Annotated in this window: 50 protein-coding genes (1 of these 50 only partly in view); 22 read left to right on the top strand and 28 right to left on the bottom strand. The window is 66.1% G+C overall.

The genetic code is table 11. The features are described from left to right. Positions 1-703, top strand: partial view of a TonB-dependent receptor gene (locus MTR65_RS10410; RefSeq protein WP_243799852.1) — the 3' end only. 1,631 nt of this gene lie to the left of the window's left edge; the window shows 703 of its 2,334 coding nt (coding positions 1,632-2,334); its start codon lies off the left edge, out of view; its stop codon occupies positions 701-703. A 115-nt stretch (positions 704-818) separates the two neighbouring features. Here the strand turns inward: MTR65_RS10410 and MTR65_RS20250 are convergent, their stop codons facing one another. After that, complete coding sequence (locus tag MTR65_RS20250; RefSeq protein WP_243799850.1) at positions 819-2,126, bottom strand: SDR family NAD(P)-dependent oxidoreductase; 1,308 nt, start codon at positions 2,124-2,126, stop codon at positions 819-821. Beyond that, positions 2,123-2,866 (bottom strand): cupin domain-containing protein, encoded by a 744-nt coding sequence (locus MTR65_RS10400; protein WP_243799847.1) that lies wholly within the window; start codon positions 2,864-2,866, stop codon positions 2,123-2,125. The genes MTR65_RS20250 and MTR65_RS10400 overlap by 4 nt, the downstream gene beginning before the upstream one ends. A gap of 176 nt (positions 2,867-3,042) precedes the next feature. On the opposite strand from MTR65_RS10400, the gene MTR65_RS10395 reads away from it, so the two are divergent. Then, positions 3,043-3,774, top strand: coding sequence for a cupin domain-containing protein (locus MTR65_RS10395; protein WP_243799845.1), 732 nt, complete (start codon positions 3,043-3,045; stop codon positions 3,772-3,774). Between the two features lie 96 nt (positions 3,775-3,870). Here MTR65_RS10395 and MTR65_RS10390 read toward each other — a convergent pair whose 3' ends face one another. After that, positions 3,871-4,731 (bottom strand): isocitrate lyase/PEP mutase family protein, encoded by an 861-nt coding sequence (locus MTR65_RS10390; protein WP_039391032.1) that lies wholly within the window; start codon positions 4,729-4,731, stop codon positions 3,871-3,873. Positions 4,732-4,930: 199 nt separating this feature from the next. On the opposite strand from MTR65_RS10390, the gene MTR65_RS10385 reads away from it, so the two are divergent. Continuing rightward, positions 4,931-6,247, top strand: a complete 1,317-nt coding sequence (locus MTR65_RS10385) for an MFS transporter (RefSeq protein ID WP_243799843.1) — start codon at positions 4,931-4,933, stop codon at positions 6,245-6,247. Here the strand turns inward: MTR65_RS10385 and MTR65_RS10380 are convergent. Further along, entirely contained in the window at positions 6,176-7,051 is an 876-nt protein-coding gene (locus tag MTR65_RS10380) for a helix-turn-helix domain-containing protein (RefSeq protein WP_243799841.1), read from the bottom strand. The genes MTR65_RS10385 and MTR65_RS10380 overlap by 72 nt on opposite strands. A 259-nt stretch (positions 7,052-7,310) precedes the next feature. Between MTR65_RS10380 and MTR65_RS10375 the strand changes: the two genes are divergently transcribed. From MTR65_RS10375 to MTR65_RS10350, 6 genes are all read left to right on the top strand, one after another. Next, entirely contained in the window at positions 7,311-8,504 is a 1,194-nt protein-coding gene (locus tag MTR65_RS10375; RefSeq protein WP_268739367.1) for an FAD-dependent oxidoreductase, read from the top strand. Further along, positions 8,501-9,268: a cupin domain-containing protein gene (locus MTR65_RS10370; RefSeq protein ID WP_243799837.1), complete on the top strand. Its 768-nt coding sequence runs from the start codon at positions 8,501-8,503 to the stop codon at positions 9,266-9,268. The genes MTR65_RS10375 and MTR65_RS10370 overlap by 4 nt, the downstream gene beginning before the upstream one ends. Further along, a complete protein-coding gene (locus MTR65_RS10365) occupies positions 9,265-10,293 on the top strand; it encodes a zinc-dependent alcohol dehydrogenase (RefSeq protein WP_243799835.1) in 1,029 nt (342 codons plus the stop codon). Before MTR65_RS10370 ends, MTR65_RS10365 begins: the two co-directional genes overlap by 4 nt. Then, positions 10,290-11,741, top strand: coding sequence for a 3-isopropylmalate dehydratase large subunit (gene leuC, locus MTR65_RS10360; protein ID WP_243799833.1), 1,452 nt, complete (start codon positions 10,290-10,292; stop codon positions 11,739-11,741). Before MTR65_RS10365 ends, leuC begins: the two co-directional genes overlap by 4 nt. Further along, positions 11,738-12,349, top strand: a complete 612-nt coding sequence (gene leuD / locus MTR65_RS10355) for a 3-isopropylmalate dehydratase small subunit (RefSeq protein WP_243799830.1) — start codon at positions 11,738-11,740, stop codon at positions 12,347-12,349. Before leuC ends, leuD begins: the two co-directional genes overlap by 4 nt. A gap of 381 nt (positions 12,350-12,730) precedes the next feature. After that, complete coding sequence (locus MTR65_RS10350; protein WP_243799863.1) at positions 12,731-17,491, top strand: NAD-glutamate dehydrogenase; 4,761 nt, start codon at positions 12,731-12,733, stop codon at positions 17,489-17,491. A 21-nt stretch (positions 17,492-17,512) separates the two neighbouring features. On the opposite strand, the gene MTR65_RS10345 is transcribed toward MTR65_RS10350, so the two are convergent. Together MTR65_RS10345 and MTR65_RS10340 are read right to left on the bottom strand one after the other, a co-directional pair. Beyond that, positions 17,513-18,604: an AbrB family transcriptional regulator gene (locus tag MTR65_RS10345; RefSeq protein ID WP_243799828.1), complete on the bottom strand. Its 1,092-nt coding sequence runs from the start codon at positions 18,602-18,604 to the stop codon at positions 17,513-17,515. 119 nt (positions 18,605-18,723) lie between these two features. Next, positions 18,724-19,185 carry an Lrp/AsnC family transcriptional regulator gene (locus MTR65_RS10340; protein ID WP_243799826.1) on the bottom strand — a complete coding sequence of 154 codons (462 nt, stop codon included), beginning with the start codon at positions 19,183-19,185 and terminating at the stop codon, positions 18,724-18,726. Positions 19,186-19,292: 107 nt separating this feature from the next. Here MTR65_RS10340 and phhA point away from each other — a divergent pair, with 107 nt between their 5' ends. The 3 genes from phhA to MTR65_RS10325 all read left to right on the top strand — a co-directional run bounded on the left by phhA (position 19,293) and on the right by MTR65_RS10325 (position 21,934). After that, positions 19,293-20,156, top strand: coding sequence for a phenylalanine 4-monooxygenase (gene phhA / locus MTR65_RS10335; RefSeq protein ID WP_243799824.1), 864 nt, complete (start codon positions 19,293-19,295; stop codon positions 20,154-20,156). Beyond that, a complete protein-coding gene (gene hppD, locus MTR65_RS10330) occupies positions 20,153-21,262 on the top strand; it encodes a 4-hydroxyphenylpyruvate dioxygenase (RefSeq protein WP_243799821.1) in 1,110 nt (369 codons plus the stop codon). The genes phhA and hppD overlap by 4 nt, the downstream gene beginning before the upstream one ends. A 117-nt stretch (positions 21,263-21,379) precedes the next feature. Further along, on the top strand, positions 21,380-21,934 hold the full coding sequence (locus tag MTR65_RS10325) for a VOC family protein (RefSeq protein ID WP_243799819.1): 555 nt from the start codon (positions 21,380-21,382) through the stop codon (positions 21,932-21,934). 262 nt (positions 21,935-22,196) lie between these two features. Here the strand turns inward: MTR65_RS10325 and MTR65_RS10320 are convergent, their stop codons facing one another. The 3 genes from MTR65_RS10320 to hflK form a co-directional block, all read right to left on the bottom strand. Further along, positions 22,197-23,726, bottom strand: a complete 1,530-nt coding sequence (locus MTR65_RS10320) for a Do family serine endopeptidase (RefSeq protein WP_243799861.1) — start codon at positions 23,724-23,726, stop codon at positions 22,197-22,199. A 145-nt stretch (positions 23,727-23,871) separates the two neighbouring features. Further along, entirely contained in the window at positions 23,872-24,717 is an 846-nt protein-coding gene (gene hflC, locus MTR65_RS10315) for a protease modulator HflC (RefSeq protein WP_243799817.1), read from the bottom strand. Continuing rightward, positions 24,717-25,892, bottom strand: a complete 1,176-nt coding sequence (hflK, locus tag MTR65_RS10310) for a protease modulator HflK (protein ID WP_243799815.1) — start codon at positions 25,890-25,892, stop codon at positions 24,717-24,719. The genes hflC and hflK overlap by 1 nt, the downstream gene beginning before the upstream one ends. A 177-nt stretch (positions 25,893-26,069) precedes the next feature. Here hflK and MTR65_RS10305 point away from each other — a divergent pair, with 177 nt between their 5' ends. The 4 genes from MTR65_RS10305 to MTR65_RS10290 all read left to right on the top strand — a co-directional run bounded on the left by MTR65_RS10305 (position 26,070) and on the right by MTR65_RS10290 (position 31,424). Beyond that, positions 26,070-27,086, top strand: a complete 1,017-nt coding sequence (locus MTR65_RS10305; RefSeq protein WP_243799813.1) for an Mrp/NBP35 family ATP-binding protein — start codon at positions 26,070-26,072, stop codon at positions 27,084-27,086. After that, a complete protein-coding gene (locus tag MTR65_RS10300; RefSeq protein WP_243799859.1) occupies positions 27,086-29,356 on the top strand; it encodes a molybdopterin cofactor-binding domain-containing protein in 2,271 nt (756 codons plus the stop codon). The genes MTR65_RS10305 and MTR65_RS10300 overlap by 1 nt, the downstream gene beginning before the upstream one ends. Then, on the top strand, positions 29,356-30,366 hold the full coding sequence (hemH, locus tag MTR65_RS10295) for a ferrochelatase (RefSeq protein WP_243799811.1): 1,011 nt from the start codon (positions 29,356-29,358) through the stop codon (positions 30,364-30,366). The genes MTR65_RS10300 and hemH overlap by 1 nt, the downstream gene beginning before the upstream one ends. A gap of 83 nt (positions 30,367-30,449) precedes the next feature. Continuing rightward, complete coding sequence (locus MTR65_RS10290) at positions 30,450-31,424, top strand: helix-turn-helix domain-containing protein (RefSeq protein WP_243799808.1); 975 nt, start codon at positions 30,450-30,452, stop codon at positions 31,422-31,424. A 193-nt stretch (positions 31,425-31,617) separates the two neighbouring features. Here the strand turns inward: MTR65_RS10290 and MTR65_RS10285 are convergent, their stop codons facing one another. The 8 genes from MTR65_RS10285 to cyoA form a co-directional block, all read right to left on the bottom strand. Next, on the bottom strand, positions 31,618-32,055 hold the full coding sequence (locus MTR65_RS10285; RefSeq protein WP_243799805.1) for a PilZ domain-containing protein: 438 nt from the start codon (positions 32,053-32,055) through the stop codon (positions 31,618-31,620). 428 nt (positions 32,056-32,483) lie between these two features. Further along, positions 32,484-33,050, bottom strand: coding sequence for a response regulator transcription factor (locus MTR65_RS10280; RefSeq protein WP_052322235.1), 567 nt, complete (start codon positions 33,048-33,050; stop codon positions 32,484-32,486). Beyond that, a complete protein-coding gene (locus MTR65_RS10275) occupies positions 33,047-34,372 on the bottom strand; it encodes an ATP-binding protein (RefSeq protein WP_419145042.1) in 1,326 nt (441 codons plus the stop codon). The genes MTR65_RS10280 and MTR65_RS10275 overlap by 4 nt, the downstream gene beginning before the upstream one ends. Continuing rightward, positions 34,342-35,079, bottom strand: a complete 738-nt coding sequence (locus tag MTR65_RS10270) for an SURF1 family protein (RefSeq protein ID WP_243799803.1) — start codon at positions 35,077-35,079, stop codon at positions 34,342-34,344. The genes MTR65_RS10275 and MTR65_RS10270 overlap by 31 nt, the downstream gene beginning before the upstream one ends. A 17-nt stretch (positions 35,080-35,096) precedes the next feature. After that, positions 35,097-35,477 carry a cytochrome o ubiquinol oxidase subunit IV gene (gene cyoD, locus MTR65_RS10265; protein WP_039391053.1) on the bottom strand — a complete coding sequence of 127 codons (381 nt, stop codon included), beginning with the start codon at positions 35,475-35,477 and terminating at the stop codon, positions 35,097-35,099. Then, a complete protein-coding gene (gene cyoC, locus MTR65_RS10260) occupies positions 35,477-36,112 on the bottom strand; it encodes a cytochrome o ubiquinol oxidase subunit III (protein ID WP_148628997.1) in 636 nt (211 codons plus the stop codon). The genes cyoD and cyoC overlap by 1 nt, the downstream gene beginning before the upstream one ends. A 27-nt stretch (positions 36,113-36,139) precedes the next feature. After that, complete coding sequence (gene cyoB / locus MTR65_RS10255) at positions 36,140-38,149, bottom strand: cytochrome o ubiquinol oxidase subunit I (RefSeq protein WP_243799801.1); 2,010 nt, start codon at positions 38,147-38,149, stop codon at positions 36,140-36,142. Between the two features lie 4 nt (positions 38,150-38,153). Next, a complete protein-coding gene (gene cyoA, locus MTR65_RS10250; RefSeq protein WP_243799799.1) occupies positions 38,154-39,419 on the bottom strand; it encodes a ubiquinol oxidase subunit II in 1,266 nt (421 codons plus the stop codon). A gap of 192 nt (positions 39,420-39,611) precedes the next feature. Here cyoA and MTR65_RS10245 point away from each other — a divergent pair, with 192 nt between their 5' ends. Further along, positions 39,612-40,925: an MFS transporter gene (locus tag MTR65_RS10245; protein ID WP_243799797.1), complete on the top strand. Its 1,314-nt coding sequence runs from the start codon at positions 39,612-39,614 to the stop codon at positions 40,923-40,925. A gap of 110 nt (positions 40,926-41,035) precedes the next feature. Here the strand turns inward: MTR65_RS10245 and MTR65_RS10240 are convergent, their stop codons facing one another. From MTR65_RS10240 to MTR65_RS10215, 6 genes are all read right to left on the bottom strand, one after another. After that, the gene (locus MTR65_RS10240) at positions 41,036-41,881 is read right to left on the bottom strand and encodes a class III extradiol dioxygenase subunit beta (RefSeq protein ID WP_243799795.1); all 846 of its coding nucleotides are present in this window, start codon (positions 41,879-41,881) and stop codon (positions 41,036-41,038) included. A 20-nt stretch (positions 41,882-41,901) separates the two neighbouring features. Further along, positions 41,902-42,312 (bottom strand): protocatechuate 4,5-dioxygenase subunit alpha, encoded by a 411-nt coding sequence (gene ligA, locus MTR65_RS10235; RefSeq protein WP_148628824.1) that lies wholly within the window; start codon positions 42,310-42,312, stop codon positions 41,902-41,904. After that, positions 42,309-42,734: a dihydroneopterin aldolase gene (locus MTR65_RS10230; protein ID WP_226634328.1), complete on the bottom strand. Its 426-nt coding sequence runs from the start codon at positions 42,732-42,734 to the stop codon at positions 42,309-42,311. Before MTR65_RS10230 ends, ligA begins: the two co-directional genes overlap by 4 nt. After that, complete coding sequence (locus tag MTR65_RS10225) at positions 42,731-43,600, bottom strand: bifunctional 5,10-methylenetetrahydrofolate dehydrogenase/5,10-methenyltetrahydrofolate cyclohydrolase (RefSeq protein WP_243799793.1); 870 nt, start codon at positions 43,598-43,600, stop codon at positions 42,731-42,733. The genes MTR65_RS10230 and MTR65_RS10225 overlap by 4 nt, the downstream gene beginning before the upstream one ends. Positions 43,601-43,605: 5 nt before the next feature. Then, positions 43,606-44,463: a formyltetrahydrofolate deformylase gene (gene purU / locus MTR65_RS10220; protein WP_243799791.1), complete on the bottom strand. Its 858-nt coding sequence runs from the start codon at positions 44,461-44,463 to the stop codon at positions 43,606-43,608. A 108-nt stretch (positions 44,464-44,571) separates the two neighbouring features. After that, positions 44,572-45,441, bottom strand: coding sequence for a methylenetetrahydrofolate reductase (locus tag MTR65_RS10215; protein ID WP_226634321.1), 870 nt, complete (start codon positions 45,439-45,441; stop codon positions 44,572-44,574). Between the two features lie 75 nt (positions 45,442-45,516). Between MTR65_RS10215 and MTR65_RS10210 the strand changes: the two genes are divergently transcribed. Then, positions 45,517-46,275, top strand: coding sequence for an alpha/beta fold hydrolase (locus MTR65_RS10210; RefSeq protein ID WP_243799789.1), 759 nt, complete (start codon positions 45,517-45,519; stop codon positions 46,273-46,275). 53 nt (positions 46,276-46,328) lie between these two features. After that, positions 46,329-47,738: a syringate O-demethylase gene (gene desA, locus MTR65_RS10205; protein WP_243799787.1), complete on the top strand. Its 1,410-nt coding sequence runs from the start codon at positions 46,329-46,331 to the stop codon at positions 47,736-47,738. A gap of 164 nt (positions 47,739-47,902) precedes the next feature. Here the strand turns inward: desA and MTR65_RS10200 are convergent, their stop codons facing one another. The 4 genes from MTR65_RS10200 to MTR65_RS10185 all read right to left on the bottom strand — a co-directional run bounded on the left by MTR65_RS10200 (position 47,903) and on the right by MTR65_RS10185 (position 51,301). Next, positions 47,903-48,628 carry an FRG domain-containing protein gene (locus tag MTR65_RS10200; RefSeq protein ID WP_243799785.1) on the bottom strand — a complete coding sequence of 242 codons (726 nt, stop codon included), beginning with the start codon at positions 48,626-48,628 and terminating at the stop codon, positions 47,903-47,905. A gap of 348 nt (positions 48,629-48,976) precedes the next feature. Beyond that, complete coding sequence (locus MTR65_RS10195) at positions 48,977-49,732, bottom strand: IclR family transcriptional regulator (protein WP_243799783.1); 756 nt, start codon at positions 49,730-49,732, stop codon at positions 48,977-48,979. A 28-nt stretch (positions 49,733-49,760) separates the two neighbouring features. Next, a complete protein-coding gene (locus tag MTR65_RS10190) occupies positions 49,761-50,162 on the bottom strand; it encodes a nuclear transport factor 2 family protein (protein ID WP_243799781.1) in 402 nt (133 codons plus the stop codon). Further along, complete coding sequence (locus tag MTR65_RS10185) at positions 50,159-51,301, bottom strand: cobalamin-independent methionine synthase II family protein (protein WP_243799778.1); 1,143 nt, start codon at positions 51,299-51,301, stop codon at positions 50,159-50,161. The genes MTR65_RS10190 and MTR65_RS10185 overlap by 4 nt, the downstream gene beginning before the upstream one ends. Positions 51,302-51,438: 137 nt before the next feature. Between MTR65_RS10185 and MTR65_RS10180 the strand changes: the two genes are divergently transcribed. Further along, a complete protein-coding gene (locus MTR65_RS10180) occupies positions 51,439-52,560 on the top strand; it encodes an NAD(P)-dependent alcohol dehydrogenase (RefSeq protein ID WP_243799775.1) in 1,122 nt (373 codons plus the stop codon). Positions 52,561-52,769: 209 nt separating this feature from the next. On the opposite strand, the gene MTR65_RS10175 is transcribed toward MTR65_RS10180, so the two are convergent. After that, a complete protein-coding gene (locus MTR65_RS10175; RefSeq protein ID WP_243799773.1) occupies positions 52,770-54,194 on the bottom strand; it encodes an aldehyde dehydrogenase family protein in 1,425 nt (474 codons plus the stop codon). A 140-nt stretch (positions 54,195-54,334) separates the two neighbouring features. Here MTR65_RS10175 and MTR65_RS10170 point away from each other — a divergent pair, with 140 nt between their 5' ends. Together MTR65_RS10170 and MTR65_RS10165 are read left to right on the top strand one after the other, a co-directional pair. Then, positions 54,335-54,763, top strand: coding sequence for a MarR family winged helix-turn-helix transcriptional regulator (locus MTR65_RS10170; protein WP_243799770.1), 429 nt, complete (start codon positions 54,335-54,337; stop codon positions 54,761-54,763). A 149-nt stretch (positions 54,764-54,912) separates the two neighbouring features. After that, positions 54,913-57,042, top strand: coding sequence for an acetate--CoA ligase family protein (locus tag MTR65_RS10165; RefSeq protein ID WP_243799768.1), 2,130 nt, complete (start codon positions 54,913-54,915; stop codon positions 57,040-57,042). Positions 57,043-57,063 lie beyond the last annotated feature (21 nt).

Below are 57,063 nucleotides of genomic sequence, written 5' to 3'. Positions count from 1 at the left end.
CTGGACGTACGAGCTGGGCGTGAAGGGAAGCCTTCTCAATGGCGACCTCAACTTCGAGGCCGACGTCTACTATTCCGACTGGTCTGACCTGCAGGTGACGACGGTGTGCTATGGCTCGCTCAGCGCACAGGGGCCCGAGCCGGAATGCCCCAATTCCTCGGCGGTGACGCTCAACTACATCATCAATGCCGAGAAGGCCGAGGTTAAGGGCGCCGAACTGGGCGTGAACGCGACCCCGTTCCACTGGCTGAGGCTGAGCGGCAGCTACGCCTACACCGATTCCAAGTTCAAGGATTTCGCCGCGCGCGACGTTTTCCCCTCTCCCGCCGGGGTGGATCGCCAGTTCGGGGGCAACCGCGTCCCCCTCGTGCCGCGCCATTCGGCAACGGGCATGGTCCACATCGAGGCGCCGCTTTCGGGCGAACTCGACGGCTTCATCGAGGGCACGGGCAACTACCGCAGTTCGCGTTTCGCGCGCTTCGACAACCGCGTGAAGCTGGACCAGAAGTTCACCGCCGACGCGCAGATCGGCCTCAAGGGCGGCAGCTGGACCGCGCTTGTCTACGTGAACAACATCTTCAACGATCTGACGCCCGACTTCAGCCGCTTCTGGGGTTCGTTCAACCCCTCGACCTCGAACGGTGAATACATCACCGCGCCCGCGCGCCGCACCGGGGGCATCCGCTTCATCAAGAATTTCTGAGTTTCTCTTTCCGGCCCGGGACCATGTCCCTCCCCGGGCCGGATCGGGAAATGCGAAGGGGCGCAGCGTTCGATGACGCTGCGCCCCTCTTTTCGTGTGGGCCGTGTGGGCTCGCTCAGGGGTGGACGAGTTCGAGCCCGCCCGAGACCGGGAGCGCCTGGCCGTGGATCCCGGCGGCGGCATCGGAGACGAGGAAGGCGACGAAGCGCCCGACCTCGTCGGGTGTGCCCACGCGCCCGATGGGGGTCTTGCCCTCGATCATCGTACGGAACTGGCGCGCGCCGTCCTCGCCCAGGGAATCGGTCACGCCCTCGCTCCAGATCAGACCCGGCTGGATGGCGTTGACGCGGACCTTGCGGGGGCCTGCGATGGCCTTGCCGTAGCTTTGGCTAAGGCCGATCATCGCGGCCTTCGAGGCGCCATAGGCCGATCCCCCGAAGCCGGCGCGCATCCCTGCAACACTTGCCACGTTGACGACCGAACCATGTCCTGCCTCGAGAAGTGGGAGCAGGGCATCCATGCCCCTGCGGCACCCGCCGTAGTTGAGATGGACAAGGAAGCGCAGCACGTCCTCGTCCAGGTCCTCGATGGGCAGGTTTTTGGCCTCGCCTGCATTGTTGACGAGGCCGTGGAGCGCACCTTGCGTCTCGCGAATGGTCGCGGCGGCGGCCTCCCAGGCGCTTGCGTCGGTCACGTCGAGGCGGATGAAGGCCCCGTCCCCCCCGGCTTCGCGCACGAGGGCCAGTGTCTCGTCGGCAAGGTCGGGCTTGCGCCCGCCCACGAAGACGAAACCGCCCTGACGGCCGATCTCGATGGCGCTCGCCCGCCCGATGCCCGAGGTCGCCCCGGTGACCAGAACGGCCTTTCCGGCGAGCGAGGTCGTGGCCTGCACATCGGGTGCGGGTTCCAGCGCGATGTCGGCGCCGGCAACGAAGCTGGCGCGCGCATCGGCCAGCATCTTGAGGGCTGCGACGACCTGCGCAGGCGCCGTCTCCGGCGAAACGGTCAGCCGGTTCGAGCGCAGATGGACACCGCGTCTGGAGGCATCGAGCATGGCTGACCAGGTGGCGTAGCGGATGCCGTTCGCGGCGGCATCGGTATCGATGGCGGCGGGGCCGTCTGCACGACGAAGGAGGGTGATGAGCGCAGGTTCGCCGGACGCGCAGATCCGGTTGGCAAACTTCGCGGTCAGCCAGGCCGAGAGGATTTCCTCCTCGACACCGTCCGGGCCTGTCCCGCCGCGCGGGCAATGAACGATGGTGTCGAAGCGCAGACCTTGCGTCTCGGCCGTGGTTGCAAAGTCCTCCCAGGCTGCCTGGTCGGGCAGGCCCTTGTCGAGGATGGTGAGGGCATGGTCGGCGAGCGCCGAGGCCGCGTGTGCACCTTCCGGGCTCGCCGCGTTGAGAATGAGAGCCCTCTTCACAGGCCCACCGGTCCGCCGAAATTGACGTAGGCCAGCGTCGGTTCGGCGGCCTCCAGCGTGTTGATGCGATCTTCGGCCGGGTAGAAGAAATAGCTGCGGCCGGGCGCGGCCGCTGCGTCGTCAACGCCGATGCCCCCCAAAGTCGTGAAGATCTCCAGGTAGTGGGGCAGGGCAGTGGTTGTCGATTGCCAGCCTGCCGGAAGGCGCACGAAGGCGCTGCCTTCGCCGGTTTCGGGATCGACGCTGAGAACGCGCGCTTCCACGTCCGCGCCAAGGAACCGGCTGGGCGCAAACCCGTCCAGCGCGGCGTCCTTCTCCAGGGCGACGGGCGCACGTGGGGGCAAGGCGCCTTCGGCAAGGTAGAGGTCGTCCTGCTCAGGCTCGGGCACGAAGTTGAAGTCGAGCTGGCGCCCCACGCGCGAGAGGAAGGTCGATTCCTCGGGCACGGTACTGGCAAAGCCATGGACGGTGCGCGGCGGGTGGAACAGGTAGGCGCCTGCCTCGACCCAGTTGCGCCCATCGAAGCTGAAGCGCCCCGAGACGCCCAGCAGTTCCTCGTAGGTGTGGTGGTAGTGGGCGGTATCGGGCGCGGTGTAACCATCGGCCGGAACCATGCGCTGGAGAGCCGTGCGCGCGCCGCTCTCCGGATCGCGACTGAGCAGGCGGGAATAGAGCCCGGGCGGGCCGAGCGGCTCCCAGTCGAGTTCGTCCACCCTCAGATCGACTACGCGTGGCCTCATGACGGTCCCTTCTTGAAAAGCGTGTTCAGAGTGGGAGGGTTCCAGATCGTCGGTGCGCCCTCCAGCAAGGGCCGGGCGAGCCTCCGCATGGCGGATGACCGCGGGGCAGGGGTTTGGTCCTGCGCTATGCCGCGCGCAGTCTCGCGTGTCCCATCCGGTTGTGCAAGGATCGAGCTGTGAGCGCTGAAGACATCCCCGAACTCGCCTACGATATCTCGCAGTGCGTCCACCGCGCGGACCTCGTGCCCGAGGCCCTGGCGCCCTGGGATGGGACCGGGCTGCCGGGCCTTGTCCTGCGACGCCTCACCGACGGCTCCTTGCGCAGCGCGCTGGCTACCCCGGCGAAGGGCTGGCAGGCGACAAGCGCGCGGGCCGATGGGGCCCTGACCCAGCTCTTCGTGCTCGAGGGGCAGGTGCGGATCGGTGAAACGGTGCTCGGCCCCCGCGGCTTCGCGGTGCTTCCCGGCGACCGGCCACTGGACGTCGAGGTGCTGGCCGACAGCGAATGGATCGTCATCGTCGATGCGCCCGTGGAAGGCACCTCGCCCGAGCCGGTGGTGCACGCCGATTGCCGCGCGATCGATCCGTTCGTGCCCGTGATCGAGGGGCGCCGGCTCGACGGGTTCGAGCGCCGCGTCCTCTGGCTCGATCCGCGCAGCGGGGCGGATACGCGCCTGCTGAAGGTACCGCCGCGTTTTGGCGGCGTGGGCGGGGGCAACTGGCACCCGGTGGAGGAGGAAATCTTCTGCATCGAGGGCGATATCCAGCCCGACGACACCCGGCCGATGAAGGCGGGCTCGTTCCTGTGGAACCCGGCCCGCTCGATCCACGGCTTCAATGAGCGGACCGAGGGCGGCTGCATGCTCCTGGAATGGCACGACGGCCCCTGGGACCTGCATCTGGCTTAAGCCGCGCGGGGACGGAGAGTACCCAAACGAAAACGCCCCGGCGTGAAGGCCGGGGCGTTTCGTGTTCGGACATCGTCCGCAACGATGGGCTAAGGCTCAGTCCTTCGCCCACTTGCGTTCGAATTCCCAGACCTTGTCGAAGCCGATCAGCTCGCAGAATTCCTTGAAGTCGAAGAGTTCAGGGCCTTCGAGGCTGGTGCCGGTCTCCTTGAGACGCTGCAGCGAGACCTCGACCGCGCGCGCGGCGACCAGCGAAGTCATGGCCGGGAAGATCGCCATCTTGAAGCCGAGTTCCTCCAGCTCGCTGACCGGACGGATCGGGGTGAGGCCGCCATCGGCCATGTTGGCAAGCATCGGCGTGTCGATAGTCTGGCAGATGCGGCGCATGTCGTCGGTGTTGGTCAGCGCCTCGGGGAAGAGGATGTCCGCGCCCGCTTCGGCGAAGGCGCCCATGCGGTCTTCCACGGCGTTGTAGCCACCGCTCTGCATCACGTCGGTGCGCGCGATGATGAGGAACTTTTCATCCTTGCGCGCGTCGCAGGCGACCTTGATCTTCTCGACCATGTCCTCGACCGGGATCACGCGCTTGAAGGGCGTGTGGCCGCACTTCTTGGGGAATTCCTGGTCCTCGATCTGCATCGCGGCAACGCCCGCCTTCTCATAGGCAAGGACGGTGTGGTGCACGTTGAGCAGGCCACCAAAGCCGGTGTCAGCGTCGGCAATGACCGGGGTCTTGGCGCTCTCGACCAGCTTTTCCATGCGGTCGACCATCTGCGTGACCGAGGCAATGCCCGCATCGGGCAGGCCCAGACCGCTGGCGGTCAGCCAGTAGCCACTGCCGTAGACGGCATCGAAGCCGACCTTGCGTGCGATGACCGCGGTGATCATGTCCTGAATGCCGGGGGCCGTGACGAACTGGCCGGACTTGACCATGTCGTAGAGGCGGGTGTCCTGCATCGTGTCTTCCTTTATCTTCGCTCTGCCCGGACACGACGCAAGGGCACGGCGCGAGGGCAGGAAACAGGGGCGTGGCTTTGCACTTCGGCTGCGGTTTCGCAGGATGCGCCACAACCGGGATAGGGCAGTCTATCCGTATTGCGGATGAGACGGGACGCGCGCGATGGTCAAGGGCGGACGTGCGCGGCACGCTCCGGACATGACCCAGAAGCCCGTCCCTGTTTCGCGTGTTGCCCCCAATGGCGGCATGCACGCGCCCCAAGCGCAGCCTGACGCCATGCCCGATGCCGGGGCCTGGGCCCTCATTGCCGGGCTGCTCATGGTGATGACCGTGTGCCATGGCATCATCACGTCGGGCCTGCCCGCGCTCGACAGCGCGATCCTGGCGGACCTTGGGATCAGCCGCGGCGCGCTCAAGCTGCGCGAGACGATCTTCCTGCTTTCGGCCGGGGGCTCGGGGCTGGCCATCGGCTTTCTGACATCGCGCGTGCGGCCCGCGCGGATCGTGCTGGCGGGGCTCGTCCTTCTGGCGATCACGCTGACCGCTTATGGCCATGCGCGCAGTATCGGGCAGATCTATGCGCTCTATGGGCTGCTGGGGCTGTCCTTTGCCTCCTCGCACGTGGTGATCGTGGTGCTGATGGTGCGCGCGCGGTTTTCGGGTCTGCGCACACTGGCGACCTCGATTGCGCTTTCGGGCACAAGCATCGGCGCGGCGATCTTCCCCTCGCTCGCGGTCTTCGCGCTGGAGCAGGCGGACTGGCGCAGCGTCCTGCGCGCGGCGGCCATCATTCCGCTCGCGCTGTTGCCCGTGGCCGCTGTGCTGGTGCGTTCTCCAAGGCCGAACAGGCGTCAGGTGGTACCGGATCAAACGGAGCCGTCGGGGCCGCTGCTTGGCGCGTTCGCGCAGGTCCCGCACCATAGGCTGGCGCTGGCGCTGCTGTTGGCGGCGACGTTCGGGACGTTCTTCGCCTCGACCGCGTTCCTGCTCAACCTCTTCCTCTACCTTCAGGATATTGGTCTTGGCGCGCGCATGGCGGCGCTCGGCATGACGCTGGTGTTCCTGACTGGCCTGTTCGGCAAGGTGCTGGTGGGCGCGGCGGCCGAGCGTTGGGGAACCAACCGGGTGTGGAACTCGCAGCAGATGCTGCTGCTTGCAGGCGCCCTGCTGCTCAGCCTTGGCGGGCCCATGATCGCGTTTGCGGGGCTGGTCCTGCTCGGTGCAGGGTGGGCCGGGTGTTACGTCCTCACTCAGGTGGTCATCGCCAATTCGTTTGCCGGACCGCGGCTGGGCCAGATGACGGGCGCCTTCATCGTCTTTGAATCGATCGCCTCGGGCTCTGGCGTGTTCGTGGCGGGGCGGCTGTTCGATCTGTTCGGCAGCTACCGTCCCGGCTTCCTGATCTGCGCCGCGCTCATTGCCGGCGCGGCGCTGGCGGCCTTTCTATTCCGCCGCCTCGTCGAAGGCGGGCATGCCGTTGCCCATCGCGAAGAGCCCGTCGGCGATCCTGGCTGAGACTCCCAGCATGGGATCCAGATAACGCTCGATGGCCTGGCTGAGCGGCATCGAATTGGCAAAGTAGACAAAGGCCAGAGCGCCCAGCAGATCGCCGTGACCATCGAAGATCGGCACCGCGATCGAGGAGGTCTTGCCCGGTGTCGCCGAATAGGGCGTGCGCGCGACCGCTGCGTAGCCGCATTCGCGGATGCGGACCTGCGCCTTGCCGCTCTGGAAGTCGCGCAGGATCACGGTGTCGAGCGGCTCGTGGATGCGCTGTGACTGGGAGAGCAGCTCGGCCTGTTCGGCCTCGTCCGAGAACGAGAAGAAGACCTGCCCCGAGGCCGAGGCCAGCAGCGGCACCTGCCAGCCGGGATAGTAGTTGTTGAAGGTGAGCGTGGTCTGCGTGCTCGTCGAATCGCGCACCACCATCTTGCCTCCCACCCGGGTCACCACGCTCAGCGGCCAATGGTGATCGCGCGTGAAACCCTGGATCAAGGGCCGGGCCACGTTCACCAGGCGATCATGGTTCTGGAAACCGCACGAGAGCGTCTGGATGAGGGCGGTCGGGCGGTAGCGCTTGCGCGTGGGTTCACGCTCGATCAGGCCTTCCTCGATCAAGGTGTTCACGATGCGATAGGCGGTCGGATAGGGAATGCCCGCCGCGCTCGAGATTTCGGTGAGGCCCAGCGAACCGTAGCGGTTGATCGCCTGGATCACGTTGATCGAGCGCGAGAGCGACTGGATCACGTCCTTGCCCCGGAAGGGCTCGGTTCCGACGGGGGACGCGGCGGGCGAAGCGACGAATTCAGGCACGGGCATCTCGCGGTTGCTGCATTGATCTGGATCAAAAAAGTTTGCCGAAAGCGACTTTGAGTCAAGCTGATCCACCGCCTGGCGAAAGAGAATGTCCATGGCGTGAACATTGGCGCGCGCTGCCAACCGACGGCTCGGCAGGTCATGCCGCGATACGGATGGTACGCTGGCCTGTCGTTTTACGCCTCTGCCCCGGGTGCAAGACCTTGGTTCCCGGCACCAATGCGGAAAGCCGGGAGAACGCACAACGGAGTACGTGGCAATCATGAATAGATGCGAAGTCCTGGTCGTGGGCGCGGGCCCTGTCGGCGCGACCTGCGCAGCGCGCCTTGCGGCAATGGGCATCTCGGTGACGCTGATCGAACAGGAGCCGGACTGCGCCCATGATCTGCGGGCTTCGACGATCCACGCCTCGACGCTCGAAATGCTCGACGAGATCGACGCGGCCGAGCCCCTCATCGGAATGGGCCTGAAGGCGCCGATCTACCAGATGCGCGACCGCCGCAGCGGCGAGGCCCTGCGCTTCGATCTGACCGAACTGTCCGACCTCACCCGCTTCCCCTTCCGCCTTCAGTGCGAGCAGCACTACCTGGCCAAGCATCTTGCCACCAAGGTGCAGGAAGCGGACGGCATGGATGTCCACTTCGGCTGCCGCCTGATCGATGCCCGCCAGAACGGCGAGGGCATCGTCGCGACCGTCGAACAGGACGGCGTCCAGCGCGAGATCGCAGCGAAGTTCCTCGTCGGCGCGGACGGTTCGCGTTCGGTCGTGCGCAAGGTCATCGGGGCGGAATTCGACGGCTTTACCTACGAGGAGAAGTTCGTGTCGATGTCAACCCGGCTCGAGATCGAGAAGGCGATCCCCGACCTCGACTACGTGAACTACATCAGCGATCCCGACGAGTGGCTGGTCCTGCTCAAGGTTCCGGGCATCTGGCGTGTGCTCGTGCCCGGCGATGGCGATGTCAGCGACGATGACCTCATCAGCGACGCCAACGCCGACCAGATCTTCAACCGGATCGTCGGACACGGCAATGTCGAGACCACGCACCGCACGATCTACCGCGTGCACCAGCGTGTCGCCAAGAAGTTCGTCGAAGGGCGCATGGCGATCATCGGTGATGCCGCGCACCTCAACAATCCGCTAGGCGGCTTTGGCATGAACAGCGGCATCCACGATGGCTGGAACCTCGCCGAAAAGCTCTGGATGATCCTGCGCAAGGACGCGGATTTCGAAGCTCTTGCCAAGTTCGAGCGCCAGCGCCAGGCTGTCACGCGCTCGTTCATCCAGGCCCAGACCATCGAGAACATGGAGAACATGGGCGAAACCGACCAGACCGCGCTTGCCGCCAAGCGCGAGAAGATGCGCCGGGTCCAGGCCGATCCGGAAGCGCGCCGGGCCTACCTGCTGCGCCAGGCCATGTTCTCCAGCCTTGCACAGGAAAGGGAAATTGCATGACAGGTCCGATCACCGAGCCGGCGCTGCGCAAGGCGGCCGGCCCACTCGACCACGTGCGCGGCAACGCGCTCGACTGGGAGATGCTGGGCACCCACGGCCTCAAGCGGCGCAAGCTGGGTGAGGACCCGCAGACGGGGCATGTCACCAACCTTGTCTACATCCCCGAAGGCTGGCGTGGCGGGGGCGTTGCGCACTTCCACGACGCCTTCGAGGAAGTCTACATGCTCGAAGGTTCGGTGACGCTCGATGGCAACCACTACTTCCGCAAGGGCGTCTACTTCTATCGCCCTGGGCACATCGTTCACGGCCACGATGAACGCTCCGAGGAAGGCGCGCTGGCTCTTGTACGCAGCGACGGACTGCTCTCGCTCCAGCTGATTCACGAGCCCGAGCAGCCGATCGAGTATCCGCTGCCTGCGGCCGATGATGCGCGTGGTCACATCTTCGAACTGGCCATTGCCGATGTCGCGCCCCGGCCCGATCCCGCGCTGCCCGAGGGCTGGACGATCAAGACCTTCAGCACCGATCCGCGCAACGGCGCGCGCACGTTCGAGGCGCTCGTTCCGGCCGGTTGGCGGGGCGAGGCCGCGGCTTTGGGCTGCAGTTGGGAAGCCTATGTCCTGGACGGCGCGCTGGAAGGCGCGGGCGAGACCTGGGCTATGGGCGACTATACCGTCGGCGCGTCCGACACCCCTTTGCTGGGCGCCACTGCCAGCCGCGCGGGCGCGCGTATCCTCGTCTGGACCTTCGGAGCCGCTTCGTGAAGGCAGCCCGGCTCCACGCCCCGGGGAACATCCGCATCGAGGACGTCGCCCGGCCGGAGCCGGGCCCCGGGCAGGTCCTCGTCAAGGTCATGGCCTATTCGCCTTATGGCACGGACGTGGGGACCTACCTCAACCGGGGTGGGCGCTACGTGAAAAGCTACCCGGTCGGGATCGGCGCGGACTTTTCCGGCATCGTCGCGCAGCTTGGCGCGGGCGTGGAGGGGCTGGCCCCTGGCGACAGGGTCAGCGCGCTCGCGCTTGACCACTGCGGGGCTTGCGCCAACTGCACCAAGGGCCGCCATAACCTGTGCCTTGATCCGGCGTTCCGAACCCCGGCGCGGCAGACCTGCTGCGAGGAATACACGCTCGTGTCCGCGCGCAAGCTCGCGGTGCTGCCCGATGCGGTCGGTTTCGAGGATGCCGCGATGCTGGCCGGGCCCGTCGATGCGCTCAACGCCTTTCGCCGCATGGGGCTGGAGGCGGGCCAGCGCGTCGGCATCGTGGGCGTGGGCGCCATGGGGCTGGGCGCGATCGCCATGGCGCGCGCGCTGGGCCTTGAGGTCGTTGCCATCGGGGGGAGCGGGCGACGCTCCGATCTCGCCGGGGACCTCGGCGCGGCCCACCTATTCCCGATTGCCGCCCATGGCGAACGCGTGGCCGAGCGTGTGCTTGGCGCGTTCCCGGAAGGGCTGGACGCGGTGATGGAGACCACCGCATCGGCCTGGGGCATGGACGAAGCTTTCGCCGTCGCCGCGCCGGGCGCCCGTGTTGCCCTCACAGGCGGCGGAGACCTTCCCGTCAGCAACTGGCAGATCGTCGAGCGCGAACTTGAGATCCTGGGCGTGCGGGCGGGCGCGGGACAGGCCGAGGTCCTGGAATTCATCGCCCGTGGGGAGCTCTCCCTCCGCCCTACGATCACTCGGCGCTTCGCGCTGGATGACGTGGCCGAGGCCTTTACCCTGCTGGCCGGACCCCAAGCCCGCGATGTCGGGCGTGTCATAATCGAGATCGGAGAGACCGCGTGACAACCGCAAGTGCCCCGCGCACCTTGTATCGCAAGCTCTGGGACAGCCACGTCATCGAAGTCGTGCCCGGAGCGCAAGGAGAGGGTGAGGAAAGCCGCGCCGCTCTCATCCACGTCGACCGCCACCTGCTGCACGAATGCAGCACGCACCAGTCCTTCGAGGCGCTGCGCAGCAACGGACGCTCGGTCCACCGCCGGGAAACGCACCTGGCCGTGCCCGACCACGCCGTCTCGACCGCGCTTGATCGCCTCAGCATCGCGCAGGATGATGGCGCGGCAGGCGCGCAGGTCGCGCGTCTCGCCTCCAACGTCGCCGAGTTCGACATCCCTTACGTGCCGCTCGACGACGCGCGCCAGGGCATCGTCCACGTCATGGGCCCGGAGCTGGGCTTCACGCTGCCCGGCATCACGCTCGCCTGCGGTGACAGCCACACCTCGACCCACGGTGCCTTCGGCGCGCTGGCCTTCGGCATCGGTGCGAGCGACTGCGAGACCGTGCTCGCCACCAACGCCATTGTGCAGAGCCGCGCGAAGACCGTGAAGGTCGAACTCTCCGGCACGCTGGGCGCCCACGTCACGTCCAAGGACGTCGCACTGGCGCTGATCGGGCGCTACGGGGCAGGCTTTGCCACCGGCTGCGCGGTCGAGTTCACCGGCGAGGCGGTGCGCGCCATGTCGATGGCCGCGCGCATGACCTTGTGCAACATGGCGATCGAGGCGGGCGCGCGCATCGGCCTCGTCGCCCCGGACGAGACGACCATCGACTACCTGCGCGGCCGTCCCCTCGCGCCGCAGGGCGAGATGTTCGAGCAGGCCGCCGCCTACTGGCGCACTCTCGCCAGCGACCCGGGCGCGGAATATGACCGCACCGTCGCGCTCGATCTCGACGCGCTCGCCCCGCAGATCACCTGGGGTACCAATCCGCAGGACGCTGCGCCTGTCGATGGCACGGTTCCAGCCGCACCCGAGGACGCCGAAGCTGCACGCCAGCACGCCAAGGCGCTCGCCTACATGGGAATCGAAGCGGGCATGCCCGTCACCGACATCGCAGTCGACGTGGTCTTCATCGGCAGCTGCACCAATGGCCGCATCGAGGACCTTCGCGCCGCCGCCGCTGTCGCCCGAGGCCGCAAGGTGGCCGACGGCGTGCGCGCGCTTGTCGTGCCGGGCTCGATGGCCGTGCGCGCACAGGCCGAAGCGGAAGGGCTCGACACGATCTTCACCGAGGCCGGGTTCGACTGGCGCATGGCGGGCTGCTCGATGTGCGTGGCGATGAATGAGGACCGCCTCGCCGAAGGCGAGCGCAGCGCGTCGACCTCCAACCGCAATTTCGAGGGCCGCCAGGGCCGCGGCGGACGCACCCATCTGATGAGCCCCGCGATGGCTGCGGCTGCGGCCGTGACGGGCCACATCGCCGATGTCCGCACGCTTGAGGAGATCCCGGCATGAAGCCCTTTGAAAGCCTGACCAGCCCGGTTCTGCTCCTGCGCGAGAACCGCATCGACACCGACATCATCTACCCTGCGCGCTTCCTGCTCATCATGCAGCGCGAGGGGCTGGGGCAGTACTTCTGCGCCGACCGCCGCGTCGATCCCGAAGGCAACGCGATTGCCAATCCGATCGACGAGGCCAAGGAACGCGGTGCGGGCATCCTCATCGCGGGCCGTGAATTTGGCTGCGGGTCGAGCCGCGAACAGGCGGTCTGGACGATCAAGGACTTCGGCATCACCTGCGTGATTGCGGAAAGCTTTGGCGAGATCTTCCAGGCCAACTGCTTGCGCAACGGCGTCCTGCCCATCGTCTTCGATCCCGCGACGGTCGAGGAACTGGCCGCCTTCGGCCAGGACGGCGAACTGAGCGTCGACCTCGTCGCGCGCACGATCACGGCGGGCGAGAAGGTCATCGATTTCGAGATCTCCGACAACGCGCGTGAACGCCTGCTCAAGGGCTGGGATGAAACCGGCATGATCCAGAGCCGCTGGGGCGATGCGATCTCGACGTTCGAGGACGGCCAGCGCGCCGCGCAGCCCTGGCTTTACGAGCCGCTCGCCATCTAAGGCGAAGGCCTGCACAGACAGTATCGGGAAGGGCGGCGAGACACGGATTTCGCCGCCCTTTCTGCTGCGCGCGAAAAATGCAACTCAAGTCCGTTGCGTGTATCCGAACGAAAATTATAACAACGTCTACGTAAATTTCGCGTCATGCGCTAATTTGCGTGCGGAGTCGGGCGTGGTGAAGCTCTTGGTTCGGCACCGAACCGGCGTTACCACGTGGCACCGGACGGCCTTGCGCCGGGTATCTCGGACAAGTGCCGGGGCCCGTGCAAGTCGAACGGAAACAAACCCTTTGCAAGAAGGGAACCCGAAGCGCGCGCAGGCCTTGTTCCCCGGACAGGGGCAAGAGCCGAAGCAAGACGCGGCAATTGGGCGGAGACGATGATGAGTGAAGGCAAGACCACCTCGAAGGCCAAGGCAGCCAAGGCGACCAGTTCGTCGCGCGGCAGCGAAGACCTGGCGCAGATTCTGGCCGATCAGATCCGTGCCGGGCTCCTGCCCGGTGACGGCGCGGACGACGAGCCCTGGATCGAGGACGCCGCGGGCTTCCTGCTGGACGCGGCCAGGACGCGCGAGGATGGCGAGAGCGTGGTTGAAGTGGCCTCGGCGGGCGAGGAACGCCCCGTTCTGCGCGTGGCGCTCATCAACGAGGACATGCCCTTTCTGGTCGATTCGACCGCGGCCGCGCTTGCTGCGCTGGGGATCGTGATCGATCGGCTGGTCCACCCCATTGTCAACGTCGCGCGCGAGGCGGACGGGGCGCTCTCGCGCTTTGGCCCCGATGGCCATGACGAGGCCTTCACCCGCGAATCGATGATCTACATCGAGATGGCGCGCGTCGATGCCCGCCAGCGCGGCGAACTCAAGCGTACTCTGGAAGCGATGCTGGCCGACGTGCGCAGTGCGGTCGCGGACTGGCCGCGCATGGTCGATGCCCTCCACGAAGACGCCTCGACCATCGAGGACCGCGAGGGCGCCGCCCTGCTGGAGTGGTTCGCTTCGGGCATGCTCACGATACTGGGGCACGTCACGCGCGGGCGCGATGAAAGCCACTCCAGACGCCTCGGCATCTGCCGCCGCGGGGTGAAGACGCTTCTCTCCGATGCCAGCTACGAGCGCGCGTTCGCCACGTTCGATGCCCAGCTCGCCGAGGGCAAGCTGAGCGTGCCTATGGTCATCAAGGCCAACCGCGTGTCGAGCGTGCACCGCCGTGTCCCGCTCGACCTGTTCCTCGTGCCCGTCATCGAGGAGGGCAAGGTCACTGCGCTTTCGGTCCATGCGGGCACCTGGACCAGTGAGGCGCTGGCCTCACCGCCCGACCGCGTGCCGCGCCTGCGCGGTGTGCTCGCGCGCATTGCCGCTAACATGAACTGCGATCCGCGCAGCCATACCGGCAAGGCGCTGGCCCACGCGCTGACCAGCCTGCCGCACGATCTGGTGCTCGGCCTCGAAGATGCCGACGTCGAGCGGCTGGCGGGCACGATGACCGGCCTTGTCGACCGGCCCCGTCCCCGGCTGCTGCTGGCGACCGCGCCGCTCATGCGCCACCTCTTCGCCTTCATCTGGCTGCCGCGCGACCTGGTCTCGACCAAGATGCGCCACCGTATCCAGGCGCTGGTCGAGGAAGCGGCCAACGCGCCCGCGCTCGATTGGACTCTGGTGGTGGAATCGGGAAGCCTGGCCATGCTGCGCTACACCTTCGACATTCGCGAAGGCGCGCAGGAGCCTGACGAGGCCCAGCTTGATCACCGCCTCCAGGTGCTGCTGCGCGGGTGGACCGAGGCGGTTGCCGCCGTCCTTGCCCAGCAGCTTGAGCCCGCCCGCGCCAACGCCATCGCGGGCCGCTATGCGGAAAGTTTCCCGCTCGGCTACCGCAGCGAATATGGCCCGGCCGAAGCCGCCATCGACATCGCCCACATGCGCAAGATCGTGGTCGGTGAGGCGGGCGAGGCCGCGCGCGCTACGGGCCAGCGCGACGCGCGCCTCTACGCCCACGAACAGGACGAAGAGGGCAATCTGCGCCTGAAGATCTACCAGGCCGCAGGCCAGCTGCCGCTCTCCGATGCGGTCCCGGCGCTTGAGAACTTCGGCTTCCGGGTCTTGGCCGAAGTGCCGACCGTGCTCGATCAGGGGCGCATCGGCACGATCCACGACTTCACGCTCGAGCTTCCCGCAGGCACCGAGCCCAATGCGGTTCTGGGCCTGGCGCCCATGATCGAGGATACCTTGTGCGCGGTCCTCAATGGCGAGGGCGAGAACGACGCGTTCAACCGCCTGGTGCCGGGACTTGGCCTCTCCAAGCGTGAGGCCAACTGGCTGCGCGCCTTCTACCGCTACCTGCGCCAGGGCGGCATGCACTTTGGCATTGCGACCGTGGTCGAGGCGCTGCTTGGCGCGCCCAAGGTGACGCTTGGCATTGTCGACCTCTTCCGCGCGCTTCACCAGCCCGACTTCAAGGGCGACCGCAAGGCCGCGCAGGACAGCGCCGAAGACGCCATCCGCGAGGGTCTGGCCGGGGTTGGCGCCATCAATGATGACCGTCTGCTGCGCGCCTACCGCGACCTTGTGCTGGCCATGCTGCGCACCAATGCCTTTGCCCCGCACGCGCAGGTAGCCCTGGCCTTCAAGTTCGATTCCGCAGGCGTGCCCGGGCTCCCCAAGCCGCTGCCCTGGCGCGAGATCTTCGTCTATTCGCGCCGGGTTGAGGGCATCCACTTGCGGGCCGGGCCGATTGCACGCGGGGGCCTGCGCTGGTCCGACCGGCGCGACGACTTCCGCACCGAGATTCTGGGCCTGATGAAGGCGCAGCGCGTCAAGAACGCGGTAATCGTGCCGACGGGTGCCAAGGGTGGCTTCTACCCCAAGCAGCTGCCCGATCCCACGCGCGACCGTGCGGGCTGGGCAGCCGAAGGTCAGGCAAGCTACGAGATATTCATCGCAACGCTGCTCTCGGTCACTGACAACATTGTCGAAGGCAAGGTCGTCCACCCGGAATGCGTCGAGATCCGCGACGGCGAGGACCCCTACTTCGTGGTCGCGGCGGACAAGGGCACGGCCAAGTTCTCCGACGTGGCCAATGGTATCGCGGAATCGAAGGACTTCTGGCTCGACGACGCCTTCGCCAGCGGCGGCTCGAACGGCTATGACCACAAGGCCATGGGCATTACCGCACGCGGCGCCTGGGTCTCGGTGCAGCGCCACTTCCTCGAAATGGGGATCGACGTGCAGACCGACCCGGTCCGTGTCGTGGGCTGCGGGGACATGTCGGGCGACGTGTTCGGCAACGGCATGCTGCTCTCCAAGGCGATCAAGCTGGTGGCGGCCTTTGACCACCGCCATATCTTCATTGACCCCGATCCTGACCCGAAGACCGGCTGGGACGAGCGCAGGCGCCTGTTCGAGCTCACCCATTCGAGCTGGGACGATTACGACAAGTCGCTCATCTCCAAGGGCGGCGGGGTCTTTCCGCGCTCGATGAAGTCGATCCCGCTCAGCCCGGAAATCCGCAAGGCGCTGGGCGTCGAGGTCGAGGCGCTCGACCCGGATTCGCTGATTTCCGCGATCCTGTGGGCCAAGGCCGACCTGCTCTGGTTCGGCGGCATCGGGACGTACGTGAAGGCTTCGAGCGAAAACAACGCGACCGTGGGCGACCCCGCCAACGACGCGCTGCGCGTCAGCGCCAATGAGGTCGGGGCGCGGGTCATCGGCGAGGGCGCGAACTTGGGCGTTACGCAGGCCGGGCGCATCGAGTTCGCGCTCAAGGGCGATGAGGGGCGCGGTGGGCGCATCAACACCGACTTCATCGACAATTCGGCGGGCGTCGACTGCTCGGACAACGAGGTCAACATCAAGATCGCGCTCGCCGCGGCACGCCGGGCGGGCAAGCTCACCGAGAAAAAGCGCGTGGCGCTGCTGCGCGACATGACCGAGGAGGTCGCCGAGATCGTGCTGGAGGACAACCGCCTCCAGGCCCTTGCCCTGTCCATCGCCGGGCGCGGCGGGGCGGACACGGTCCACTCGCACATCCGCCTCATCGAAATGCTGGAAGAAGGCGGCAACCTCGACCGCGTGACCGAAGGACTGGCCGAGAACGAGACGCTGGTGCGGCGCGGGCAGGACGGGCGCGGACTGGTCCGCCCCGAGCTTGCCGTTCTTCTCTCCAGCAGCAAGCTGGTCCTGCAGGACGCCATCGAGAACAGCTCGCTGCCCGATGGCGAGACCCTGGCCCCGATGCTGGTCGAGGCTTTCCCCGAGCCGATGCAGGCGAAGTACAAGCCCTTCATCCGCGAACACCGCCTCGCGCGTGAGATCATCGCGACCAAGCTTGCCAACCGCATCGTCAACCGCCTGGGTCTCGTCCATCCCTTCGAGGTGGCCGAGGAAGAGGGGGCGACGCTGGGGCAGATGGCCGCGGCCTTCGTTCTGGCCGAGGACATGTTCGATCTTGGCGACTTGTGGAGCCAGCTCGAGACTGCCGAGATGCCCGAGGAGGCGCGTCTTGCGCTCTTTGACCGGACGGCGGACGCGATGCGCTCGCACATGGCCGACCTCCTGCGGGCCGGGGCGGGCCGCGTGGCGCCGGGCGAGCTCAAGGACCGCCTCAAGGGCGGCATGAAGGTGCTCAAGGCCGACGTCTACGACCTTCTGGGGGAACACGCGCAGGGGCAGTCGAAGCGCATCTTCGAGAGCCTGCGCGAGCTTGGTGCGCCTGAAGAGCAGGCCCGCGCGGTGACGCGCCTGTTCGATCTCGATGGCGCGGTCGGCATCTCCGATCTTGCCGCCGAGACGAAGATCGCGGCGCGCGAACTGGTGGAGGCTTTCACCTCGCTCGGCGCCGGGCTGGGGCTCGACTGGGCGCAGGCAAGCGCCGCCCTGATGACGCCGACCGATCCCTGGGAGCGCCTGCTCGTGGCGGGCCTTGCCCGCGATTTCCAGCAGATGCGGCTCGACTTCCTGAAGGCGCTGGTGCGCACCAAGGCGGGCAAGAACGACCTGGATGGTGCGACCGCGCAATGGACGCGCGAGAATTCGGCGGCGATCTCGGCTTTCCGCACGGTCGTGCGCCGGGCCGAGGAAGCAGGCACCCATACACCCGCGATGCTCGCACAGATCGCGGTGCAGGCGCGCAATCTGCTCAAGCGCTGAACGTCCCTTGCGCGGGGCGGATCAGTCTGCGGACTGGTCTGCCCCGCGCGGGTGGACGAAGCGCTTGGCTATGGTGCGGGCCAGCCAGGGGCCCAGCAGCAGGATCGCGGCCATGCGCGCTGTCTGGAGCGTCATCACAAAGCCTACGTCGACAGGCGAGGACGCCGCGACGATGGCGATCGAATCCATGCCGCCCGGGCTCGTTGCAAGGTAGGCGGTGGCGATGCTGACGTTCGCGATATGCGAAAGGCCAAGACCCAGCAGGAAGCAGGTGCCCATCATCGCGGCAATCGCCACAAGGACGGCGGGAAAGACCGTGCGGGCGCGCTGGATCGTCTCGATCGTGAAGCGCGAGCCGATGCCCCAGCCCACCACCATGTAGGCGACGGCGAGGAGCGCGCGCGGGACCGCGAAGCTTTCGACGAGGCCGCTGGCGTGGAGAATGGTGCCCAGCACAAGTGGCCCCAGGATGTTGGGGGCGGGCAGGCGCACGAGACGCCCAAGGCACAGGCCCGCAGCTGCCGTAGCGAGCGTCGCCAGCATGGGGATCGGCGCGACCGGCCAGAACCAGGGCTGCGAGGCGGTGGTGACCGCGTGGGCGGAGCTTTCCTCACCCAGCGTCATCGCCAGCGCCGAGGCGCCCAGCGTGACCATGACCACGCGCACGTAGGTCATGAAGGCGACCATGCGGAAGTCCTCCCCGCTGTCGCGCGCCATCAGCACCATGGCGGTCGCAAGGCCCGGCGCCGAGCCCCAGATCGCGACGGCGCCCGGCAGAATGCGAAAGGCGGCGAGCAGGATGCCCGTGCCGAAAGCGACGAAGAGCGTGGCAAGCGCGCCGCCGATGAAGATCGGCCAGTCGGCGGCAAAGCGTGCGACGACCTCAGGGCCCATCGAGGAGGCGATGAGACAGCCGACGATGGACTGCGCCGCTGCGAAGAGGCCCGGGTTCGCCTTCATCTCGTAGTCGCGCAAGGCGAACGCGATGGCCGCGAACATGGGGCCGAGCATCAGGCTGGCCGGAATGTGAAGCAGATTTCCGCCCGCGCCCAGCACCACCGAAAGGGCGATGAGAGCAAGCCAGCGCTGCGGGTGCGAAGGAAGAAGGGTCACGCGGGTTCCGGCGCTGTTGTGCGGGAGAGGGCTGATGTCACAGCTCTGCGCGCAGGTGCGGGTAAATGCAATCCTTCGCACTTGCAGCAATCCGGCTGGCGGATGAAGTGGGCTTGTCCTCAGCCGAGCGGCAGCTTGAGTGGCGGCTTGATCGTCTCGAGCACGATGATCGATTTCACGTCGCGCACGCCGGGGATGCGCAGCAGCGATTTGAGCGTGATCTGCGAGAGATGCTCGACATCGCGCGCGATGACGTGGACGAGGTAGTCCATGTCGCCGGTCACCGCATGGCAGGCGATGACATAGGCGTTGTCCTGGATCGCGCTTTCGAAGCGCTGGATGTTGACGTCCGAATGGGCATCGAGGTTGATGAGCACGTAGGCGTTGAGCTCAAGGCCCAGCTTGCGTGGATCGAGCACGGGCTGGTAGCCCCGGATCACGCCGTCCTCTTCCAGCTTGCGGATACGGCGGCTGACCGGCGTTGCCGACAGCGCGGCGTGTTCGGCCACTTGCGCGACGGGCATGCGCGCATCTTCCTGAAGCGCGGCGAGGATCTTCCGGTCGAATTCGTCCAGCGGCATGAATCATCCAATCCCAGGTTGTTTCTTGGTGGAATACACCATGAAGACCCGTCTGGGGAGCGCAGTGCGCACGAAACCGGCGCGGTCCCTATGGTACTATACGTTCCATGAAGACACCGCAGACGACAACAAGCAAAAGTGGTCTTCGTGGAGAGTATGGCAAGGTGGGCGCGGACTACACCGCGGCGCAGGAGTGGGATGCCTATACGCCCGCGATGCACGACAGGTGGCGCCGCCTTTACCACGCGCAGGCCGAACTGACGCGCCGGCATGGCTGCCGCGCGTTCGGGGAGGGGCTGGCGCGGCTTGATTGCGCGCAGGCCATTCCGCGCTTTTCGGACGCAAATCGCGTGCTGGAACCGGCCACTGGCTGGCGGCTCGTCGCCGTGCCCGGGTTCATTCCGGACGCTGTCTTCTTCGAGCACCTGGCGCACCGCCGCTTCCCGGTCACCCGCTGGCTGCGCGAGGAGCACGAGCTCGACTACCTCGTCGAACCCGACGTGTTTCACGATTTCTTCGGCCACGTGCCGATGCTGCTCGACCCGGCCATTGCCGATTTCCTGCAGGCCTATGGCACGGCGGGCGCGCGGGCAATGGAACTGGGCGCGCTCGACATGCTGGCCCGGCTCTACTGGTACACCATCGAGTTCGGTCTCGTGCGCGAGGACGGCGAACTCAAGGTGTTTGGCGCAGGGATCCTCTCCTCGGCGGGCGAGACGCGCTTCTCGGTGACGGCCCCGGACGTGCTGCGCCTGCCCTTCGATCCCTTGCGGATCATGCGCACGGGCTACCGCATCGACGCTTTCCAGGAGACGTACTTCGTCCTCGAAAGCCTGCCCGAGCTCGTCGAGCGGCTCGTCGCGCTCGACCTTACGCCTTTCTATGCGCGCTGGCGCCACACGCCGCCGATTGCCCCGGGCGCGTGCCTGCCGGGCGAAACGACATTCACTAATCTGGGAGAGACTGCATGACCGACCTTTTCGAGAACCCGATTGGCCTTGATGGCTTCGAGTTCGTCGAGTTTTCCGCGCCCGAGAAGGGCGTGCTCGAACCCGTGTTCACCGCGATGGGCTTTACCCGCGTGGCGCGCCACCGCTCCAAGGACGTCGAGCTGTGGCGCCAGGGCGGGATCAACTTCATCACGAACTATGAACCGCACAGTCCGGCCTGGTTCTTCGCGCGCGAGCATGGCCCTTCGGCCTGCGGCATGGGCTTTCGGGTCAAGGACGCACGCGCGGCCTACGAGGAATTGCTGCGCCGCTCGGCCGAGCCGGTCCATGTCGAGACCGGTCCGATGGAACTGCGCCTGCCCGGGATCCGGGGCATCGGCAACTCGATCATCTATCTCGTCGATCGCTACGAAAGTGCGTCCGATCCAGCAGCTCTGTCGATCTACGACATCGACTTTGCCTACCTGCCCGGTGTCGAGCGTCATCCGGCGGGCGTGGGTTTCAACACGATCGATCACCTCACCCACAATGTCTATGGCGGGCGTATGGCGTACTGGGCGGACTACTATGAGAAGCTCTTCAACTTCCGCGAGATCCGCTACTTTGACATCAAGGGCGAGTACACCGGCCTCACCTCCAAGGCGCTGACGGCCCCGGACGGGCGCATCCGTATCCCGCTCAACGAAGAGGGAGAAGGCGGGAAGGGCCAGATCGAGGAATTCCTGCGCGCCTTCAACGGTGAGGGGATCCAGCACATCGCGCTCATTACCGATGATCTTGTCGCGGCTTGGAACCGTCTCAAGGACCTGGGCGTCCCCTTCATGAGCGCGCCGCCTGCAACCTACTACGAGATGCTGGCCGAGCGCCTGCCCGGCCATGGCCAGGACGTGGGCGAACTGCAGGCCCGGGGTATTCTCCTCGACGGGACGACCGAGGGGGGACGTCCGCGTCTCCTGCTCCAGATCTTCGCCGAGGCGCAGGTGGGCCCCGTCTTCTTCGAATTCATCGAGCGTCAGGGCGACGACGGCTTTGGCGAAGGCAACTTCAAGGCGCTGTTCGAATCGATGGAGCGCGATCAGGTCCGTCGCGGTGTCCTCCACGTTGAGGAAAACGGCGCGAAGGACTGAGAAAGACGGGGGACGGTGGACCGTTCAGGGAGCCACCGCCTCCGCCGCGTGCCGGACCTCCCTTCCTCCGGGTCGAGGTCCGGCACGCCCCCACACGAGACATCGGGAGAGAATGCCATGACCCAACCTCATGCTCCATCGCTTGGCGGCATCCACCACGTCGCCTACCGCTGCCGGGACGCGAAGGAGACCGTGGACTTCTATCGGGACGTGCTGGGCATGGATTTCCAGCTCGCCATCGCGGAGGACAAGGTGCCCTCCACCGGCGCGCCCGATCCCTACATGCACGTCTTCCTCGATTGTGGGGGCGGCAACGTGCTGGCCTTCTTCGAGCTGCCCAATTCGCCTGCAATGGATCGCGACCGTGCGACACCCGAATGGGTCCAGCACATCGCCTTCAAGGTCGACAGCGAGGACGATCTGCTTGCGGCCAAGGCGCGCCTCGAGGCGCGCGGGCTGGACGTGGTGGGACCGGTTCACCACGGGGTGTTCAAGTCGATCTACTTCTTCGACCCCAACGGCCACCGGCTGGAACTGGCCTGGCAGTTTGGCACGCCCGACCAGATGGGGCGCCTCAAGGCCGTGGCCGACGACATGCTGGAGGAATGGAGCCGCACCCGCCGCGCGCCGCGCCATGCGGCCTGGCTGCACGAGGAAGCGGCGCAGGGTTGAGGCTATCGGGACGATGCCATCATCCATCAAAGAAGGAACGTAAAAGGAAGAAGCCATTTCAAGGGGCCATCGCCCCTTGACCCCAGAACGGGCAACCTCACCTTTTTCAGCCAGCACGGCGTGTGAGGCGCGGGGCAGACAGTTCGGGGAGCCCGAGGGCGATGGCCCTCGGAATTATCCTTCTTCCTACTGCACCCTTCTCCCAACCAAAAAGCCCGCCGGGGTGACCGACGGGCTTTTCGTGTCATCGGGAGCGATGCGCTTAGCGCAGGCGCACCGGGATGAAGATCGGCGGGTTGCCGCGCGGCTGGACGCGCAGCAGCATCGCCGAGCGCTTCTCCGACTTGGCGGCTTCGACGGCCTTGGCGAATTCGGCCTTCGAGTTCACTTCCTTGCCATCGGCCAGCAGCACGATCATGCCGCGGCGAAGGCCCTTCTGGGCTGCGTCCGAGGCGGCATCGACGCCGGCGATGACCACACCCTTGGAAGGGTCGCTGACACCCAGTTGGCGCGCGATCTGCGGGCTCATGTCGATCACCGAGACGCCGAGGGTTTCCTCGATCACGCCCTGGGTGTCTTCCTGGCCGCGGTTGTCGAAGGGATTGGAGTCCGATTCGTCGTCCGGGTTGAACGCCTGGCTCAGTTCGCTTTCGCTCGGGCGCTTGGCGACCGTGGCGTTGAGCGTGACCTTGCGGCCATCGCGCAGGACCACCAGCGGAATGCGGCTGCCCGGCTCGGTGTTGGCCACGAGGAAGGAGAGCGACTGCTCGCGGTTCACTTCCTTGCCGTCAACCGAGATCACGACGTCGCCCGCCTTCATCCCGGCCTTGGCCGCGGCGCCTTCGGGCTCGACCGCCTGGATGAATTCGCCCTTGTTCTTCTCCACGCCCAGCGCTTCGGCGAGATCGTCGTTGAGCGGCTGGATGCGCACGCCCAGATACCCGCGCTCGATCGCCTCGCCCTTGATGAGCTTGTCGACGATGGGCGCGGCGATCTCGGCGGGAATGGCAAAGCCGATGCCCACGCTGCCGCCGGTCGGCGAGAAGATCGCGTTGTTGATGCCGATGACGTTGCCGTTCATGTCGAACATCGGGCCGCCCGAGTTGCCCCGGTTGATTGCCGCGTCGGTCTGCAGGTAGCGGTCATAGGCGCCGCCGCCGCCGGTGTTGCGGTAGACCGCCGAGATGATGCCCGAGGTGACCGTGCCACCGAGGCCAAACGGGTTGCCGATAGCGATGATCCATTCGCCCACGCGCGACTTCGAGCTGTCGCCGAACTTCACGAAGGGGAAGGGCTTGTCACGGCTGATCTTGAGCACGGCAAGGTCCGAGGCGGCGTCCTTGCCGACGAGCTTGGCCGGGTACTCGGTGCCGTCGGGCATGGTGACGGTGATCGATTCGACCTCGCCCTTGCCGTCCGCGGTGATCACGTGGTTGTTGGTGACGACATAGCCGTCCGCCGAGATCACGAAGCCCGAGCCCAGCGACTGCGCTTCGCGCGTCTGGGGCGAGCCGCCGCGGTTGCCGAACAGGCCCTCGAAGGGGGTGCCGGCAAAGGGGTTGGCCTGCTGCTGGACCTGGATGCGCTGACGCGTCGAGATGTTGACGACGGCAGGGGCCAGCTGTTCGGTGAGATCGGCGAAGCTGGCCGGCGCGCCGGAGCGCGGAACGACATGCGTCATCTGGCTGGCTTCGTTCTGGGCGACTTGCGCCCCGGCGGGATATCCGGTCGCCAGCGAGAGGGTGGCGCCTCCCAGAAGGAGGGCGGTGGTCAATCCATAAGCGTATCGCACGGGCTTCACGTCCTTTGATTCCTCCGTTGCAACGGTGTCACGGCACCGTTTGTTCCGACCCCGCACCCCGGATGAAGCGGCGCAACTTAACCGGGTTTGAATGGTGCGGGGCTCGGGCTGGTATCTGTCCAAAAATCCGGGCCGTTCAGGGCTGGCGGAAGTGCTTGAGGTAGGCATTGTCCGGCGAAAGCAACAGGGTCTTCGATCCGGTTTCACCATCCTTGGCAAAGGACACGTCGTAGCTCTGCATGGCGCGGTAGAAGTCGTAGAAGGCCGGGTCCTTGCCGAAGCTCTCGGCATAGATCCCCGCCGCTTCGGCTTCGGCCTCGGCGCGGATGATGCGGGCATCGCGCTGGCCGCGCGCGGTGATCGTCTTGGCCTCTTCCTGGCGCGAGGCGACCATGCGGTTGAAGGCGCTTTCCTGGGCGCCGTCGGGAAGATCAGCGCGTTTGATGCGCACGTCGACCACGCGCGCGCCGTACTGCCGGGCCTCGCTGTCGAGCAGGTCGCGGATGTTCGCCATCGCCTGGCCGCGCTCGGCGGTCAGCAGCGAGGTGAAGGTCCGCTTGCCCAGTTCCTGGCGCACGTTCGAGGACAGGATCGGGATCAGCTGCTGCGTCACGTTCTCGGTGGTGCGCGCAGTCTCGATCATCTTGACAGGGTCAGTGATACGGTAGCGGGCATAAGCATCGACGTTGACGCGCTGCTGGTCGGTCGAGAGCACCTGTTCCTGGCTCATGTCGACGGACAGCAGGCGCTTGTCGATGCGCTGGACGCGCTCGTAGCCGGGAATGTGGAAGTGGATGCCCGCATCGGTCGCGCCATAAGGCGCGCCCGCGACATAGGCGTTGTAGACGCGGTTGGGCTTACCGCCGCGCACGATCACCACTTGCTGGTCCTCGGGCACGATGATGACGCTCATCCACAGGCCGACGAGGACGATGGCCGCGGCGACCAGGACGCCGGTGTACTTCTGCATCGAGGCGCTCATTACTGGCCTCCCTTCGCGTTGGCATTCCCGTCCGCGCTGGCGGCCGGCGCGGCCCTGCGGGTCACTTCGGGCAGCGGGATGTAGGGGGTCACGCCGTCGGCCTCGGCCACGACCGTGTCGTTGTTGCGCAGGACACGCTCCATCGTCTCGTAGTACATGCGCCGCTTGGTCACTTCGGGGGCCTGGCGGTATTCCTCGTAGACCTTGTCGAACTGCGAGGCGTTACCTTCGGCCTCGGCCAGCTTCTGCTGGGCCCAGGCGCGCGCTTCGGAACGGTCGCGCTCGGCGTCCTGCTGGGCCACCGTCACCTGCTCGAAGGCCGAGCGGGTCTTGGACGGGGGATCGGACTTCTTGATTTCCACGCCCTGGATGGCGATGCCCGACTTGTAGTAGTCGAGCAGGGTCTGCATGCGTTCGCGCACGTCCTGTTCGACGCGGGCGCGCCCATCACCCGAGATGGCATCGTTGAGCGAGATCTGCGCGATCGAGGCGCGCATCGCGGTCTCGGCGACTTCGCGCACGGTTTCCTGCGGATCGGCGAGGCGGAAGGTGTAGTTCTTCAGGTCCTTGATGTTCCAGCGCACGAGATAGGTCAGGTCGACCAGGTTCTTGTCGCTGGTGAGCATCAGCTTCTCGCCGCTGCCTTCCGGGATGGTGTCGACGTTGAACGAACGCACGTCCTCCACCTTCACGCTTTCGATCGGCCAGGGGGCGGTCAGGCTGATGCCCGAATCGATGACGCCCGAATAGCGCCCAAAGCGGGTGACGACGCCCTGTTCGCCCGGATCGAGCTGGTGAAAGCTCGACAGGAAGAGAAACAGCACCACCACGCCGCCGATGAGGAAGGGCATCCACGAGGAGCCATCGGGACGGCGCGGCATCTGCGGGAAGCCGCCGCCGGGGCCGCGCGGGCCACCGCCCCCGCCACCCTTGCGCGGGTCGCGCGAGCGGAAGATGTCCTCGATGCTGGCCGAGCGGCGCGGCGGGGGATTGCCGCTGGGAAGCCAGGGATTGCGCGGGCCCGCGCTGTCGCCCGAGCCACCCTTGTCGCCATCCCCGTCACCGGAACCGCCGCCCGAACCATCGTCCGCGCCGCTGCCATCCTGGCCCGATCCGGTGCCATCCTCGCCCGATGAGCCCCCGCCCGAGCCCCAGGGGCTGTTGCGTCCGGCCATCTTCAGGCCTGCTCGCGTAATTGCATCGCCAATCGCTTTCATGGCGTTATCTATAGGAAGGCTTGTGCCAAAAAACACCCTTGCACCGAAAAACAGGGCCACTCTTGCCCTTTTTCCTTCGCTGGGCCACCTGAGCGCCATGAACCGCTCACAATTCCGCAAAGCGACGTCCCTGTCATGAGCACCCCCGACAGCACTCCCGATACCGAGGCGCTGCGCGCGCTTCTTCCCGCCCAGGCGCGCGAGCGCCTGCAATCGCTGCGCTGCGCCGATGGCACGGCAACGCTGATCCTGGAGGCCTCCGGGCTCTCCGCAAGGGATCTCGCCGCGCTCGAGATCGCCTCGCGCAAGGCCTTGCTGCGCGAAGAGGACATCGCCGAGGTGCGCATCGCCTTCATGGCCGACAAGGACGCAGGGCCCGCCAAGGCGGCCCCGCGCATCCTTGCGGTCGGCTCGGGCAAAGGCGGGGTCGGCAAGTCGACACTCTCGACCAACCTTGCCGTGGCCCTGGCGCGCCAGGGGCTCAAGGTCGGCCTCGTCGATGCTGATATCTATGGCCCCTCGCAGGCGCGTCTGCTGGGCACCGAGGGCACCAAGCCCGTCGCCCACGACAAGCGGCTGGTCCCGGTGGCGAGCCCCTGGGGCGTGCCGGTGCTTTCGATGGCGCACCTCTCCGAGCCCGGGCAGGCGATCGCCTGGCGCGGGCCGATGGCGGCAGGTGCGCTGACCCAGCTGCTGGAGGCCCACTGGGAGGACGCGGACGTGCTCGTGGTTGATCTGCCGCCGGGCACGGGCGACGTGCAGCTGACCATGCTCCAGAAATTCAAGCCGGCAGGGGCGGTCATCGTCTCGACCCCGCAGGACCTCGCGCTGATCGACGCGACCCGCGCCATCGAGCTTTTCACCAAGGGCGGCGTGCCCATCGTCGGCCTGGTCGAGAACATGGCGGGCTACATCTGCCCCCATTGCGGTGAGGAAAGCGATCCCTTCGGGTGCGGCGGGGCGCAGGCTTCGGCGGAAGAAGTGGGCGTGCCTTTCCTGGGGCGCATCCCGCTCGATATCGCGATCCGCACGCAGAGCGATGCCGGAACGCCGCCTGCGGCCGGTGAGGGCAAGCAGGCCGAGGCCTTCGCTGCGCTGGGTCAGCAGGTCGCCGCGTGGCTGGACAGCACGGCGGGCGCGGAGAGCAACTGATGCGCGTCACGCGGCGGGGCATTCTGGTGGGCGGACTTGTCGGCGGCGGCCTTGCCGTCGGCTGGCTGCTACGCCCGCGCAGCTTTCCGCTGCCGCTCCAGCCTGGCCCCGACGAGCAGGCCTTCGACGCCTGGATCAAGATCTCGCGCCAGGGCGTCGTCACCGTCGCCGTCCCGCAGGTGGAGATGGGGCAGGGGATTACCACGCTCCTGCCGCAGATCGTCGCGATGGAACTGGGCGCGGACTGGCGCCAGGTCGCGGTCGAGCCCGCGCCGGTCAGCGCGCACTATGCCAACACCGTCCTCGCCGCGCGCTGGGGCGAGATGTGGCTGCCCGCCGCCCCGCGCCTCGTCGAGCAGCCCGAGGACCTCGTCACCCGCCGCTGGGCTGAGGACAACCGCTTCAACGTCACTGCTGACGGCACCGCGCTCGCCGCCTACGAAGCGCCCGCGCGCGCCGCGGCGGCATCCACCCGCGCGCTCCTGATGCAGGCCGCCGCCCAGCGCTGGGACGTGGCGTGGGAGGAATGCACCGTCGCCGATGGTCTCGTCCGCCACGGGGAGCAGACCTTGCCCTTCGGCGCGCTCGTAGAGGCGGCGAGCCGTCTGGACCCGCCCGACGTGCCCCCGCTCCAGCCCGTGGCGCCTGCCGAGGACCCGAGCGATTTTCCGCCGGGCGCCGAGCTTGCCTTCCCGCGTTTGGATCTCCCCTCCAAGATCGATGGCTCGTGGACCTTTGCAGGCGATGTGCGCCTGCCCGGCATGCTCCACGCCGCGATCCGGCACGGCCCCATTGCGAGCTCAAGCCGCCTCGAAACGATCGACGAAGCCAGGGGCAAGGACGTGCGCGGGTTCGAGCGGATCGTGAAGGGCGAAACGCAAGGTGTTGCCTGGGTGGCCGCGCTCGCCAGCAATGGCTGGGCGGCCGAGACTGCGCTGGAACGCATGCAGCCGCTGTTCCGCTTTGCCGGCGGCGTCGACAGCGCGGAGGTCGAGACCGCGCTCGACACGGCCCTTCGCGATGGCCATGCCCGCCGTGTCTTCGGACAGGGGGAGATGGATCTCACTGGCGGCGCACTGCCGCTCCAGCTGCGCTACGAGGTCGCGCCCGCGCTGCACGCCGGGATCGAGACGGCGGCGGCCACCGCGCGGCTTGAAGATGGCCTCCTTGAACTGTGGATCGGGACGCAGGCGCCCGAAGCGGCGCGGCGCATGGCGGCCGAGGCTGCCGGGCTCTCGCCTTCGCAGGTCGTGCTCTATCCCATGGCGCTGGGCGGCAGTTTCGACCGGCGCCTGGAAGTCGCTCTTGCAGGCCAGGTGGCGCGCCTTGCGCGCGAGGCGGGACGGCCCGTCCAGCTCGTCTGGTCGCGCGCCGAGGAGCATCGCGCCGGTTTTCCGCGCACGCCCGCCGTCGCGGTCATGGCCGGGCGCCCGGACACCAACGGCGGCATTGGCGCCTGGCGGGCGCGCATCGCGGTTCCGGCCAGCGCGCGCGAATTCGGCCGCCGGCTGATCGACGGCGATACATCGGCAGAGGCCATTGCGGCGGTCGACGGCGAAGAAGATGCCCTGGTCCTCGAGGGCGCGGTGCCGGTCTACGCCATCCCGCACGTGGAGATCGATCATGTGCCCGCGCGCATTGCGCTGCCCACCGGGCGTCTTCGCGGCAACGCCCATGGCTACACCGCCTTCTTTACCGAGTGTTTCTTCGACGAGATGGCGCACCGCCACCAGCGCGAGCCCCTGGCGCTACGCATGGCATTGCTCGGCCAGACACCGCGCCTTGCCGAATGCCTGCAGCGTGTTGCCTCTCTGGCGCAGTGGGACGGAGGCGCGGACCAGAGCGGGCAGGGACTCGCCTGCCATGCGCTGGGCGGAGGCTACATTGCGGCCATCGCGAGTGTCCGGCGCGAAGAGGGCGGGGTGAAGGTCGAACGGCTGAGCGCGGTGGCCGACATCGGGCGGATCGTGAACACCGACATCGCGCGCCAGCAGATCGAAGGTGGGCTCCTGTTCGGGCTCGGCCTCGCGCTGGGCTGCAGCACACGCTACGTGAAGGGGCGCCCGCAGACGGAAACGCTGGGCGAACTGGGCCTGCCGACCTTGCGCGACACCCCCGAGATCGAGGTCGCCTTCGTCACCAGCGATGCCGAACCGGTCGATCCGGGCGAACTGGGCGTGGCTGTCGCGGCGCCCGCACTCGCCAATGCACTTTTCTCTGCAACCGGACTTCGTTTCCGGCGTTTGCCGCTTTTTTCCGAGGAACTGTGATGCTGCGTCCCGACACTCATCCGGCAGCCCCTGTGGGGCGTATCGGCGTCTTGCTGGTCAATCTGGGCACGCCCGAGGCACCCACCGCGCCGGCCGTACGCCGCTATCTTGCCGAGTTCCTGTCCGATCCGCGCGTGATCGAGATACCGCCGCTCGCCTGGAAGCCGATCCTGCACGGCATCATCCTGCGCACACGCCCGGCCAAGTCCGCACATGCCTATAGCCAGGTCTGGACCGAGAAGGGCTCGCCCTTGGCCGCCATCACCAGCGACCAGGCCGAGGCGCTGCAGGAGCGCCTGGGCGAGGATGTCCGGGTCGACTGGGCCATGCGCTACGGCAATCCCTCGATCCCCGACCGGCTCCAGGCCCTGAAGGACGAGGGTTGTGACCGCATCCTGATCGCGCCGCTCTACCCGCAGTATTCGGGCGCAACGACGGCCTCGGTGATGGACAAGCTGGGCGAGGCGCTGAAGGGTATGCGTTGGCAACCGGCGATCCGCACGCTGCCCCCCTACTACGACCATTCTGCCCATATCGCGGCGCTGGAAGAGGACCTGGCCGTGCAGATTGAGGCGCTGGCGTTCGTGCCCGAGGTGCTGCTGCTTTCCTTCCACGGGATGCCCGAACGCACGCTGCATCTGGGCGATCCCTACCACTGCCAATGCCGCAAGACCGCGCGGCTTCTCTCCGAACGCCTCGCCCGGCGGCTGCCCGATCTGCGGGTCGAAACCAGCTTCCAGTCGCGCTTCGGGCGCGCCAAGTGGCTGGAGCCGGCGACCGACGTGGTCCTGGCGCAGGAAGCCTCTGCGGGCACGAAGCGGATCGCGGTGGCGGCTCCGGGCTTTTCGGCCGATTGCGTGGAGACACTCGAAGAACTGGCCCTGCGCGGACGCGAACAGTTCGAGGAGGCAGGCGGCCAGGACTTTGCAACACTGACCTGTCTCAACGCCAAGCCCATCGGCATCGAGATGTTGGAAGTTATTGTCCGTCAGGAACTTGGAGGCTGGTGACAGGAATTTAACCGCGCCGTTCGATTGACGTGGCTCTTCTTTGTTCTACTCCTGTTCCATCGGAACTTTACGGAGTCGGGCAGATGCGAGGGACGGACGTTTCGTACGGGGATTTCGCCTACGGGGAGGCAGGCCAGGCGCGTACCCGGCTCTCGATCTACGCGGACAGGCCCAATCTGCGCGCGGGCGTTCGCGAAGACGCGGTCGCCGCCGGGCTGGAGGTCACCGCGACGGGCAGCCTGGAGGACCTCGCGTTCGAGGATGTCCGCCCGCTGGGGGACATCGTTCTTGTCGATTGCCCGCAGGTGGATGCGCGCGGCACCGCCGTGCTGGCGCGCCTCGATCAGACGGCTCGGCGCTCGGGCACCCGGCTCATCGTATCGACATCGGTGGAGGCGCTCGACTGCGTCTTTTCGTGCATGGACCAGTCCGATCCGATCCTGCTGGTCGATCCGGACCGGGCGGAACGCGTGCTTGCGCTGGGCCGGGTCATGGCAACCTTCGGCCAGACGCGCCTGCGCGAACTGTCCGAGGATGACCGCCTGATGCTGCTGCGGCTGACCGAACAGGTCGGCCAGATCGCCGGGCAGATCCAGCGGCTGGGCCCCGGGTCGGGGGCAGGGGCAGCTGGCAGTGGTCCTGTTTTCGACTTCGGCCAACGGGTCGAGACGAAGCCTGGAACGACTGCCAAGGCGGATACGCCGCCCGAAATGCCCCCGCCCGCGCTCGTGCGGCGAATCCTGCGCCAGCGCCAGCAGCGCGGGCGCTTCTTCGAAGGCGATCTCTTTGCCGATCCGGCCTGGGACATGCTGCTCGATCTCACCGCCTCGCAAGGAGAAGGGAAGCGTGTTTCGGTGACGTCGCTGTGCATCGCCTCGGGCGTGCCCCCGACAACGGCGCTGCGCTGGATCGGCCAGATGGTGGAGGCCGGGCTGTTCGTGCGCGTGTGCGATGACAGCGACCGACGACGGGCCTTCATCGCGCTGTCCCAATCCACGCAGGACGCCATGGCACGCTATTTCGCGCAGCTCGAACCGTCTGGGGCGATGCCGCTTTGAGCGTGGGGGAAAACACTCTCAAAGGTCAAAAAGTTCGAAGCTGAAGAAGACAGAAGTATTCTTTCAGGGGGCCATCGCCCCTTGACCCCGGAACTGGCGACCTCAGCGGTCTCGACCAAGGTGGTGGGCGGGAGGCGAGGGAGCCAATTCAGGCTGCCGTTCAGAGCCATGGCGCTCCGGTGAGAAATCCGAACTAGAGGCGCCGTACACCGCGCACCCATTGGGAGGCGATCTGCTTGAGCATGGCCCGATCGTCGGGCAGCTGGGCTGCATCGTTGAGGGCGCGGGTGTCGAGAAGGACGCGCCGATCAAGCGGTTCGACAAAGGCAAGGCCGCACTGGTTGTGGGCGCACCAGACGACCTCGCCGAAGGCTTCGTGGCGGCCCCAGGCCAGTACGACCTCGCTGCCCCGGGTGAGCCGGGCGTCGGTCAGGAAGCGCGCGCCGTTGCCGGAAAGATCGGCCAGAATGACCTGAAAATCCTCGGCCAGGGTCTCGATCCGTGCCGGTAGCCGCACGCGCAGGCGGCTCTGGCTGCGCCGTCCGGAGGGGACTACGGGACGGTTCTCGAGCGCGGCCCGGCTGATGGTCCGGCGGCGTACGTGGCAATCGGAAGGATCGGTTTCGCGCATGGACCTCGTCTTGTCATGAAACGGGCTGCTGCGGCGTTAGGGCGGGGCTCGCGAGATACCCTATCCGCAATTGTGCGGAAGGGAGCGGCCGAAGGTGGTGCAGTCGGGATGCGTCAAGGCATGTAGCCTGACGGCTTCATATGTGCTGGTGCATCACACGCTGGATTGCAGACGCACCGATCCTTGCAGGCGCCTATCGCCCTCTGGCTCCCCACATGGGCGTCCCCGCCGTTCTCGGGCAAGGTGGCGTGCGAAAGGTGAGCTGGACAGTTCGGGGAGCCCAAGGGCGATGGCCCTCGGCCCCATTTTTCTACCTTGGTCTGTATTCGGAACGGTATGTGCCAGGTGGCCGTAAGGCAGGGGTTTTCTATTGCGTGGAAATCCGCGCAGCAGGACCTGGCGGCTCCCTCTCCTGCCTGATGCCTGCGCTACAGCCGGCGCTTTTCAAGCTTGCGGGCGAGCGTGCGGCGGTGGAGGCCAAGGCGGCGGGCGGCTTCGGAGATGTTGAAATCACATTCCACCAGAGTCTGGTGGATATACTCCCATTCCAGCGTCTTGATCGAGGTCTTGCGGCCCTCGACCGGGATACTGGCGTCGCCCTGCTTGCTCGCGAAGGCGGCCTCGATGTCGTCGGAATTGCTGGGCTTGGCGAGGTAGTGCGAGGCGCCAAGCTTGATCGCCTCGACCGCGGTGGCGATGCTGGCAAAGCCGGTGAGGACGACGATGTGCGTGTCGGGATCGTGCTCGTGCAGGTCCTGCACCACGGTGAGGCCGGAATCGGTGCCCAGCTTCAGGTCGACGACCGCGTAGGCGAAGTGGTCCGCGCGGGCGAGCTCGGCGGCTTCCTGCGCGCTGGCGGCGCAGGCCACGCGGTAGCCGCGCCGTTCGAACGAGCGGGCTAGCGTGCGCGAGAAGGCGGGATCGTCCTCGACGATGAGCAGGCTGGGGGCGGGGGGCTCGGTGGGGGCTGGCCCGTCTTCGGGCAAGGTGGTCATGGCGTGTCGTCCTTGGTGTAGGCAAGCGCGGCGAGGGGCAGGATGAGGCGTACACGAGCGCCGCCCGCGTCCAGGTTCGCGACCTGAACCTGTCCGCCAAGCTTGCGCACCACGTTTACGACAAGGAACAGCCCAAGGCCACCGCCCGGACGCCCCTTGGTCGAGGAATAGGGCTGGCCGACCCGCGCCAGCATTTCCGGCGTGAAGCCGGGGCCGCGGTCGGTCACGGTGACGATGATGTCCTCGCCGCGGCGTTCGAGCGCCAGCACGACGAGCTGGGGCGAGACTTCCTGGGCGTTGTCGATGACATTGCCGATGACCTGGCGAAGCCCCGGGTCGGCAACGATCACGATGTCCTCGCCGATCTCGTCGAGGAAGCGCAGTTCGCCCTCGCTGCGGGCATCCCATTCGGCAAGGAGGTCCTCGAAGAAGGCCCGTACAGTGGTGACGGCCGGGTTCACCCCGCGCATCTCGCCCGCCGACATGAGGATCCCGCCGACGATGGTCTTGCAGCGCTCGAGCTCGGTGCGCATGGCGGCGAGGTCCTCGCTCAGCTCGGGATCGTCGGCGATGCGGGGCAGGCGCGCCCAGTCCCCGAGCACGACCGAGAGCAGCGACAGGGGGGTACCCAGTTCGTGCGCGGCGCCCGAGGCGAGCAGGCCCATGCGGATGATGTGGTCTTCCTCGGCCGCTTGCTGCTGGAGCTCGGCGAGCGCGCCCGCGCTATCGCGGCGGTTGCGGTCGAGCCGGATCACGAAGACGACGAGCAGCACGGCAGTCAGGATGAAGCAGAACAGGCTGCCCAGGAGGTAGAGGCCGAAGGGGTTGTCGAGATGCTCGGCGGGCAGTTCGAGCGGGATGTAGACGAAGGTGAGCGCAAAGACGGCGAGGCTGGCGATGGCCGCGATGGCCCAGCTCCACTGCTTCTCCAGGATCACCGCGCCGATCACGATCTGCAGCAGGAACAGGAAGGTGAAGGGGTTGGTCGCGCCGCCCGAATGGTAGAGCTGCCAGGTAAGAACGCCCACATCGATGAGGAGTGCGGAAAACAGCTCGGGCTGGGGGAAACTGGTGCGCCGCGCAAGGACGCCTGCGATCGTGAAGTTGAGGACGATCAGGAACAGCGGCGCCAGCAGGAGGGGGCCGAGCGGCAGGCGCACCGCGAATAGCTGGGCCACCCCCACGATCGTCACGAGCTGGCCGATCACTGCGATCCAGCGCAGCTGCATCAGCAGGTAGACGTTGCGCCAGCTTTCCGAGCGGGTCGCGGGGGGCGGGGCCATGAGGTGCATCAGGCCAATGAGCGGCCTGTGCGCCTCCATGCAAGGAAAATTCCGAAAAGCGAGAGTGCGCAAAGCGCAAACCAGGTCAGCGCGTAGCCGAGATGGTTGTCCGGAAAGTGGATGACGGTGAGCCCGGGAACGGGGGGCTCGCCGGCGGCCGGTCGCTCAGCCTTTTCTTCCTGGACGTCGATGAAGACCGGTTCGCTGCGGCCTGCCCCGCGGGCTTTCGAAAGCGCTGCGAGGTCGCGCGAGTACCAGCGCTCATCAGCCGGGCGGTTCGATTGCAGGAGGCTGCCTTCGGGTTCGGAGAGGCGTACGAGGCCGATCACGCGGACGGGGCCTTCGGGCGCGCTGGCACGGGCGGTGGCAAGATCGGTGCCCGAGGGCAGATAGCCCCGGTTGACCCAGACCTTGCGCCCCTCCCCGGTCTCGAGGAGGGTCATCGTCCAGTAACCGGTGCCAAGGGCCGTGGCCGCGCGCACGAGGGCGGTGGCGGCGGGGCGGTACTGCCCGGCGATCTCGACGCGCAGGTATTCGTAGGAATCCTTGTGCATCTTGGCGAGCGCATCGGGCGTGGGGAGTGTGACGGGCGCGGCGGTGACACGTGCGTTCACGCGGGCGATCAGGTCATGCTTCCAGTGCATGCGCTGGACCTGCCAGATGCCCAGCGCAAGGAAGAGGACAGCGGCCAGAAGGAGAAACGCGGCGAGCCCCCAGGGCCGCCGCGCTTCTTTCTGCGTGTCCATGTCGGCCACAGGCCGGGTCAGGGCAGCTGTCCCATGTCGTGGGGCATCGGCATCATGTTGGTGTTCAGGTGATGCATGACCCACAGCGAGCCGGAGAGGGCAATGACCACGATGATGATCGTGAAGATCAGGGCCATGACCGTCCAGCCGTTGTTGGACTTGGTGTTCATGTGCAGGAAGTAGATCATGTGAACGACGATCTGCACGATCGCGAAGGCCATGATGACGATGGCGGTGGTCGCCTTGTCGGCAATCGCGTCGGTCATCACCAGCCAGAAGGGAATGGCGGTGAGGATGACCGAGAGCAGGAAGCCGATCACGTAGTCGCGCATGGTGCCGTGGCCGGCGCCGTGGTCGTCGTGGTGATCTTCCGCGTGGGGGTTGGAGTGGTCGCTCATCACAGCATTCCCATCAGGTAGACGAAGGTGAAGACGCCGATCCAGATGACGTCGAGGAAGTGCCAGAACAGCGAGAGGCACTGCAGACGGCGCTGGTTGGCCGGGGTCAGACCCTTCTTCGAAAGCTGCACGACGAGGGTGAACAGCCAGATCAGGCCGAAGGTGACGTGCAGGCCGTGGGTGCCCACCAGCGAGAAGAACGCGGTGAGGAAGCCCGAACGCCAGGGGCCGGCGCCCTCATGGATCAGGTGCGAGAACTCGTAGAGCTCGATGGCGAGGAACGAGGCGCCGAAGACGGCGGTGACCAGCAGCCACCCCTGCGTCGCGCGGACCTTGCCCTTTTCCATCACCAGCATCGCAAAGCCATAGGTGATCGAGGAGAACAGCAGCATTGCGGTGTTCACCGCGATGAGCGGCAGCTCGAACAGGTCCTTGGGGCCGGGCCCGGCGGCAAAGTTGCCGCCGAGAACGCCGTAGGCCGCGAAGAGCATCGCGAAGATGAGGCAGTCGCTCATCAGGTAGATCCAGAAGCCCAGCATGGTGCTGGCGCCTTCGGGATGGTGGTGCGGCTCCAGCTCGTAGAAGGCGGCGGTGCGCGCTTCGGGGCTGGCCGCGGTCGCGGTCGAGTTGGTCATGGTGTCCCGTGTCGTGGCGGTCATGGTTCAGGCTCCTGCGGGCAGGGGCTGGCCATGGGCCGCCGCTTCGGTTTCCGCGACTTCATCGGCAGGGATGTAATAGTCGCGGTTGTAGTTGAAGGTATGGGCGATCGAGTAGCCGACCATGCCCACGAAGGTGATCGCGGCGAGCCACCAGATCTGCCAGATCATGGCAAAACCGAAGACCGTGGCGATCCCGCCCAGGATGATGCCGGTGCCGGTGTTCTTGGGCATGTGGATGTCCAGGAAGCCCGACTTGGGCGCGGCCACATCGCAGCGCTTCATGTCTTCCCAGGCGTCGATGTCGTGGACGACCGGGGTGAACGCGAAGTTGTAGTGCGGCGGGGGCGAGGTGGTCGACCATTCCAGCGTACGGCCGCCCCAGGGGTCGCCGTCGCAGGCCAGTTCCTTGCGCTTCCAGATCGAGAAGGCGACCTGGAGGACGAAGGCGCCGATGCCCGCTGCGATCACCGCGGCGCCAATGGCGGCAACGATGAACCAGATGTGCAGGCTCGGATCGTCGAAGACGCGCATGCGGCGGGTAACGCCCATGAGGCCCAGCACGTAGAGCGGCATGAAGGCAAGGTAGAAGCCCACCACCCAGCACCAGAACGAGATCTTGCCGAGACCGTCATGGAGCTTGAAGCCGAAGGCCTTGGGCCACCAGAAGTTGATGCCGGCAAAGACACCGAAGACGACGCCGCCGATGATCACGTTGTGGAAGTGGGCGATCAGGAACAGCGAGTTGTGGAGGACGAAGTCCGCCGGGGGAACGGCGAGCAGCACGCCGGTCATGCCGCCGATGGTGAAGGTGACCATGAAGGCAACCGTCCACATCATGGGCAGTTCGAAGCGGATGCGGCCGCGGTACATGGTGAAGAGCCAGTTGAACAGCTTTGCACCGGTCGGGATCGAGATCACCATGGTGGTGATGCCGAAGAACGAGTTGACGCTCGCGCCCGAACCCATCGTGAAGAAGTGGTGCAGCCACACGATATACGACAGGATGGTGATGACCATCGTGGCGTAGACCATCGAGGTGTAGCCGAAGAGGCGCTTGCCGCAGAAGGTGGCGGTGATTTCCGAGAACACGCCGAAGATCGGCAGGATCAGGATGTAGACCTCGGGGTGACCCCAGATCCAGATCAGGTTCACGTACATCATGGCGCTGCCGCCAAGATCGTTGGTGAAGAAGTTGAAGCCCAGGTAACGGTCCATCGACAGCATGGTCAGAACCGCGGTCAGGACCGGGAAGGCGGCCACGATCAGGATGTTGGTGCAAAGGGCGGTCCAGGTGAAGATCGGCATCTTCATCATGTTCATGCCCGGTGCGCGCATCTTGACGATGGTGCAGATCAGGTTGACGCCCGAAAGCAGCGTACCGACACCTGCGATCTGGAGCGACCAGATCCAGTAGTCGACACCCACGTAGGGGCTATAGGCGATGCCCGAGAGCGGGGGATAGGCCAGCCAGCCGGTCTGCCCGAACTCACCGATGAACAGCGAGGCCATGATCAGCACCGCGCCCGAAGTCGTCATCCAGAAGCTGAAGTTGTTCAGGAACGGGAAGCTGACGTCGCGGGCGCCGATCTGAAGCGGAACCACGTAGTTCATGAAACCGGTCACGAACGGCATGGCCGCAAAGAAGATCATGATCACGCCGTGGGCGGTGAAGACCTGGTCGAAGTGGTGGGCGTTGAGGTAGCCCTCGCTGCCCCCGAAGGCGAGCGCCTGCTGGAGGCGCATCATGATCGCGTCGGCAAAGCCGCGGATGAACATGACAAGGCCCAGCACCATGTACATGATGCCGATCTTCTTGTGGTCCACGCTGGTGAACCACTCCTTCCAGAGATAGCCCCAGACCTTGAAGTAGGTGAGGGCGGCGACGAGGGCGATACCGCCCAGCATCACGCCCGCGAAGGTGGCCCACACGATCGGGTCGGGTGGGATCGCGTCCCACCACAGGCGGCCCAATAGCGGGCTCCAGTGCGAATGATCTACGGCTTCGATTGCCATGGTCTTAGTTCCGGGAAGTCTTGGAGGGGCGAGCCAGCGTGCTCTGGGGGTCGTTCTGGCCAGCCAGCGAGAGCGACTGCGGCGCCGAGAGGCCGAACCCGGTCAGCGAGTTCTTGTCCTCGGGCGCCTCGACGGTGTTGTCGATGACGGCACCGGCTTCCTGCTCGCACAGGGCACGGACCCAAGCCAGCTCGCGGGTGAGCTCGGCGTCGGGATTGCGGGTCGCATCGAGAGCGGCCTCGCGGCCGTGCTTGTCGTAGGTCAGCATCTCGACGTTGTGGATGCCGGCCTTGCCGAGGCCACCACGCGCGTCGATGGCCATCATCTCGCTCATGCACATCTTGCCGGGCTCGACGCACATGTCGACGATGCGGCCGTAAAGCTTGGCGTCGACGTTCGCGAAGTGCATCGCAGGAACGTTCTCGCTGGGCTTTTCGAGGTCGAGGTACTTGGGCGCATCCAGCGTGCCAGCCGCCTTCTCGCCGCCGTCCTTCACGTCGGCAACCCAGCTGGCAAAGCCAGCATCGTCGACCGAACGGACGGGGAAGCGCATGCCGGAGAAGCCCGCGCCCGAGTAGTTGGCGGAGAAGCCGACGAAATCGTCACCGGTGCGGTTCATGACCGCGTTGAGGCGGGTCTCCATGCCGGGCATGGCATAGATCTGGCCAGCCATCGCGGGCACGTAGAACGAGTTCATCACGCTCGAGGCGGTAATGCGGAAGTGCAGCGGGCGGTTGGTGGGAACGACCAGTTCGTTGACCGTCGCCACGCCCTGCTCGGGGTAGATGAACAGCCACTTCCAGTCGAGCGCGACGACGTCGACTTCGAGCGGCTCGACCTGCGCGCTGATCGGGGTTTCGGAATCGATACGCCCGATGGTGCGATAGGGATCGAGAAGGTGCGTGCTCACCCAGGTGAGGGCGCCCAGACAGATGATGATGAGCAGCGGCGCGGCCCAGATGACCAGTTCGAGCTGGGTCGAGTGATCCCAGTCGGGCTGGTAGTTCGCCTCCTTGTTCGACGCGCGGTACTTGAACGCGAAGAACAGCGTCAGCGCAATGACGGGGACGATGATGAGCAGCATCAGGAGGGTCGATATGACGACGAGGTCCCCCTGCTGCTGCGCAACGTCACCCGCCGGCTTGAGCACGACGGTGTTGCAGGCGGAAAGGGCACCCGTCAGCGCCAGTGCGGCGGCGATGCGGGTGACTGGGGCTCGGGGCGGCGCTACAGGACGGCGCGGCATCGTTCGGGACTCTGGAGAGCGCATGGCGCTGCGCCTAGGACTATGCTGCGAGAGCGAACATAGGACATTTTGTCCAATCCACTTGATGCGTATCAATGACGATAGGGCCACAGGTATCGATCCGGGCGCTCTGCGTGGCGCCTGAAAAATGATTCGTGCCTGCCGGTCCCCGCCAGGGCCGAACCAGTCATGACAGATGAAGGCCGCAGTATTGCAATGAGCACACTTAGTCCGACCCGCGAAGCCCTGGGGCTCCCAGCCTTGAAGGGGCACCACGAACCCTCGCCCGGCGAGATCGCGATCGGCGTGATCATCGGCCGTACGTCGGAGTTCTTCGACTTTTTCGTGTACGGCATCGCCTCGGTGCTCGTGTTCCCTTCGCTGTTCTTTCCCTTCGTGGATGCGCTGACGGGCACGATCTACTCCTTCGCGATCTTCGCGCTGGCTTTCGTCGCCCGCCCCTTCGGCTCGGTCTTCTTCATGGCGATCGACCGCGCCTACGGCCGCGGCACCAAGCTTACCATCGCGCTGTTCCTGCTGGGCGGATCGACCGCGGCCATCGCGTTCCTGCCTGCCTACGAGACCGTGGGTGCCAGCACGATCTGGGCGCTGGCGCTGCTGCGCCTGGGCCAGGGCTTTGCGCTTGGCGGCACCTGGGACGGCCTTGCCTCGCTCCTCGCGCTCAACGCGCCCGAGGAAAAGCGTGGCTGGTACGCCATGATCCCGCAGCTTGGCGCGCCCTTCGGCCTGATGGTCGCCAGCCTGCTGTTCGCCTACATGGTGACCTCGCTTCCGGCTGAGGACTTCCTCGCCTTCGGCTGGCGCTTCCCGTTCTTCGTGGCCTTCGCGATCAACGTCGTTGCTCTCTTTGCGCGTCTGCGCATCGTGGTCACGGAGGAATTCCAGCACCTGTTCGACACCCGCGACCTGCAGGCCACCAGCATCAGCTCGACCCTGAGCAAGGCTGGCAAGACCATCGTTCTGGGTGCTTTCGCCCCGCTTGCCAGCTTCGCGCTGTTCCACATGGTCACCGTCTTCCCGCTGTCCTGGGTGTTCCTGTTCACTTCGGACACGCCGGTCAGCTTCCTCCTCATCGAAGCGATGGCCGCGGCCTTCGGCGTCGTCGCCGTGCTCGCCTCGGGCTACCTCGCCGACAAGTTCGGCCGCCGCACGCTGCTCGGCTCGTGCGCGGTTGCCATTGCCGTGTTCTCGGGCTTCGCGCCGCTGCTGCTGGATGGCGGCGCGATGGGCGAGATCCTGTTCATGGTCATCGGCTTCATCATCTTGGGCCTCGCCTTCGGCCAGTCCTCGGGCGTTGTCTCCTCCGAGTTCCCGACCGAATACCGCTACACCGGCTCGGCGCTGACCAGCGACCTGTCCTGGCTCTTCGGTGCCGGTTTCGCGCCGCTCGTTGCGCTGCTGCTTTCGGCCAACTTCGGCCTCATGGCCTCGGGCGCCTACCTCTTCTCGGGTGCGGCCGCGACGCTGATCGCGCTGTGGTTCAACCGCAGCCTCGCCAGCCGCCGCTAAGAGGCTCACGGCCTCCCTTCCGAGGGAGGCTGCCCATTACAGGGATGAAAAAAGGCCCGGTTACGCTACCTGCGTAACCGGGCCTTTTCGTATGTCGGGAGAGGGCGTCGTCAGTCGGTGGGCTCAAGCACGATGTGCCCCAGTGCGGTGTTGGAAACCGGCACGTGGTAGTGGCGGTGCAGCGCCTTGGTCGCCTTGCCGAGGGCGCCGCGCATGATCAGCCACATGACCATCTCGATGCCTTCCGAGCCGGTTTCGCGCAGGTACTCGACATGCTCGATCATGCGCAGCTCGTCGGTGTCGCCGGTGAGCTTGTCGAGGAAACGGTTGTCCCACTCCGCGTTGATGAGGCCCGCGCGCGGACCCTGCAGCTGGTGGCTCATGCCGCCCGTGCCCCAGACCTGGACGTTGAGGTCTTCGGGGAAGCTGGCAACGGCGCGCGCGATGGCCTCGCCCAGCGCCCAGCAGCGGTTGCCCGACGGCGGCGGATAGGTGACGACGTTGACCGCGAGCGGGATCACCTTCACCGGCCATTCCGGCACATCGCCGTACATCATGGTGAGGGGGACGGTCAGGCCATGGTCGACGTCCATCTCGTTGACGATGGTCATGTCGAATTCATCGAGGATCAGGCTCTGGGCGATGTGCCAGGCCAGGTCTGGGCTGCCTTCGACATCGGGCACCGGACGGGGGCCGAAGCCTTCGTCGCAGATCCCGAAACGCTCGCCGCACCCGATAGCGAAAGTCGGGATGATCTTCATGTCGAAGAAGCTGGCGTGGTCGTTGTAGACGAGGATGACGACGTCGGGCTTGGCCTCTTCCTTCATCCACTTGCGGGTCCAGTCGAACCCGTCGAAGGCGGGCTTGAAGATCGGTTCCTGGGTCTTCTTGTGGTCATGGGCAAAGCCCAGGACGGGGACGTGGCTGCAGCCGATTCCGGCGGTGATGCGGGCCATCGGGATCTCTCCTTTGAAATTCAGGTCTTGTCTTTGATCGAGCGCGCGCCTTCGGGCGAGCGGCCGCCGCCGACCATCATCGCCTGGTACTCCTCGACGCTCATGCCGGTCATGGTGGAGACCGCCTGGACGAAGGAGAGGCCGTCGGTCGAGAAGACCTTGGCGAGGAAGTAGACGTTGCCGCCAAGGTCGAGCAGGCGGTTGTAGTCGCGCGCGAGCAGGGCTTCCTTCTGCTCCTCGCTCATCGGCCACTCATCCAGATAGGCGCGCTCGTCGGCCTTGAAGCGTTCGCGGTTCTCCGGCTTCATCAGGCTCATCGCGAACTGGTTGAGGTGGTATCCGGCGCGCGCGCGCTTCGCGATGAACACGCGGGTGCCGGGAATGTCGTCGAATTCGGCCAGGTAGGACGCGACGTCGGTGACGCGGGTCATGGGCGGGTCTCCTCTCCATTGGGCCCGGGGAAGCGGACCGGTCTTGTCATGATGACCTCGACGCCCGCCATGCCGCGGGTGAGGGCAAAGGGCTTGTCGATGCTGACGCGTGCCTGCTGGACGCAGGGCCAGCCGAGGCACTCCTCGGCAAGGCGCTGGCCGAAGGTCTCGATCAGCGGGATGTGGACGAGCGCGAGCGCTTCGGCCGCGGCCACCACGCGGCGGTAGTCGACGGTCTCGTCGATCGCGGTGATGCCGGTGCCGGTCAGCTCCAGCTCGACGGTGAGAACGAGCGGCTGGCGCCGGCCCACCTCGTCGGGGTTGATGCCGATATCGGCCAGAAGTTCGAGGTCGCGCACCCGCACGGTGGTGAGTGCGTGGGTGGTGACGCCGGTAAAGCCTTGGGGTGCAATCTGGTTCATGCCGGTTCGCTTTCGAGAGTGGCGCGCGCTGCGCTCACCGTGTTGGCAAGGAGGCAGGCGATGGTCATGGGGCCCACGCCTCCGGGCACGGGGGTGACCGCGCGGGCGTGCTCGAGCTCATGCGTGGCGCAGTCGCCCACGATCTTCGTGTGGCCGTCGTGGTCGGTGACGCGGGTGATGCCCACGTCGATGACGACGGCGCCTTCCTTGACCCAGTAGCCGCGGACCAGGTGCGGGGCACCTGCGGCGGCAACGATGATGTCGGCCTTGCGGGCGATGTCGGGCAGGCCCTTGGTCTCGATGTGGGTGACCGTGACCGTCGCCTCGCGTTCGAGAAGGAGCATTGCCACGGGCTTGCCCACGATGTTCGACTTGCCGATCACCACGGCATCAAGGCCGCGGTAGTCCTCGATCACCGAGTCGAGCAGCTTCATGATGCCCAGCGGCGTGCAGGGGACAAGGCCGCCCGTGCCGGTCGATAGGCGCCCGACGTTGACCGGGTGGAAGCCGTCGACGTCCTTGCCCGGCGTGATCCGGTCGAGGACCCGGCTGGCGTTGATGTGGGCAGGCAGCGGCAGCTGGATGAGGATGCCGTGGATGGCACCGTCCGCGTTCATCTCGTCGATGAGCGCGATCAGCGCGTCCTCTTCGGTGTCGGCGGCAAGGCGGTGCTCGATCGAGCGGATGCCCGCCTTCTCGCACTCGCGCACCTTGCGCCCGACATAGACTTCGCTGGCCGGGTCCGCGCCGACGAGGACGACGGCGAGGGCGGGGGAGATCCCCCGCGCCTCGAGGTCGGCCACGGCGGCCGTGGTCTCGGCGAGCATGGCCCGGGCCATGGCCTTGCCGTCGATACGGTCCGCCATCTGGGTCAGTCCTTGAAGACGACGGTGCGGGCCCCGTTCATGAACACGCGGTCATCCAGATGCAGGCGCACGGCTTCGGCCAGCACGCGGCGCTCGATGTCGCGGCCCTTGCGGACCAGTTCCTCGGGCATGTCGGCGTGGGTCACGCGCTCCACGTCCTGGTGAATGATCGGGCCTTCGTCGAGGTCGGCGGTGACGTAGTGCGCGGTCGCGCCGATCATCTTGACGCCCCGGTCGAAGGCCTGGTGGTAGGGCTTGGCGCCCTTGAAGCCGGGCAGGAACGAGTGGTGGATGTTGATGCAGCGGCCCGAAAGGAACGCGGCAAGATCGTCCGAGAGGATCTGCATGTAGCGCGCGAGCACGATCAGTTCGGCGCCGGTCTCGTTCACGACCTGCTTGATCTGCGCTTCCTGCTGGGGCTTGGTGTCCTTGGTGATCGGCAGGTGATGGTAGGGCAGGCCGTTCATCAGCGAGGTGTGGAGCACTTCCTTGGGGTGGTTGGAGACAATGCCGACCACTTCCATGCCCAGTTCGCCGATGCGGTTGCGGTAGAGAAGGTCCCCCAGGCAGTGGTCCCACTTGGAGACCATGAGCAGCACCTTCTTGGGCACCGCGTTGTCGCGAAGGCCCCACTCCATGTCGTCGGTCGCAACGCTCTCGGCGAAGCCCTTGGTCAGGCCCTCGACGGTCTGGTCTTCGCCGGGAATGAACTCGATGCGCATGAAGAACCGGCCCGAAAGCTGGTCATGGAACTGCTGCGCGTCGACGATATTGCCGCCGCGTTCGGCCAGAAACACCGAAACGGCGGCCACGATGCCGGCCTTGTCCTGGCACTGCAGGCGCAACGAATAGGTCGTGCTCACGGGGTGGGACTCCTCTCTAGAGATATTGTTGTTCTGTTTGGCGCGCCAGCGCTGGTAGGACGGCACGCGGATGCCGGTCCCCGCGCGCTGCGGGGGACGGGCGGAAGATCAGTGGGACTTGGCGTAGTCGTTGATCCAGGCCACCGTCTTGGTGAGGCCGCCGAAGGGGTAGAAGTGCAGGCGCACCGCGCCGTGCTCTTCGGTGAGGCCCTTCTCGATCTGGTCGACCAGCTTGTCCGGGCCCGCGGTGCCGATCAGCTTGGTGATCGAGATGCCGTACTTGGTCAGCACCGAGGCCGAAGCCCCCACGCCGCAGCGCGCGGCAAAGCGCATCAGGGTCTTGATGCCTGCAGGTCCCGGAATGCCCAGACGCACAGGCGCGGTGAGGCCGCGCTTGCGCAGTTCGGCCAGCCAGGACAGAACGGCACCGGCGTCGAAGGCGAACTGGGTGACGATCAGCGGAGCCATGCCGCGCTTCTCGATCTCGTCGCACTTGGTCTGGAGCACGCTCCAGCATTCCTCGTCCGACATGTTGGGGTGGCCTTCGGGGTGGCCGCCAATGCCGATCGCGGTGATCCCGGCGTCCTCGAAGGCGCCGGTCGCGATCAGGGCGGAGCTGTCCGCGAAGGGCCCTTCGGGCTCGGACGGGTCGCCCGCGATGACGAAGCAGCGCTTCACGCCCGCTTCCTTGGTCACCGCCTTCAGGTACTCGCGGAATTCGTCTTCGGAGACGATCCGGCGCGCCGAGAAGTGGGGCATTGGCTCGAAGCCGAGCTCGCGTACGAGACGGGCCGCCGCAATGCGGGCCTCGAAGGCTTCCCCGGGCAGGAAGGTCACGGCAATCGGGGTGTCGGGCGCAATGCCGGGGGCGGCCTCGCGCAGCGACTCGATGTCCTTGGCGGTCATTTCAAGCGAGTAGCCTTCCACCATGTTGATGGCCGGACGCGCCCAGTTCGGATGGATGATCGGAGTGCTCACCGATTCTCTCTCCCTTCTCAGTCTTGTTGCATTACCCTCTAGCGTAGAGCGCTCGCTTCGTATAGATGAAAATTCATGGATACGAAAAAACGGGATGAGGAGGGCGCCGAAGCGCTCGTGATTGTGCCGGGTCTGTTGTGCGACTCGGGGATGTTCGGCGCGCAGCTCGACGCGTTTCCCGAAGCAATGGTAATCGATGGCTTTTATGGCGGCGCGAGCAGCCTGGAAGCCATGGCCGATTACGTGCTCGACCGTATTCCTCCGCGCGTATCGCTGTTTGGCCATTCCATGGGCGCGCGCGTTGCGCTCGAGGTCTGCCGCATGGCGCCCACGCGCGTCGTGCGTCTGGCGCTGGCCGACACGGGCATCCATCCCGTGCGCGAGGGTGAGCCCGCCAAGCGGCACGCGCTGCGCGATATCGGTCGCACGCAAGGCTTCGGCGCGCTCGTCGACACCTGGCTTCCGCCGATGATCGGGCCTGAGCGCCGCGAGGATGCCGATCTCTATCAGGCGCTGCGCACGATGTGCCTGCGCGCCGGGCAGGAGGTCTTCGAAGCGCAGATCGAGGCGCTCCTCCACCGTCCCGATGTCGAAGACGTGCTGACTTCGCTGACCTGCCCTGTCGCGCTGATGGTGGGCGAGGACGACGCCTGGGCCCCGCCCGCCCAGCACCAGGACATTGCCGATACCATCGCGCCCCACTGGGCCGATCCCTGTCCGCTGACGGTGATCCCCAAGGCCGGCCACATGGCCCCGGCCGAGGCACCTGAGGCTTTCAACGCGGCGCTTCGCCGCTGGCTCAAGGCCAGCGTCGATGCGCCGTCCGCCGCCTGAAGTTCCCACACGAACCCAAACAACAACCAACCAACCTGAAAGGCATAGCTGACATGACCGGACAAACCCTTCAGCAGCTGCTCGACGAAAAGGGAGATATCGTCGAGTTCCTGCGTAACCAGCAGACTGGTCCCAACGTCTATCCGGGCGTTCCGGGCGAATACTCGAACTGGCGCGACGAACAGCGCGCCTGGGCCGAGACCGCGGTGCTCTTCAACCAGAGCTTCCACATGGTCGACCTCCTGGTCACCGGCCCCGACGCCTTCGAGATGCTCTCGTACCTCGCGCCCAACAGCTTCAAGGGCTTCAAGCCGAACCGCGCCAAGCAGTTCGCGCCGGTTACCCCGGAAGGCTACGTCATCGGCGACGTCATCCTGTTCTACCTCGAGGAAGAGACCTTCGAGCTCGTCGGCCGCGCGCCGACCATCGAATGGGTCGAGTACTGGGCCCAGACCGGCAAGTGGAACGTCAAGGTCGAGCGTGACGAGCGCACTGCCGCGCGTCCGGCCGACCAGCAGGGCTACCGTCGCAACTACCGCTTCCAGCTCCAGGGTCCCAACGCCATGAAGACGCTGGAAAAGGCGATGGGCCAGACCCCGCCCGACCTCAAGTTCTTCCACATGGCGCCGGTCATGATCGACGGTGTCGAAGTGCGCGCGCTGCGCCACGGCATGGCCGGCCAGCCGGGCTACGAACTGTTCGGCCCCTGGAAGGACTACGACAAGGTCCGCACGGCGCTCCTGGCGGCGGGCGAGGAATTCGGCATTCGTCCCTCGGGCGGCCGTACCTACAGCTCGAACACCCTGGAATCGGGCTGGATTCCCTCGCCGCTGCCCGCCCTCTACACCGGCGAAGGCTCCAAGGGCTTCCGCGAATGGGCCGGCGCCAAGTGCTATGAGGGCATGACCTCGCTGGGCGGCTCGTTCGTCTCGGACAACATCGAGGACTACTACCTCAACCCCTGGGAACTGGGCTACGGCATCATGGTCAAGTTCGACCATGACTTCATTGGCCGCGAAGCGCTCGAAAAGATGGTCGACCAGCCCAAGCGCAAGAAGGTCACGCTCGCGCTCGACAACGAAGACGTGATGCGCGTCCAGTCCTCGATGCTGACCAAGGGCGCGCCGCGCGCCAAGTACATGGACTACCCGAGCGCGGTCTACGCGATGCACCCCTACGACATGGTGCTCGATGCCGACGGCAAGATGGCCGGTATCTCGACCTGGATCGGTTACACCCAGAACGAGGGCCGCTTCCTCTCGCTCGCCATGGTCGATGAAAGCATCGCCGAACCGGGCACCGAAGTGACGCTGGTCTGGGGCGAGCCCGATGGCGGCACCCGCAAGCCCACCGTCGAGCCGCACGAGCAGACCCAGATCAAGGCGGTCGTCGCCTCGGTTCCCTATTCGGAAGTCGCCCGCGACAACTACGCCGACGGCTGGCGCACCAAGGCCAAGGCCTGAACGCACACCCGAACACTCTGGCGAGTGTGAGAGAGGAGGGGCTGCCGGGACACCGGTGGCCCCTTTTTCATGGTGCTGCGGTGAGGTGGCGCGCCAAAGACGATGCTGAGGGAGCTAGCTTTTTTGGGTGGGAAGCGGAACGTCCAGATTCTTTTCACACGTCGTTAGTCCCAGCCTGGTAGAACCCCACCACACAGACGTCCTTTGAAGCTGTCCGCAAATCTCGTGATGTCCGAATAGAGACGTTCCGCCGTATGGCCAAGCTTCTCTAAAGTCAGAAGGGTGTCGCGCTTTAAACTGGCCTGGACTTCGAAGATAACAATCGGCTCAGTTTTAGAAGTGTCCGCGTCGTAATGGAGCGATAAAAAGCTATCCTGCGCGGTGGATCGAGCGTTATGCCCCACTGCATTAATTAGCAATGGCTTTTCAGTGTATAAAAACCCCTCATTATCTGGAGTTTTGAAAAGTGATATGGTTCGCGGATAATCAATAATTTTGAAATTATTGATGCGTGATCTATAAACACACCCGTCCTCATTCCGATGCTCTGGGCCGTCACACGCGAAGAATAGGCCGACTAGAGGGCTTGTCGACCAATCTAAAAGTGGCGTCGGTATGCCATAATGCTGGGCTAGAATAAGCCAGCCAACATCGTCTTGCGGAAGTGGTGAGGCGAATCGAGCAGCTTCGCGCTTCCAAAGGCTAAGGCCGTCTAGATCGCGTATCCCTCGCTGCCCATCGCGAAAAACCGAAGGCACAATTTTCCAATTTTTGTTGGGTTGCCCCCTATAAAGCGATCCATTTCGACCATGCTGCCGCAGTGCGTCCATATATTGTTGGACCACCCCCCATCCATTCATACCCATCATACACTCCTTCTGACGGATCATGGAGCAAGCTATTGATCCGGCAAAGCGTGGCATTATTTCCGGTATTGAAAAGGTATCTTGCCCAACTACGTAAGGCTTGAGGATGGCGTGCCGACTCAATTATGCGCTTCAGCGGCAAGGAAGGGGCGGAAACGGACGCGCGTATTTGGTTATGCTGCTCAGAGAGACAGAGGGGAGCGTTGCGCAACTCGCTTGGGGAGGATGAAGGTAACTGTTCGAGGGAGCAATATCCCTTGCCTCCAAGTCAAGCGACCTCACGCTCCGCACCTGAGATCTCATGCGAAAGCCGAGCCAGGCAGTTCGGGGAGTTCGAGAGCGATGGCCCTCGGAATCTCTCTTCTGCCTACTTCACGCCGAAAAACTCTCCGCGATGGTCTTGAGCGTTTCGCCCGCGCTCGCTTCGACATTGGCGTCGCAGCGCACCACGGGGATGGCGACGGCGAGCGAGCCGACGACCTGGCCTGCGTCTCGCAGCACTCGTCCGATACCGCAGATGCCCGGCGTATACTCGTTGCGGGTGACGGCAAAGCCCTGTTCGCGGGTGCGCGCCAGTTCCTCGCGCAATTGGCTTTCGTCGATGATCGTGTTGGCCGAGAACTGCGCGCGCAGGGTTCCGGCGAAATAGGCGGCAAGCTCGTCCTCGGAAAGCGTGGCGAGGATCGCCTTGCCCGCAGCCAGACAGTGCATCGGGGTCAGCGCGCCCACCGCGATCGAATAGCGCAGGGTGTGTTCGGCGGTCTCGGTGATGATCGCCTCGATCTGCCAGTCGCGCCGCACGAAGAACGAGGAGGTTTCGTCGAGGCGCATGCGCAAGGTGCGCACCAGCGGGCGCACGCGCTCGACAAGCGGCAGCCCTTGTGGAGCAAGCCGCAGGCGGTCGAGCCCGCTGCCCGGCTGGTAGAGACGCCCTGCGCGCACCAGGTACTGGCGGTCGACGAGCGTGCCCAGGAGGTAGGACAGGCTGCTGACGGGGATCGACAGCGCCTGCGAGATCTCCTGGGCGACGACGCCGGTGGGATGGGCCACGACATATTCGATGATGTCGAGCGTGCGCATGGCCGACTTGACGGCGCCGCCCGAGCCCGTCCCCCCTGTGGTGGCCATTGTGGGTCTACCTTTCCTTCGCGTTATCTCAGAATGTCATCAGGCCGCGGCGCTCGGCGAACTTCCAGCCCTGTGCCGTGCGCACGAAGCGGTCCTCGAACGAGCCGACCTTGGGTACGCTCTCGCCGGTGAAGAGCAGCATCGCGCTCTCGCCAATGGCGGTGTCGGCATCAAGGACGGTGATCTCGACGTTGGAGCATACGTGCCGCGTGGTGCGCGCGGCGCGCGCGGTGAAGGCAGCAAGGATGGCCTCGCGCCCCTCGATCCAGTCGTCGGGAGCGGAGGGGCGCGCCATGCGCCCGTCCTTTGCATAGAGCGCGACCACCGCCTCCCAGTCCGCCGCATCGTTGCGATTGGCGTAACGGGCGACGAGCTTGGCGCAGTCGTGCTCGATCGCGCGCACGGTCTCAGGCGTGAGGTCGGCGCTCATGCGGGCACCCCGGCGCGCGCTTCGGCGATGTCGGCGCCTTCACGCAGCGCGCGCAGCTTCTTCCAGGTCACGTCCGGGTCGATCTTGCCATAGCCCGCGAACGTGCCGAAGCCGCAGTCGGTGCTGGCGACCACGCGGTCCACGCCCACGATGCCGATGAAACGCTCAAGGCGCTGGGCGATCAGCTCAGGGTGCTCGACGTAGTTGGAGCAGGTGTCGATGAGGCCGGGCGCGAGCAGCTTGTAGTCGGGCAGCTTGGCATCGCGCCAGACCTTCCACTCATGCTCGTGGCGCGGGTTGGCCGCCTCGAACAGGACCGTCGCGGGACGCGCGGCGATCACCGTGTCGATGATCTTGGAAAGGTCGATGTCGCAGTCGTGCGGCCCCTCGTAGTTGCCCCAGCACACGTGCATGCGCAGGCGTTCGGGCGCGATGTTGGCGGTGGCCGCGTTGAGCGCCTCGACATTGGCCGCAGCGGTCTTGAGGAACTCGGCTTCCTCCTGGTCCTGGTAGCCGGTGTGGCGCGACATCGCGAGGTCGGGGCAATCGAGCTGGATGTCGAAACCGGCCGCGACGATGGCCTCGTACTCGGGCTTCATCGCATCGACGAGGTCGGCGAGGTAGGCCTCGTGGCTGGGGTAGTGGCGGTTGACCTGAAAGGCGGTGACGAGCCCGGGCGAGGCGGCGTTGAGAAAGCCGCGCACGCCCGGCTTGCCGTACTTGTCGAGCGCGTTGCGGAAGCGGCGGATGTCCTCGTGCAGCGGCTCGAGCGTCTTGAGGCGGACCGGCCCGATGCATGAGGCGCGGGTGAACTCCTGGCTGCCCATCATCGCCGACAGCTTCTTGGAAAGGTCCGGGTGCGCGGCGAGATCGGCGGCGGGCTTGCGGTCGATGTGTCCGCCAAAGCCGGTCAGGCGTTCGATCATGTAGGTCGAGTAGCCGACCTTGCCGAGTTCCCCGTCGCTGACGATGGTGACGCCGCATTCGACCTGCTTGCGGACGCCTTCGTCGACGGCGGCTTGCACCACGCGGTCGAATTCGGCAGCGTCATAGGCCTCGCCCTTGTCGCGGGCGAGCAGCAGCGGCGTCAGTTCGCTCCCGCGCGGCAGGCTGCCGACGTGGGTCGTGTCGATCGTCATCAGGGGCTCTCCTTGTTGGCTCCTCTCAGTCCTGTGAGGTCATGCCATTTTTTCACAAATGTGTATAGCTTCGCATCCATGAAATATACTATGCCCGCGGCAGTGAGGGCGGGAAACTGCGAGAGGATATTGAAATCATGACCGAAATGGCAAAGGCCGCGATCTGCACGGGCGAAGGCGCGGCGTTTGAATTCGCCGAAGTGACTCTGGACGCGTTGCGCAGCGACGAAGTGCGCGTGCGCATCGTCGCCTGCGGGATCTGCCACACCGATCTTGCCGTGCGCGACCGCCAGTTGCCGGTGCCGCTGCCCATCGTGCTTGGGCACGAGGGTGCAGGCATCGTCGAGGCCGTGGGCGAGGGGGTGACCGTCGCCAAGCCGGGAGACCGGGTGGTGATGAGCTTCCACTCCTGCGGCGAATGCCCCAGCTGCGCGGTCGACGCGCCGACCTATTGCTACGACTTCTTCCCGCACAACTGGTCGGGCGCGCGCGCTGATGGGAGCCCCACGCTGTTCCGCGACGGCACGCCGCTCCACGGCAACTTCTTTGGCCAGTCCAGTTTTGCCACCCACGCCATCGCGCACGAACGCAACGTGGTGAAGGTGCCCGAGACGATGGACGAGGTGCCGCTCGACGTGCTCGCCCCCATCGGCTGCGGCCTGATGACGGGCGCGGGGGCGGTGCTGCGCTCGATGCAGGTGCGAAAAGGTCTGCCCATTGCGATCTGGGGTGCCGGAACCGTCGGCATGGCCGCGATCATGGCCGCGAAGATTGCGGGCGCGAACCCCATCATCGCCATCGATATCCACGATTCCCGCCTCGAGATCGCTCGTGAACTGGGAGCCACCCACACCATCAACGGGCGCGAGGACGTGGCCGCGAAGATCCGCGAGCTGTGCCCGCAGGGGCTGGGCTATGCGTTTGATACGACCGGCGTGAACACGCTGATCGAAGGGGCGTTCCACCTGCTTGCACCCATGGGTGTCCTAGGCCTTGTCGGCGCGTCCGACCCGGCCGACATGCTCACGCTCAACGAGGCCGAGCTGATGGGCGGGGGGCGCCGCGTCATGGGAATCCTGGGCGGCGACAGCGACATAGCGACCTTCCTGCCCGAACTGATGGAGCACTACCGCGCCGGGCGTTTCCCCTTCGACCGCCTGATCGGCCATTTCGCGTTCGAGGATATCAACGCGGCCATCGCAGCGAGCGAAAGCGGGGAGGTCATCAAGCCGGTGCTGCGGATTTCGGAAGAAGGCTAAGCAAGAGACGATTCAAGGGGTCATCGCCCCTTGGAGCCCGGAATCGGCAACCTCACCATTCTCAACCCACGTGGCGCGTGAGAGGTGAGGCAGACATTATGGGGAGCCCGAGGGCGATGGCCCTCGGAATGACCTTCTTCGCAAATACGAACGAAAAAGGGCCGCTCCTGACGGGGCGGCCCTTTCTTCATGTTGGTGAAAAGGGTGGATCAGGCCGGTTCGGCTTCGAGGTTCACCGCATTGATGATGTGCGCCTGGGTATATTCCATGAGGCCGGCCGTGCCGTGCTCGGAGCCCAGGCCCGACTGCTTGGAGCCACGGAACGGAATGTTCGGGTCGATGGCGAGGTGCTGGTTCACCCAGACCGTGCCCGAGTTGATGCGGCGGGCAACGTCCATGGCGCGCAGCTGGTCCATGCCCCAGACGGTACCGCCGAGGCCAAACGGGCTGTCGTTCGCGCGCTGGATGACGTCCTCGATGTCGTCGTAGGTGAGAACGGGGAGGACCGGGCCGAACTGTTCCTCGGCCACCAGCGGGGCATCGTCGGAAAGGCCGCCGATGACGGTAGGGGCAATGAAGTAGCCCGCCTTGTCGGGCTTTGCAGCCTCGGCGATGAGGGTGCCGCTCGCCTTGGCGTCCTCGATCATGGCGAGGACCTTGTCGTACTGCATCTTGTTCTGGACCGGGCCCACGGTCGCGCCCTGCTTGGAGCCGTCGTCGACGACGGCGGCCTTGGTCAGCTTGGCGATCTCGGCGCAGAACTCGTCGTACATCGCGGTGGGCACATAGGCGCGCTTGATCGCGACGCAGATCTGGCCCGCGTTCGCCATGGCGCCGTTGTAGACCTTTTCGGCGGCGACCTTGGCGGGAACGTCATCGAGGACGATGGCCGCGTCGTTACCGCCCAGTTCGAGCGTCACGCGCTTCACGCCTTCAGCGGCCGAGGCCATGACCTTCTTGCCGGTCGCGGTCGAGCCGGTGAAGGAGACCTTGGCGATGTCCGGGTGGCCGGTGAGCTTGGGGCCAAGCTCGTTCTGGTCGCACACGACGTTGAAGACGCCCGCAGGCAGGATGTCGGCGGCGAGTTCGGCCAGGAGCAGCGTGGTGAGCGGGGTCGTCGGCGCGGGCTTGGCGACCATCGTGTTGCCGGTGATGAGGCAGGGGGCCATCTTGCCCACGAGCAGGATCACCGGGAAGTTCCAGGGAGTGATCGCGGCACACACGCCCAGCGGCGTGCGGTGCTCGATGATGGTGTTGCCACCTTCATCGCGCATGGTCTGGTCGGGCAGGCGCATCCCGGCGATGGCGCGGATGGTGTAGATGCTGCCGCCGATCTCGTACATCGCCTGGTCGAGGGGTTTGCCCTGCTCGGCGGTGAGGAGACGGCCGAATTCCTCGTGACGCGCTTCCATCGCGTCGGCCAGCTTGTTGAGATAGGCCTGACGTTCGTCGGCGCTCAGCGCGGCCCAGGCCGGCTGGGCCGCCTTCGCTGCGGCCACGGCTTCGTCGAGCATGGCTTCGCTGGCGCGCGGGCACTGGGCGAAGGACTCTTCGGTCGCCGGGTTGACGACGTCGAAGGTGGACACGCCGTCGACGAGTTTGCCGTCGATCAGCAGCTTGAAATCGGTTTTCACGATCGCTCTCCTTGTTTAGCGTCGATGCTACAGGGAATCTTTCCCGCTGTCAGGCGCATTGACGCGAAGTCCCTTTCTCTCGGGCGCGGCTTTATGTACGCCTGGGATACAAAGATGGCAAGGTGTGGGGTGAACGGGAAATGAAGGTGGGAGGCGATCTTGCCGGGCAGTTGGGATATCAGGTTCAACTGGTCCATCCGATGGCGCACGAAGCCGCGCGTGCGGCGCTCGAGCACCTTGATATCACGCCCGCGCGCGCGACCGCGCTTCTTCTCATTCGCGCCAATCCGGGGTGTTCGCAGTCGGCGCTCGGCGGCGCGCTCAACGTCAACCGGTCGAGCGCGATGAAGATCGTCGACCTGCTCGAGGGGCGGGGCCTGATCCGCCGCGCGCCGAGTGCGGACCCGCGTGCCCATGCGCTGGAACTGACCGCCAAGGGAGAGCAGTTCGCTGCCGATGTCGATGTGGCGCTGGAAGAGAATGAGCGGCGCTTCTTTGGCGTGCTGAGCGCGGCCGAGCGCAAGTCGCTCCTGGAAATGCTGCAGCGGCTGCACCATCGCGAGCCATAATTCGTTACGCGCGCGAGGGTGGTTGCGCCGCGCAATCGGCTTGCGTGCTATGTATCCCTAGGATACAAAGTCGGAGCTTGCCGGAAAGGACCGGAAGCCTTGCGCCGTGCCCATGGGGCGGCGCGCGAACCAGATGGGAGAGCGCTAAAGTGTCCGTGCAGGAAGCCGCCGTACAGGATCGTGTCGCCAGAGCCGCGATCGACCGCCTTCTCAACCCGCGCAGCGTCGCTATCGTCGGAGCCTCGGACCGTCCGGGCTCGCTGGGAGCGTCTGTCCTCAAGAACCTGGTCGAGGCGGACTTCCCGGGCGATATCCACCTCGTCAATCCCAAGCGTGAGGAGATCGGCGGGCGTCCGTGCGTGCCCGATGTGTCCGCGCTGCCCGACGGGATTGATGCGGCCGTGCTCGCGATCCCGCAGGGCGCGGTGCTCGATGCGGTGAAGGCGCTGGCGCAGCGTGGCTGCGGCTCGGCGGTGATCTTCTCGGCCGGGTTTGCCGAGGATGGCGCCGAAGGGCTCGCCCGGCAGGAAGAACTGGCCCGCGTGGCGCGCGAGGCGGGAATGGTCATCGAAGGGCCCAACTGTCTTGGCCTCGTCAACTTCGACGCCAACGTCGCGCTGACGTTCGTGGAATTGCCGCCCGCCCGAGCCAAGGGCGCGAAGAAGGTGGGCGTGGTCTCGCAATCGGGCGCGATGGCCGCCGTGCTGGCCACCACCATGATCGCGCGCGATGTGCCGCTGTCCTGCTATATCTCGACCGGCAACGAGGCCGCGAGCGGGGTCGAGGACTATCTCGACTATCTCGCCGGCGACGAGGACACCTCGGTCATTGCCATGATCGTCGAGCATTTCCGCAAGCCCATGGAGTACCTGGAAGCCGTTGAACGTGCGCGGGCCAAAGGTAAGACCGTCGTCCTGCTGCACCCGGGGTCGAGTGAGGCTGGGCGCGAGAGTGCGGCCACCCACACGGGCGCCATGGCAGGCGACCATGCGGTGATGGAGACCCTCGTTACCCATGCGGGCGTCATCATGGTCGAAGGCCTGGAGGAACTGGGCGACGTGGCCGAGATCGCGCTGCGATGTCCCACGCTTCCCGGCCCCGACCTGGCCGTGGTCTCGGAATCGGGCGCGCTCAAGGCGATGATGCTCGATGGGGCGGAGAAGCTCGCGCTGCCGCTCCCCAAGCTGACGGACGCGGACAGTCCGGCGCTGCGCGAGGCGCTTCCCGTTTTCGTGCCGGTCAGCAATCCGCTCGACATCACGGCGCAGGGGCTTGTCGATTCCACGCTCTACAACCGTACGCTGGCCGCGCTCGGCAGCGATGACCGGATCGACACGATCCTCGTGCCGCTGATCCAGACCGATACCCACACCAGCCACATCAAGTTCGCCGCCGTGGCGCAGGCCGTGGGCGAGCTTGGCGGGGCCAAGCCAGTCGTGGTGGCGGGCGTTGACGAGGGCGGCGGCGTCCTCGAGGACGACATCGCGGCGCTGCGCAAGCTCGGTGTGCCCTATTTTCCGACCCCCGAACGCGCGCTCAAGGCGCTCGCGCGGCTGGCCCACAGTCGCACTGGTGCGCGGAGCGGGAGCGCCCCCGCACCGATCCGCATCGACGGTCCGGCGCCGGGAGAGGTGATCCCGGAATACCGCGCCAAGGCGCTTCTCGCGCCCCACGGGGTGCTCTTCTCGCCGGGTGAACTGGCGACGGGCGCGGCCGAAGCGCGCGCCATCGCCGAGCGGATCGGCTACCCGGTCGTGCTGAAGGCGCAGGCCGCGGCGCTCAGCCACAAGAGCGATGCAGGCGGCGTCATCATCAACATCGCCGATGGCGATGCGCTGGAGGCGGCCTGGAACAAGATGCAGGGCGATGTCGCGGCTGCGCGTCCCGGCCTTGAACTCGATGGCCTGCTCGTCGAAGGCATGGGGCCACGCGGGGTGGAGATGATCGTCGGCGCCAAGCGCGATCCCAGCTGGGGGCCGGTGCTCCTCGTCGGCTTTGGCGGCGTGGCGGCGGAACTGCTGCACGATGCGGTCCTGCTCGCGCCCGATCTCACGCGCCAGGAGATCAAGGCGAAGATCCGCACACTGCGCATGGCGCCGCTGCTGGAGGGCTTCCGCGGCGCGCCGATGGCCGACCTCGACGCCCTTGCGGCCACTGTCGAAGCGCTGGGCGCTGTGGTGCGAGGCACCCCGGAGATTGGCGAGCTCGATCTCAACCCGGTTTTGGTCCTGCCTGAAGGGGAAGGCGCGCTGGCGCTCGATGCGCTGATTTCAGGGTAAGGAAGGTAGATTCCGAGGGCC

It is taken from the genome of Novosphingobium mangrovi (assembly GCF_022818885.1).
In the GTDB taxonomy this organism is placed as follows: domain Bacteria; phylum Pseudomonadota; class Alphaproteobacteria; order Sphingomonadales; family Sphingomonadaceae; genus Novosphingobium; species Novosphingobium mangrovi.
This window is presented reverse-complemented; position numbering and strand designations above follow the sequence as displayed.

Bases quoted from the DNA above. Each gene is read 5' to 3' on its own strand.
- phhA (WP_243799824.1), top strand. From the start codon at position 19,293: ATGAAGACACCGCAGACGACAACAAGCAAAAGTGGTCTTCGTGGAGAG.
- MTR65_RS10200 (WP_243799785.1), bottom strand. From the start codon at position 48,628: ATGATCCGTCAGAAGGAGTGTATGATGGGTATGAATGGATGGGGGGTG.
- MTR65_RS10280 (WP_052322235.1), bottom strand. From the start codon at position 33,050: ATGACCACCTTGCCCGAAGACGGGCCAGCCCCCACCGAGCCCCCCGCC.
- MTR65_RS10350 (WP_243799863.1), top strand. From the start codon at position 12,731: ATGAGTGAAGGCAAGACCACCTCGAAGGCCAAGGCAGCCAAGGCGACC.
- ligA (WP_148628824.1), bottom strand. From the start codon at position 42,312: ATGACCCGCGTCACCGACGTCGCGTCCTACCTGGCCGAATTCGACGAC.
- hflK (WP_243799815.1), bottom strand. From the start codon at position 25,892: ATGGCCGGACGCAACAGCCCCTGGGGCTCGGGCGGGGGCTCATCGGGC.
- MTR65_RS10230 (WP_226634328.1), bottom strand. From the start codon at position 42,734: ATGAACCAGATTGCACCCCAAGGCTTTACCGGCGTCACCACCCACGCA.
- MTR65_RS10340 (WP_243799826.1), bottom strand. From the start codon at position 19,185: ATGCCGCTGGACGAATTCGACCGGAAGATCCTCGCCGCGCTTCAGGAA.
- MTR65_RS10180 (WP_243799775.1), top strand. From the start codon at position 51,439: ATGACCGAAATGGCAAAGGCCGCGATCTGCACGGGCGAAGGCGCGGCG.
- MTR65_RS10190 (WP_243799781.1), bottom strand. From the start codon at position 50,162: ATGAGCGCCGACCTCACGCCTGAGACCGTGCGCGCGATCGAGCACGAC.
- MTR65_RS10325 (WP_243799819.1), top strand. From the start codon at position 21,380: ATGACCCAACCTCATGCTCCATCGCTTGGCGGCATCCACCACGTCGCC.
- MTR65_RS10385 (WP_243799843.1), top strand. From the start codon at position 4,931: ATGACCCAGAAGCCCGTCCCTGTTTCGCGTGTTGCCCCCAATGGCGGC.
- cyoA (WP_243799799.1), bottom strand. From the start codon at position 39,419: ATGCGCTCTCCAGAGTCCCGAACGATGCCGCGCCGTCCTGTAGCGCCG.
- hppD (WP_243799821.1), top strand. From the start codon at position 20,153: ATGACCGACCTTTTCGAGAACCCGATTGGCCTTGATGGCTTCGAGTTC.
- MTR65_RS10370 (WP_243799837.1), top strand. From the start codon at position 8,501: ATGACAGGTCCGATCACCGAGCCGGCGCTGCGCAAGGCGGCCGGCCCA.
- MTR65_RS10225 (WP_243799793.1), bottom strand. From the start codon at position 43,600: ATGGCGGACCGTATCGACGGCAAGGCCATGGCCCGGGCCATGCTCGCC.
- MTR65_RS10380 (WP_243799841.1), bottom strand. From the start codon at position 7,051: ATGCCCGTGCCTGAATTCGTCGCTTCGCCCGCCGCGTCCCCCGTCGGA.
- cyoB (WP_243799801.1), bottom strand. From the start codon at position 38,149: ATGGCAATCGAAGCCGTAGATCATTCGCACTGGAGCCCGCTATTGGGC.
- MTR65_RS10300 (WP_243799859.1), top strand. From the start codon at position 27,086: ATGCGCGTCACGCGGCGGGGCATTCTGGTGGGCGGACTTGTCGGCGGC.
- hflC (WP_243799817.1), bottom strand. From the start codon at position 24,717: ATGAGCGCCTCGATGCAGAAGTACACCGGCGTCCTGGTCGCCGCGGCC.
- MTR65_RS10285 (WP_243799805.1), bottom strand. From the start codon at position 32,055: ATGCGCGAAACCGATCCTTCCGATTGCCACGTACGCCGCCGGACCATC.
- cyoD (WP_039391053.1), bottom strand. From the start codon at position 35,477: ATGAGCGACCACTCCAACCCCCACGCGGAAGATCACCACGACGACCAC.
- MTR65_RS10375 (WP_268739367.1), top strand. From the start codon at position 7,311: ATGAATAGATGCGAAGTCCTGGTCGTGGGCGCGGGCCCTGTCGGCGCG.
- MTR65_RS10245 (WP_243799797.1), top strand. From the start codon at position 39,612: ATGAGCACACTTAGTCCGACCCGCGAAGCCCTGGGGCTCCCAGCCTTG.
- MTR65_RS10270 (WP_243799803.1), bottom strand. From the start codon at position 35,079: ATGGACACGCAGAAAGAAGCGCGGCGGCCCTGGGGGCTCGCCGCGTTT.
- cyoC (WP_148628997.1), bottom strand. From the start codon at position 36,112: ATGACCAACTCGACCGCGACCGCGGCCAGCCCCGAAGCGCGCACCGCC.
- MTR65_RS10275 (WP_419145042.1), bottom strand. From the start codon at position 34,372: ATGGAGGCGCACAGGCCGCTCATTGGCCTGATGCACCTCATGGCCCCG.
- desA (WP_243799787.1), top strand. From the start codon at position 46,329: ATGACCGGACAAACCCTTCAGCAGCTGCTCGACGAAAAGGGAGATATC.
- MTR65_RS10390 (WP_039391032.1), bottom strand. From the start codon at position 4,731: ATGCAGGACACCCGCCTCTACGACATGGTCAAGTCCGGCCAGTTCGTC.
- hemH (WP_243799811.1), top strand. From the start codon at position 29,356: ATGCTGCGTCCCGACACTCATCCGGCAGCCCCTGTGGGGCGTATCGGC.
- MTR65_RS10195 (WP_243799783.1), bottom strand. From the start codon at position 49,732: ATGGCCACCACAGGGGGGACGGGCTCGGGCGGCGCCGTCAAGTCGGCC.
- MTR65_RS10170 (WP_243799770.1), top strand. From the start codon at position 54,335: ATGAAGGTGGGAGGCGATCTTGCCGGGCAGTTGGGATATCAGGTTCAA.
- MTR65_RS10240 (WP_243799795.1), bottom strand. From the start codon at position 41,881: ATGGCCCGCATCACCGCCGGAATCGGCTGCAGCCACGTCCCCGTCCTG.
- leuD (WP_243799830.1), top strand. From the start codon at position 11,738: ATGAAGCCCTTTGAAAGCCTGACCAGCCCGGTTCTGCTCCTGCGCGAG.
- MTR65_RS10305 (WP_243799813.1), top strand. From the start codon at position 26,070: ATGAGCACCCCCGACAGCACTCCCGATACCGAGGCGCTGCGCGCGCTT.
- MTR65_RS10185 (WP_243799778.1), bottom strand. From the start codon at position 51,301: ATGACGATCGACACGACCCACGTCGGCAGCCTGCCGCGCGGGAGCGAA.
- MTR65_RS10290 (WP_243799808.1), top strand. From the start codon at position 30,450: ATGCGAGGGACGGACGTTTCGTACGGGGATTTCGCCTACGGGGAGGCA.
- MTR65_RS10210 (WP_243799789.1), top strand. From the start codon at position 45,517: ATGGATACGAAAAAACGGGATGAGGAGGGCGCCGAAGCGCTCGTGATT.
- MTR65_RS10400 (WP_243799847.1), bottom strand. From the start codon at position 2,866: ATGAGGCCACGCGTAGTCGATCTGAGGGTGGACGAACTCGACTGGGAG.